This window comes from Rhizobium sp. AAP43 (assembly GCF_001296045.1).
In the GTDB taxonomy this organism is placed as follows: domain Bacteria; phylum Pseudomonadota; class Alphaproteobacteria; order Rhizobiales; family Rhizobiaceae; genus Allorhizobium.
Genome location: NZ_LJHS01000026.1, coordinates 56,286 through 113,170, shown reverse-complemented (window position 1 = coordinate 113,170; position 56,885 = coordinate 56,286). Strand labels below are relative to the sequence as shown.

Genomic DNA, 56,885 nt, shown 5'->3' with positions numbered 1-56,885 from the left:
TCGCCGACGGCTATTCGCGCTTCATGAAGATCCTGGCCCTGACTGGCTCGGTCGTGGCGATGATCATGGCCGTTGGCCATGCTCGTTTCGACCATCTCGACAAGTTCGAATTCCCGGTGCTGCTGGTTCTGGCGACACTCGGCATCATGCTGATGATCTCCGCCAACAACCTGATCACGCTGTACATGTCGCTGGAACTTCAGTCGCTGGCGCTTTACGTTGTCGCAGCGATCAACCGTGATAGCCTGCGCTCGACGGAAGCGGGTCTGAAGTATTTCGTGCTCGGTGCGCTGTCGTCCGGCATGCTGCTCTACGGCATGTCGTTGGTCTACGGCTTCACCGGCAATACCGGCTTCGAGCAGATCTCCGCTGTTCTCTCGCAGGGCGAACCTTCGCTTGGCCTGATCTTCGGTCTGGTCTTCGTCCTCGCCGGTCTTGCATTCAAGATCTCGGCCGTTCCGTTCCACATGTGGACGCCGGACGTCTACGAAGGTGCTCCCACCCCGGTGACTGCCTTCCTGGCTGCGGCTCCCAAGATTGGCGCCATGGCGATCATGGTCCGTGTTGTGATCGACGCCTTCATGCCGATCTTTGCCGAATGGCAGCAGATCATCGTGTTCATCTCGATCGCTTCCATGGTTCTCGGCTCAGTGGCCGCGATCGGTCAGCGCAACATCAAGCGCCTGATGGCCTATTCCTCCATAGGTCACATGGGTTACGCCTTGGTCGGTCTTGCCTCGGGCAGCGAAACCGGCATCTCGGGCGTCCTTCTGTACATGATGATCTATCTGATCATGACGCTCGGCTCCTTCGCTTGCATCATGGCGATGCGTCGCAAGGAAGGCGGCAATGTCGAGAACATCGACGATCTCGCTGGCCTCTCGACGACGCGCCCGTTCATGGCGTTTGTCCTCACGGCACTGATGTTCTCGCTGGCAGGTATCCCGCCACTCGCAGGCTTCTTCGCCAAGTACTTCGTCTTTGTCGCAGCCGTCGAGGCCAAGCTCTACGCGCTCGCCATCATCGGCGTCGTCGCGTCGGTTATCGGTGCCTTCTATTACCTGCGGGTGGTAAAGGTCATGTGGTTCGACGAACCGAAGGGCGAGTTTGCCCGCACGGCGATTGAGCTGCGCCTTGTCTTTGGCCTGTCGGGTCTCTTCGTCCTCGGCTACATCTTCTTCGGCGGCCCGCTTGGCACAGCCGCAGAAGCGGCTGCAAAGACGCTGTTTAATTGACCAGCCTTTCGCACACGCGCCGGATATCGATTGACGATTTCCGGCACGAGGCCCTCGACGAAGTCTCGTCCACCAATACGGAAGCATTCGCCCGCGCTCGCGCGGGCGAAGCTGGTTTTCTCTGGATCACGGCCGAGCGCCAGTCCGGCGGCCGCGGGCGGCGCGGTCGCGAATGGGTTTCCGAGCGCGGAAACCTTTATTCCTCCCTTCTTCTGATTGATCCGTCGACGCAGGAACAACTCGCTTCCTTGCCTCTCGCCGTGGCGCTGGCCGTGCGAGCCGCGATTGCCAAAGTCATGCCGCCAGGCGGCGAACCGGTTGATATCAAGTGGCCGAACGATGTGATGATCGGTCGCCGCAAAACCTCCGGCATTCTTCTCGAGGCCGAGCGTTTGCTGGACGGCAAGCTGGCGCTCGTGATTGGTATTGGCATCAATATTCGCGAGAGGCCGGATCTCGCGCTCTATCCCGTCACCTCGCTCGCAGATCAGGGCGTATCGATCGGACCGCAGGAACTTTTCGCCCATCTCTATGTCGAGATGGCGGAAATTCTAAGCGTATGGGATCAGGGCCGGGGGATCGCCGAGATCGTTCGGCGCTGGCGCAGTGTCGCTTGTGGTATGGGTGAGAAAATTACGGTGAACCTGCCGGATCGCTCGATTTCCGGTATCTTTTCCGGAATCGATGATAAGGGACTTTTATTGCTCGACCGCGGCGCGGATGGAATTCTGTCGGTTGCCGCCGGTGATGTGTTTTTCGGGTAGGACTGGAACGGAAAGAAGAATGACCAAGAACGACGAACTGGTTTTCCTGCCACTGGGCGGCGTGGGCGAAATCGGCATGAACCTCGCACTGTACGGTTACGGTCCGCCGTCAAACCGCCAGTGGATCATGGTCGATTGCGGCGTGACCTTTGCCGGTCCCGACCTGCCGGGCGTCGATCTCGTGCTTCCCGATATCCGTTTTATCAAGGCGCAGAAGAAGAACCTCAAAGGCATCATCATCACCCATGCGCATGAGGATCACTACGGCGCATTGAACGATCTCTGGCCGGGGCTCAACGTGCCAGTCTATGCATCCGGCTTTACTGCCGGCATGCTGGAGGCCAAGCGCGCCTATGAAGGGTCTCGCGCGGAAATCCCGATAACGCCTTTCAAGCAGGGCGACCGGATCAATGTCGGTCCTTTCGAAATTGAAGCGATTGGGGTTAACCACTCGATCCCGGAACCGATGTCGCTGGTCATCCGCACGCCGCTCGGCAATGTCGTCCATACCGGTGACTGGAAGATCGACCATAATCCGTCACTTGGGCCGATGACCGATGAGGCCCGTTTCCGCGCCGTCGGCGACGAGGGCGTTTTGGCCCTTCTCTGCGACTCGACCAATGCCATGCGTGACGGTGTTTCTCCGTCTGAAGAGGAGGTCTCTGAAGGTCTGCGCAAGATCATCGAGGCTGCGGAAGGTCGTGTTGCGATCACCACTTTCTCGTCGAATGTCGGTCGCATCCGCTCGATCGCCCAGGCGGCGGAAGCCGCCGGTCGCGAAGTGTTGCTGCTTGGCAGTTCGCTGAAGCGTGTAACGGCAGTGGCTTATGATATCGGCATCATGGAAGGCATCCAGCCCTTCATCGCCGAGGATGAGTATGGCTATATCCCGCGTGACAAAGTCGTCGTCATTCTCACGGGCAGCCAAGGCGAGCCTCGTGCCGCGCTCGCCAAGCTCTCGCGCGACGAAATGCGCAATGTGGCGCTTGCCGCCGGCGATACCGTCGTCTTTTCCTCGCGCGCTATTCCGGGCAACGAGAAGGCGATCCTCGACATCAAGAATGGCTTGATTGAGCAGGGCGTGCATATCGTGACGGACAGCGATGCCCTCGTGCATGTGTCCGGCCATCCGCGCCGCAACGAGTTGCTGAAGATGTATGAGTGGACGCGTCCGCAGATCCTGGTGCCAGTCCATGGCGAAGCCGCGCACCTGGTTGCGCAGCGCGAACTCGGCCTTCAGGCGGGTATCGGTCAGGTGCCGCGTGTACGCAACGGCGATGTCCTGCGTCTGGCCCCCGGCCCTGCGGAAGTCATCGATGAAGCACCCTTCGGCCGGGTGTACAAGGACGGCCGCTTGGTCGGCTCGATGGATGAGATGGGGATCTCGGACCGCAAGAAGCTGTCCTATGTCGGCCATGTCGCCGTCAGCGTTCTCCTCGACAGCCGCTTCGATTTCATCGGAGACCCGGATGTGGTTGCCTTTGGTCTTCCGGAACTGGACCATGAAGGCGAATTGATGGAAGACACGCTCTATGATGCGGTGCTTGGCGCCGTGGAAAGCATTCCGCGCAGCCGGCGGAAGGAACTGGAAACGGTTCGCGAATCCATCCGCCGCTCGGTCCGCTCCGCCGCCAACGAGGCCTGGGGCAAGAAGCCGATCGTGACGGTGTTCCTGACCAAAGTCTGAGGGACTGATAAGGCGGGCCGAGACTAAGGTGCTGCGCGCACGATGCGGCGCGCAGATGCCAGTCTGGCACCCTTGGTCGCACTCGCTGCTCTCACCTGAGGAGGACATGATGCTTGGTCGCGTCAATCATATCGCCATTGCCGTTCCGGATCTTGCTGCAGCCACAACATCCTATCGCGACACGCTTGGCGCGCGTGTTTCGCAGGCAGAAGCTCTGCCGGAGCATGGCGTGACAGTGGTTTTCGTCGAGCTTGAAAACACCAAGGTCGAGCTTCTCGAGCCGCTCGGTTCCGATTCCCCGATTGCTGCCTTCCTGGCCAAGAACCCAGCCGGGGGAATGCATCATATCTGCTATGAGGTCGCCGATATCGTCGCAGCGCGCGAGGACCTGGTACGGTCTGGTGCCCGTGTGCTCGGCTCCGGCGAGCCGAAGATCGGCGCGCATGGCAAGCCCGTGCTGTTTCTGCATCCCAAGGATTTCTTCGGCACTCTGATCGAGCTTGAGCAGGTCTGATTAGTCACTCATTGCCAGAATTTGTCGCGTGGGCAAGCCGGTTCCTGCCATGCGACGCTTTGGTCTTTGAGCTTCGAGCATCGCGGTATTATAGAAGAGCTGCGCCGGATCGCCCGATGGGATCGGCATGGATCGGCATAAGGAGTTGAAGATGGCGATTATCTCCGCCTTTGCAGTATATTTCGTCATCTGGTGGCTGACGCTTTTTGCGGTCCTGCCGATCGGCCTCAGAACTCAGGCGGAAGACCAGAGCGTGACACCTGGGACAGTCGCAAGCGCTCCCAGTCGTTTTCGCGGTGGCCGCATTTTCTTGCTGACCACGTTCGTATCGGCTCTGATCTACGGTGCATGGATCGCGGGGGAGGCCGTTTTCGGCTTCAGCATGAAAGACCTGCCGGTCATCATTCCCGCTATTAAATAAGTACGGAGGCGGCGGGCAGTGCCCGCCGAATTCTTTTGACGAACTTGCCCGTCAACAGGGCAAAAAAAAACAAGGTCGCGAGACCTTGTTCTAATATTCGCGTGATCCTTCACCACTTAAGGGGCTGCGACGAGGCGCGCCAAAGATCTGATCCTCCCAAGACTTGACCGCGAGTATGACAAGAATTTGTTCTTCCTGCCTGTTTTATGGGCTGAACCTAGCCCAAACATTTACCGTTGTCACTACCCAATCATGCAGATTTGTTACACTTGGACGAAAAAAGTGTTGATGGAAAATTTGTCGCAAGAAAGTCATCAAAACGACGTCTCCAACGCGTTGATACATGTCTAAGCGCCGGCGGCGCACCCTTGCGCTGCGCTTCTGTGGGTGACGATCGCTTGATCCGCTTGCGGGTTTTCTTCTGCGACCCGAACGGCTATGAACGCTTTCTGTTAACCCGTTTCAATCGCTGATTCCGCCTGGTTGCGGCATCCAAAACCGTCTGGAAGTCTTTATGCGTCTGTCGCGCTTCTTCATGCCGATCCTGAAGGAAAACCCGAAGGAAGCTGAAATCGTTTCTCACCGCCTGATGCTGCGCACGGGCATGATCCGCCAGCAGAGCCAGGGCATCTATTCCTGGCTGCCGCTCGGCAAGCGCGTGCTCGACAAGGTGAACGCGATCATCCGGGAAGAGCAGAACCGCGCTGGCGCCATCGAGCTCTCCATGCCGACGTTGCAGTCGGCTGAGCTCTGGCAGGAAAGCGGTCGCTACGAGGATTACGGCAAGGAAATGCTGCGGATTCGCGACCGGCAGGACCGGCCGATGCTCTACGGTCCGACCAATGAGGAGATGATCACTGACATCTTCCGTTCCTCGGTGAAATCCTACAAGAGCCTGCCGCTCAATCTCTATCACATCCAGCTGAAGTTCCGTGACGAGATCCGTCCGCGCTTCGGCACGATGCGCTCGCGCGAGTTCCTGATGAAGGATGCTTATTCGTTCGACCTGACCCAGGCCGACGCGATCCATTCCTACAACAAGATGTTCGTCGCTTACCTGCGCACCTTCGATCGCCTCGGCCTGCGCGCTATCCCGATGCGCGCCGATACCGGCCCGATTGGTGGCAATCACAGCCACGAATTCATCATTCTCGCCGATACCGGCGAATCCGAAGTTTTCTGCCACAAGAGCTTCGTTGATTTTGACATTCCGGCGGTTGATACCGATTTCGACAGTGTCGAGGGCCTGCAGGCGACCTTCGATAAATGGACCTCGGTCTATGCGGCCACATCCGAAATGCACGACGCGGCCGCATTCGATTCGATCGGCGAAGGCGAACGTCTGTCTGCCCGCGGGATCGAAGTCGGTCACATCTTCTATTTCGGCACAAAATATTCCGAGCCGATGGGTGCCAAGGTGCAAGGTCCGGACGGCAAGGAACACCTGGTCCATATGGGCTCCTACGGGATCGGACCGACACGCCTCGTTCCGGCCATCATCGAGGCCTCACATGACGAGAACGGTATCATCTGGCCGGCGTCCGTCGCGCCATTTGATGCGGTCGTGATCAACATGAAGGCGGGTGATCAGGCCTGCGACAGCACCTGCGAGCGCCTCTACGCAGCCTTGCAGAACGCCGGCAAAGACGTTCTCTATGATGACACCGACGATCGCGCCGGCACCAAGTTCGCAACAGCCGACCTGATCGGTGTTCCGGTTCAGGTGATTGCCGGCCCACGTGCTGTCGCTGCCGGCGAAGTCGAGCTCAAGGACCGCAAGACGGGTGCCCGCGAGACGCTGACGATTGAAGCTGCGATCAATAAGCTGACCGCCTGATAGCGAGTAGCAAGGAGTGACCATGGCGAGCCAAGCCGCTGGCAACGAGACGGCAGGGTCGGGGAAAGCCGGTACTGCACGAGCCTTTTCCGGCTTCGAACGCATGGTGGCGTGGCGCTACCTGCGTGCCCGCCGCAAGGAGGCCTTCATCTCGGTGATCGCCGGCTTTTCCTTCATTGGGATCATGCTGGGCGTTGCGACCCTGATCATCGTCATGGCGGTGATGAACGGTTTTCGCACCGAGCTCGTCTCCCGCATTCTCGGCATTAACGGCCACATGATCGTTCAGGCGATCGATCAGCCGCTCAGCGACTATGCGGGCCTTGCGGAGCGTATGAGTGCGGTGCCAGGGGTAACGATGGCACTGCCTCTGGTCGAGGGCCAGACGCTGGCTTCGGGTCGCGAGGGCGCGGGTACCGGTGCGCTCGTGCGCGGCATCCGCCCGGACGACCTGACAAAACTTGCGACCGTCTCGAGCAATATTCGCCAGGGCGACATGGTCGGCTTTGCCACGGGGCAGGGGGTTCTGGTCGGTTCGCGCATGGCGGCCCAACTGGGCCTGTCTGCCGGCGATACGATCACGCTTGTTTCGCCAGAGGGCGACGTGACACCGCTTGGCGTCAATCCGCGGGTCAAGTCCTATCCGGTCTCGGGCATTTTCGAGATCGGCATGTCGGAATATGATGCCTCGATCATCTACATGCCGCTCGAAGAAGCGCAGCTCTATTTCAACGTCGAGGGCATCGTTCAGTCGATCGAACTCTTCATCCAGGACCCGGATGCCGTCGATACGCTTCGCCCGCTGATCGAGCAGGCGGCAGGTCGGCAGATCTTCATCACCGACTGGCGTCAGCGCAACCAGACCTTCTTCTCGGCCCTGCAGGTCGAGCGCAACGTCATGTTCATGATCCTGACGCTGATCGTGCTGGTCGCGGCGCTCAATATCATTTCCGGCCTGATTATGCTGGTGAAGGACAAGTCGAGCGACATTGCCATCCTGCGCACCATGGGCGCGAGTTCCAGCGCTATCATGCGCATCTTCTTCATGACGGGGGCCGCGATCGGAACGGCAGGCACTTTTGCCGGCGTTCTGCTCGGTGTGCTCGTCTGTCTCAACATTGAGTCGATCCGCCAGTTCTTTTCCTGGGTCTCGGGCACTGTTCTCTTTGATCCGGAGCTGTATTTTCTCAGTCAGCTGCCGGCCGACATGAATGCGAGCGAGACCGTATCCGTCGTCATCATGGCGCTCGGCCTGTCCTTCCTGGCGACTATCTTTCCGGCCTGGCGCGCGTCAAAGCTCGATCCGGTCCAGGCCCTGCGTTACGAATGAGGATGCCGATCCCGATGGCCAATGACATCGTACTATCGCTCGCCGGCATCGACCGCCACTATGGCCAGGGCGAGACGGTCCTCTCGATCCTGAAGAGTGCCGATTTTACCCTGCGCACCGGCGAAACCGTGGCACTCGTCGCGCCGTCGGGTACGGGCAAGTCGACGCTGCTGCATGTGGCCGGTTTGCTCGAACATCCGGACGCTGGCGAAGTCGTGATCGGCGGCGTCGCCTGCCAGGATCTCGGCGACGAGGCGCGCACGACCATCCGCCGCAATTCGATCGGTTTCGTCTATCAGTTTCATCATCTTCTGCCGGAATTCTCGGCCCTGGAAAACGTCATGATGCCGCAGCTGATTGCCGGCCTGCCCAAGGCCGATGCGGCGGAGCGGGCGCAGCAATTGCTTGATTACATGCGGGTAGGCCACAGGGCGGACCATCGCCCGGCCGAGCTGTCTGGCGGTGAGCAGCAGCGTGTCGCGATTGCCCGCGCGGTTGCCAATGCGCCGCTTGTCCTCTTTGCCGATGAGCCGACCGGCAACCTCGACCCGGAAACGGCAAGTTATGTCTTCTCGGCGCTGGAAGCGCTTGTTCGGCAATCTGGTCTCTCAGCCATGATAGCAACGCACAACCATGAGATCGCGCAGCGCATGGATCGCTGCGTCACCCTCATCGACGGCAAAGTCGTCGAAATCTCGATCTGAACTTCGACACATCGCTGCCTTCAATATGGCATGCGGGATTTTGTTCCCGCGTGTCCACGCGCTTTTTTAGGTTGACAATAGAACAATAAGGGAACAAAATAAAAACATAAACAGACGGGAGCCAGACATGACCGAATTGCTTCGTGACGTTGCTGCATTTGCCTCCATGACCGTGTTTGTTGCCAGCATGACTGTTTTGATGATGGCACTGTGATTTTGACTTCCATGAAAGACCTGTAGAGAGACGCTTTCGCGTCGACGGCGTGTCTGGACTTCGGTATCTCAAGCACTGACACTGGTGCGATTCAGAAGATGCGAGGGCCGAGAGCATGGGCGAGGCGATTGTCGACAAGGATGCATCCACAGGCAGCGGAGAAGGCCCAGGCTTTGTCCATCTCCGCGTGCATTCTGCCTATTCCCTGCTGGAAGGGGCGCTGCCTCTGAAGAAGATCCTCGGCAAGGCCGTCGCTGACGGCCATCCGGCGATCGCAATTACCGATACCAACAATCTCTTTGTCGCTTTGGAATTCTCCCAGAAGGCTCTCGGTGACGGCATACAGCCGATCATTGGCTGCCAGGTGTCGGTCGACATGGAGGATGGACATGGTGAGAAGCGGGGCGGCAACGGTCATATGCCCGATTTTCCCGCCATCGTGATGCTCGCTGCCGATGCCGCAGGCTATGAGAGAATGGTGGATCTTGTGTCGCGCGCCTATTTGGGCGGGGATGCCGGCCAACCAGTTCACGTCAAGCGGTCCTGGCTTGAGGAGACGGGGACAGAGGGACTGATTGCACTGACGGGTGCCGGTGGCGGGCCTGTCGATCGCCTCTTGCGCGACGGCAATCGGGCGGCGGCGGAAGCACGGCTCGTGGCCCTGAAGACACTCTTCGGTGACCGGCTTTATGTCGAGCTGCAGCGGCATGGCAATTACGATCGCGCCCATGAGCGAAATATCGTGCAGCTTGCCTTTGATCACGATCTGCCGCTGGTCGCCACGAACGAGGCCTTCTTCCCTTCGCGTGGTGACTACGATGCACATGACGCGCTGATGGCCGTTGCACACAACGCCATCGTCTCGAATGACGATCGTTTTCGCCTGACCCCGGATCACTATCTCAAGAGCCGGGCCGAGATGCAGGCCGTTTTTGCCGATCTGCCGGAGGCACTCGACAACACCGTTGAAATTGCGCGGCGTTGTTCCTTCATTCTGGACACGCGCAAACCGATCCTGCCGCGCTTTACTGGCGGCAGTGACGATCCGCAGGAAGCAGAGCGCGAGGAGGCGCTTGAGCTGAGGCGGCAGGCGGTGGAAGGTCTCGACATGCGTCTGTCCACACTCGGCATGGCGAAGGGCTATGTCGAAAAGGACTATCGCGAACGGCTTGATTTCGAACTGTCCGTCATCGAGCGAATGAAGTTCCCAGGCTACTTCCTTATCGTTGCCGACTTTATCAAATGGGCTAAGCAGCATGATATTCCTGTCGGTCCCGGCCGTGGCTCAGGTGCGGGTTCTCTGGTCGCCTATGCGCTGACGATCACCGATGTCGATCCACTTCGGTTCTCCTTGCTGTTCGAACGTTTCCTCAATCCCGATCGCGTTTCCATGCCCGACTTCGATATCGACTTCTGCCAGGATCGGCGCGAAGAGGTCATTCGTTACGTTCAGCAGAAATACGGCCGCGAACAGGTCGCGCAGATCATCACCTTCGGTTCGCTGCAGGCGCGCGCGGCTTTGCGCGATGTCGGTCGTGTCCTCGAAATGCCCTATGGTCAGGTTGACCGGATCTGCAAGCTGGTGCCCAACAATCCGGCCAATCCGACGCCGCTTTCCAAGGCCATCGAAGAAGAGCCGAAATTCCAGGAGGAAATCGACAAGGAGCCGGTCGTCGGCCGATTGCTCGATATCGCCCAGAAGATCGAAGGTCTCTATCGCCACGCCTCGACCCATGCCGCCGGTATCGTCATCGGTGATCGGCCCCTGTCAAAACTCGTGCCGATGTATCGCGATCCGCGTTCCGACATGCCGGTCACCCAGTTCAACATGAAATGGGTCGAACAGGCTGGCCTGGTCAAGTTCGACTTTCTCGGCCTGAAGACATTGACGGTCCTGAAGACCGCAGTCGATTTTGTCGTGGAACAGCGCGGCCACAAGGTCGATCTGGCGGCCATTCCGCTCGACGACCAGCCCACGTATGAAATGCTGTCGCGTGGCGAAACTGTTGGCGTGTTCCAGGTGGAAAGTGCCGGCATGCGCAAGGCGCTGATCGGCATGCGACCAGACTGCATCGAGGACATTATCGCGCTCGTGGCGCTCTACCGCCCGGGGCCGATGGAAAACATCCCGACCTACAATGCCCGAAAGCATGGCGAGGAAGAGATCGAGACAGTCCATCCTTCGATCGATTATCTCTTGAAGGAGACCCAGGGCGTTATCGTCTACCAGGAACAGGTTATGCAGATTGCCCAGGTCCTGTCGGGCTATTCGCTCGGCGAGGCCGACCTTCTACGCCGCGCCATGGGTAAGAAGATCAAGGCGGAGATGGATCAGCAGAGCGCCCGTTTCGTCGACGGCGCGATGAAGAACGGCGTATCCAAGCCACAGGCGAGCAACATCTTTGAACTGCTGGCCAAGTTCGCCAACTATGGCTTCAACAAGTCGCACGCCGCAGCTTACGCCATCGTGTCCTATCAGACCGCCTATATGAAGGCACATTATCCGGTCGAATTCCTGGCGGCGTCTATGACGCTCGATATGTCCAATACCGAAAAGCTGGTTGATTTCCGCCAGGATGCCGGTCGCCTCGGAATTGAGGTCGTGCCGCCGTCGGTGCAGACCTCGTTCCGCCATTTTCAGACCGGTCCGAACAAAATCTTTTACGCGCTCGCCGCCATCAAGGGCGTCGGGGAGGCCGCGGTCGAGCATATCGTGGCGGTGCGCGGCGAGACGCCTTTCGAGAGTCTTGAGGATTTCTGCCTGCGGATCGATCCGAAACAGGTCAACCGCCGTGTCATCGAGAGCCTGATTGCCGCTGGCGGCTTCGATTGCTTCGGCCACGACCGTGCCGAACTCATCGGCAGCCTTGACCGCATCATGGGTTACGCCCAGCGTGCGCAGGAAAATGCCGTGAGCGGCCAATCCGACATGTTTGGCGCTGGCGGTGCAAGCGGGCCGGAAAAGATCGCCTTCGCGCCTTTCACGCCTTGGTTGCCCTCTGAAAAGCTGATGCGGGAATTTCAGGTTCTGGGCTTTTATCTGTCTGCCCATCCGCTTGATTCCTATCGCTCGCTGCTCGACAAGCTGCGCGTCCAGAACTTTGCGGATTTTTCCGGCGCGGTAAAACAGGGCGCGACGGCCGGGCGGCTGGCAGGGACCGTGATTTCGCGTCAGGAGCGCAAAACAAGAACCGGCAACAAGATGGGTATCGTCACGCTGTCGGATGCCTCCGGTCAGTATGAGGCCGTACTCTTTTCTGAGGGCTTGAATCAGTATCGCGATCTTCTCGAAGCGGGCAAATCGCTGGTGATCACGGTGCAGGCCGAAGAGCGGCCCGAAGGTATCGGACTGCGCATCCAGACGGCGCAGTCATTGGAGGAGCAGTCGATCCGCATGCAGAAGGCCTTGCGGGTTTATGTCCGTGATTCCGGCCCCCTGCGTTCGGTCGCCGCTCATCTCAACACCCGCGGTGACGGCCTGGTCTCCTTCATCGTCATCAAGGACGATGGCCGGCGGGAAATCGAGGTGGAACTGACCGAACGTTTCCGTATCTCGCCGGAAATCGCCGCTGCCATGCGCTCCACGCCGGGGGTGCTGGACGTCGAGTTGGTTTAGAGAGATCGGCGAAACCTTCGGCCTGTTGGGTTTTGCGCCCGAATGGCCTTAAGGCTAGCCTCCCATTTCATCCCGCGTCAGCGTAATGAAATCAGTGCCCTTGCCAGTCTCGATGCTCGTACCATTGTCGGAAATCGTCAGCGAAGAACCCGCGCCGAGCAGGGTCTCGACGCGGCTGCGCAGGTCGTCCGGGATCTCGATGCGGGCGAGGGCAGCTTCTGCCGTGGAGAGGGCGCCATTGTCGGCTGGTTGTGTGATGCCGAGGCGCGCCATCGCGCTGTTCGTCAGCTTGTCGGTAAGGGTTGCGCCGCGCCATTCAGCCATGTGACGCTCTCGGTCACTGGAGGTGAGCACGAGGAAGTGGGTTCCCAAGCCGAGATGCGGGTCTCTGATTCCGACATCCGCCTCGAACAGTGGCTCAAACTCGCTACGAACCAGGAGCTTGCCGGCTGCAGGCTGCGGCCGCCCGGCGATGTGATAGAGCGATTCTAGGAACTCTTCGGAGAGGATGCCGCCATTCTTGCCAATCTCGTGCGCAGCCCTGTAGCCTTTGATGGCGGCGATGGTCTTTGATCCGAGCACGCCGTCTGCCGTACCGGTGTCAAAGCCGAGTTCCGTCAGCATTTCCTGCACGTCGCGCACCTGGTCTGTCACGGTGCGGCGGGTGATCAGCATGCGCAATGCCGCTGGTTCCTCTGCCTCGCGAAGAATACCCGGCGCCGACCGTGTATTGGAGGCCTTCATTGCCACTTCGATTGCTTGGCTCCCGCGCAGTCCCGACGCGGGTTCCGGCCCGGCATCAGACAGAAGCGCGGGCGAGGGGGCTGGCAGGCTTGGTGCAAACAGGACTGCGTGAACGATCTTGCGTGGCTCGATCGGAGCCTTGGTGATGATCACATGGACACCGCGCCGTGTCATGCCATAGAGCGAGCGTGCGAAGTCACGAGGCAGCCTTACGCAGCCATGCGACGCCGGATAGTCAGGAATACGCCCTTCATGCAGGGCGATCCCGCTCCATGTCAGCCTTTGCATGAAAGGCATGGGCGCATCCGAATAGATGTTCGACTTGTGATATTTACGCTTTTCCAGGATCGAAAACACACCCGAGGGGGTCCGGTGACCGGACTTGCCGGTGGACACCTTGCTGGTTGCAACAAGGTCGTCACCTTCATAGAGCGTGAGCGTCTGTGTTGCTTTCGAGACGAAGATCTGGAGCGGTCCGTCCGCGAACGCCAAAGCGGGGCAGACCAGGGCCGTGCTTGCCGCAAGGCTGAAGGTCATCAGAAAACGCTTGATCATGAACCACCACTGGAACCGAAATCGGGAAAGCCCGATGCTAGGGTGTGATGCTTAAGAAAACTTTCAGAGGCTGGCTGTGAGCCGGACCACGAGCATTTATACACGGATAAAAGCCGGCGGTAGCTTTGCGGTTCGCGGCCGTTTGGGCCTAGCTTGATCTGTATCGATGCCCTGTCCGCAGTTGTGGTGCTGCCACGAGCAGCAACAGGGCCGCAATCGGCAGAGAAAATACATGGCCAAGCGCGTTGAAGCCGAGGGCTCCCGTGAAGCCGCCGACAAAAAACAAGGTCACGATCGGGAGCAGGACTTTAAGCTTCCCCGGGTCACTTGGGATTGGTGGGCGGTGGCGCAGGCGGGCAACCCAGTCATAGACGAGCTTTCCAACTTCGATGCCGATATCCGTGATCATGCCGGTCAGGTGCGTGGTACGGATTCTGGCACCGGAAATCTTCGTGATCGTCGCATTCTGTAGGCCCATGGTGAAGCTGACCAGAATGGCGGTTGCCGATGCGACCAGATAGGGTGGCAGGACGAATCCGAGCCCCGCAAAGGCAATCAGCAGTCCGGATTCCAGCGCTAGAGGATAGGCATATTGCTGCCGGCGGGCATGTCTGCGCGCCCAGTTGATCAGGATCGCCGAGCAAGCCGCACCAAAGAGGAAAAAGGCGAGGAGCACAAGGCCCGAGCCGGCGACGGCGAACAATCCAAGCGCCAGATTGTCGGCAAGAGCAGAGACTATCCCCGTCATGTGCGAGGTGTATTCGCCGAATGCGAGAAACCCGCCGGCATTCATGGCGCCGGCGACGAAGGCGAGGATCGAGCCAAGCAAAAGATCGTTCTGTCGGTTGCGCCGATAGGCCGTGGCAATGCGGACGAGCCGCCAACGCCGTTTTTGCGGCGCTCCGGCGACGCTGACGGCGGGAGGAGAGGAAGGTGTGCTTCGCAAGGACTGAGGCCTAGGATCGCTTGGGAAAGGTATAGCCGGTCTGCACTGTACCCTTGCCGAATTTCTCGCGCAATCGATCCATGGCAGCTTCAGCCGCCGCCCGCCTTGCCGCCTGCGGATCGACGAGGTCGCCCGGATCGGCAGTCGATGCATCCTTGAGGTCGCTGACGCCAATACCGATGAGCCGGAAGCTGGTGCCGTCCGTTTCTTTCTCAAGCAAGGCGAGGCCTGTGCGAAAGATGCGGTCCGCAAGCCGGGTCGGATCGTCGAGCCGGCGGTTGCGTGTGCGGCTCTTGAAGTCTGCTGTCTTCAGCTTGAGCACGACCGTCTGCCCAGCGATCCCGTGCCGCTTCAGACGCCAGGCAACCTTTTCGGAAAGCTCACGCAAATGCGGAGCAAGGTCATCTATCGATCTGATATCATGAAAAAAAGTCGTCTCCGCCGAGATGCTCTTTGCGGCCTCGTTCGGCCTGACGCTGCGGTCATCATTGCCGCGTGACAGACGGGAGAGGCGCTGACCCATCGCGCCATACCGGCGCATCAATTCTGTTTCATCCATGCCCTGCAATTGCCCGATCGTGCGGATGCCATCTGCCTGAAGCGTCGCGGCAAAAGCCTTGCCGACGCCCCAGATTAGGCCAACAGGCTTATCGGCCAGGAAGGAGACGGCCTCGGCTTCACCGATCACGGAATAGCCACGCGGCTTGTTGAGATCGGAGGCAACCTTGGCGAGGAACTTGCAGTAGCTCAGTCCGACCGAGACGGTGATGCCGATCTCGTTTTCGACGCGTTTGGCGAAGCGCGCGAGGACGCGGGCCGGTGGATCATGGTGCAGCATTTGCGTGCCGCTCAGTTCAAGGAAAGCCTCGTCAATCGATATCGGCTGCACAAGCGGCGTCAGCTCTTCCATCATGGCCCGGATTTCACGTCCCACTCGAACATATTTTTCCATGTCCGGACGGATCACCACAGCTTGAGGGCAGGCTTCGAGTGCCTTGAACATCGGCATGGCGGACCGCACACCGTGGATGCGTGCGACATAACAGGCGGTCGACACCACGCCGCGCTTGCCGCCGCCAATGATGACAGGCTTGTCGACCAAATCGGGATTGTCGCGTTTCTCGACAGATGCGTAGAAGGCGTCGCAGTCGATATGCGCTAGCGTCAGTTGATAGAGCTCAGGATGATAGACGAGCCGAGGGCTGCCACAGGCACGACAGCGCTTCAGGCCCACCGGTTGGCCGGCCAGGCAGTCGCGACAAAAGCCGGGATAGTCTCGAGCGGCGCGTGACATTGTTGGAACAAAAGTTGAACATTCACACCGTATGTCGTGCTCCCGGACTTGGCAAGCCCCTTGTTTTGTCAGGTTTCAAACACATTGAGCCAGGGCATGCGGCATCCTCCGATCAAGTCTCTTCCGGCTCGCAAAAGCCTAGTACTCTCCAGAGCCAAGGCCGGGGCTGACATAGTGGTGATAGGCGGCCACCACGGTCTCCGGTGGTGTTTCTGTAGCCGTGCAAAATGCCATCAGCGTCGGTTCATGCTGCATCAGGAACTCCAGCATGCCCGCCAGGAAGCCAGGATCGCCCACCGCCAGGCGCATTTCGCCCGGCTGTACGCCCGAGAGTGCAAGGAAGCGCGACAGCATCTCCGGTTCGCCTGCGAGCCAACCTAGAACGGCAATCGCAGTCGTTTCTGCATCCTGTGGTATTGGTCTGTTTTTCATCAAGTTTTCCACCAGCACTGGCAAGTTTCCGATTTCGAAACCAAATAGCACTAGCATGCAACGCGACGGAAGAAGCAACTCGTGTGAGCATCAGTCGCCGCATCGGCCACAGCAACGCGAGATCAAGGATCGGGTGAATGCCGAAAAAGGTAATGATTGTCGAAGACAACGAGCTCAACATGAAGCTCTTCCGCGATCTTATCGAGGCATCCGGTTATGAAACCGTGCAGACTCGCAACGGCATGGAGGCCATGGATCTCGCGCGCCGCCATCGTCCCGATTTGATTCTCATGGATATCCAGCTGCCCGAAGTGTCGGGACTGGAAGTGACCAAGTGGCTGAAGGACGATCCGGAACTCCATGTCATTCCCGTGATCGCGGTCACCGCCTTTGCCATGAAGGGTGACGAAGAACGGATCCGGCAGGGCGGCTGCGAAGCCTATGTCTCCAAACCGATTTCCGTTCCGAAGTTCATCGAGACGATCAAAACCTATCTCGGCGATGCGTGAGGACTGAACCATGACAGCGCGTATTCTCGTCGTCGATGACATTCCAGCCAACGTCAAGCTGCTTGAAGCACGCTTGATGGCGGAATATTTCGACGTCCTGACGGCCAGCAACGGTCGAGACGCGCTTGATATCTGCGATCGAACCCAGGTCGATGTTGTCCTTCTCGATATCATGATGCCGGAAATGGACGGCTTCGAAGTCTGCGAACGTTTGAAGTCGAACCCGCGGACTGCGCATATTCCCGTCGTCATGGTCACGGCCCTCGATCAGCCGTCGGATCGTGTACGCGGCCTGAAAGCCGGTGCTGACGACTTTCTGACCAAACCTGTCAATGATTTGCAGCTGATATCGCGCGTGAAGAGCCTCGTGCGTCTCAAGACGTTGAGCGATGAGTTGCGCCTGCGGTCGCAGCCCGACCTACAGCAGGCACTGGACGATCCCCTCCGTCTGCAGGACGGGCGTCTGGAAGAGCAGGCTCAGGTCTTGCTGGTGGACAGTCGGGCAGCATCGCAAGAGCGCATCATCAAGGCCCTGAAGCCGATTGCCGAAGTCACGGCCATGTCTGACCCGCAGGCGGCCGTCTTTGAGGCTGCGGAAAGTCCGTTCGACCTCGTCATCGTCAGCGGTAATCTGGAAGACTACGATCCCCTGCGTCTGTGTTCGCAATTGCGCTCTCTGGAGCGCACCCGGATGTTGCCGGTCCTGTTGATCACAGAGCAGGGCGACGAGCAGATGATCATCCGGTCGCTGGACCTTGGCGTGAACGACTATATCGTCCGTCCCATCGATCCGAATGAATTGGTCGCCAGAACCCTCACGCAGATCCGCCGCAAGCGCTATAATGACCGGCTGCGCACCAATGTCCGTCAGACGATTGAGCTGGCCGTGACGGATGGCCTGACGGGGCTCCATAATCGACGTTACCTCGATACCCATCTGAAGACGCTGTTTGCCCGCGCCATGGCCCGTGGTCGTCCCTTGACGATCTGCATCACAGACATCGACCGCTTCAAGCAGGTCAATGATGTGCATGGACATGATGCGGGCGACGACGTGCTCAAGGAATTTGCCGGGCGCATTCGCAGCACCGTGCGCGGCGCTGATCTCGCCTGTCGCTACGGCGGCGAAGAATTTGTTGTCGTCATGCCCGACACCTCTGCCGAGGTCGCCCAGAGCGTTGCCGAGCGCCTGCGCAGCATGATCGAGGCGCGGCCCTTCCAGCTACGCACCGGCGAAATGCCGTTGATGCTAACGGCATCCATGGGGATTGCAACGCTTGGCCCGGGGATCGTGACGCCTGAGCAACTGCTGAAGCAGGCGGATTTGGCTCTGTACGAAGCCAAGAATCTCGGACGCAATCGTGTTGTTGCTGCTGCCGCCTAATCTGTGATTCGACGCGCCATAAACGGGGAGTTGCATGGAGCTCCCGATTTCGCGAAAATGACGCTATTCACAGATTTGTCCAGCGCCGGTGGCGAAAAGCCGCCCTTGGTGTCGATTGTGACTGTTTGCAGTCCTTTTGACGGATTGTGTTTGCAACTGTCGCACCTGTGACAACATATGCACACATTCGGCCACCGGCCGATGGCATGTCTTGGCGACGTTGATCCTCCGAGCAAGGGACTTACCTTTATATTAGTATAGTCTATCTACTCGTGGCTTTTCTTTTGTTGAGGGGCTGTGAGCAAGCGTTCGGTCGGTTATTTGCAATACTTTCCCGCAATTGATGAATGTTCACGCCGATCTTGGAATTGTTTTGGTGTAAGGTAGAGCTAATTAAGCTCTGCCATGCTGATTTTAACCATGTTGGTACATGCCGCAGTGTTTCAGTTAATAAAGTGTTGATTTTTCTCTCGGGGTGAGAGAACTTCTGTGCATCACAGATGCCTCGCGTGGAGGCAGCGGAATACCCCATGATGCTCAGGTCCGCCGCATCTCCTGGGTCGTGGGGTCGGTCGGTTGGCGTGTGACGATTAACGGTTCCTCGTGCCGTGTCTCATGCCGACCGACCCCCTATTCTTAACCGGCTCCCTTGCGGGAGCCGGTTTTTTTGTGCCCCGACGAGGGGGAGGGGTGTGCCGCTGATATGCTGACGCGCGGGAAAGCGGACATAAAAAAAGCGCGCCCCAAGGACGCGCTCTTTTGTGAAGATGGCAACGAGATCTTACTTGATCTTCGTTTCCTTGAACTCGACGTGCTTCTTAGCAACCGGGTCGTACTTGGTCTTCGTCATCTTTTCCGTCATCGTACGGCTGTTCTTCGTCGTTACGTAGAAGAAACCCGTGTCGGCCGTCGACAGAAGCTTGATCTTGATGGTTGTAGCCTTGGCCATGGTCGTCCTGCCTCTAATAAACGAAGCCGTGGACGACCGAACGATGTCCACGGCAAATCTGGCGCGAAACTACAAATCGCGCCCGAAAAGTCAAGTCCGTTTCGGGCTAAAAAGCAGGCGACCCAGGGAAAGCACGACATAGAGTGCAAAGAATCCCGCGATAGCCCAAGCGAAACCGTCATTGCCCGTCACATCGATGGCTGCACCGATTGCCTGTGGACCAGCCACCGTGCCGACTGCATAGCAGAAGATGAAGGCAGCATTGGCGGCGGCGAGGTCGGCACCCGTGAGTCGCGATCCGAGATGGCTGAGGCCCACGGTATAGAGCCCGGAGACGCTGCCGCCCCAGAAAAGCAGGACGACCGCCATCAGGATCCAGTTCTCAGAAAGCCATGGCAGCATCAAGGAACCCGTAAGGCCGACGACCGACAGGATGGAGAGGAGCAGTCTGCGGTCGCGCATGCGGTCGGAGATGAGGCCCAGCGGGATCTGGAACACCATGTTGCCAATGCCCATCACGGTCAGCAGAAGCGCTGCCTGGCTCTCGCTGAAGCCTGTACGAGTGGCGTAGATGGGGAAGAGTGACAGGCCGCCAGCCTCGACTGCACCGAAGACGAAAACAGCAACGGTCGCTGTCGGCACGAGGAAGATGTAGCGGAGGAAGTGCTGCTCCGGCTTCTCGTCGAGCGCGGGGCTTTCGTTGCGGGCGATGTAGATTGGTATGGCGGCTGCAAGAATCGCAATTGCGCCAACCGCAAATGGCAGTAGGCCCTCGCTGCCAAGCGCCGAGAACAGGAGAGGCCCGCAGGCGAAGCCGACCGCCAGCACTGTCGCGTAAATGCCCATGACAAGCCCGCGCCGCCGCGAGGGCGCAGCTGCATTGATCCAGAACTCAGAGAGCACGAAGAGTGTTGTGGTCGCGCCGTGAAAGACGAGGCGCAGCGGGAACCACATCCAGAACTGCGTGGCGTAGTAGAAGCCGACGCCGCTGATGGCCGAGAGAAGTACGGCCCAGAGCATGGTGTTGGCGACACCGAGTCGATGCGCAATCTTCGTCGTAAGTGGCGCCGCGATCATCGCCGCGATCCCGGCCATTGCCGAATTCAGCCCGATCAGGGTCGAGGAGATACCCCGCTTCTCAAGGATGATGCTCAGCAGAGGCAAGCCAAGACCGATGGCAATGCCGACAGCTGATATCGCCGCTATGGCTGCAATCAGCGAATACCAGTGAATATCTTCACGATCGCCGTTGGGCGCGCACTTCACCTCAGACATCAGCGCCTCTGCAATCAAATCCGACCTGCGGAAAGTCTCCGCCTTGAAGCGGAGAGTGCTTCGGCATCTGGTATGGCATTGCGCGTATTAGCTCCTGATCGTGCATCGAGGCACGGCATGTTCACACTGCAAATCGCGGGCCTGTCAACCCACTGGCGGGCAGGTATTGAAGAATCGCGATTTGCAGCGATCATCCATATCAGCAAACATTAAACAGGGACGTGACGACTGATTCAGCCCTGATGCCCACCCGTATGGTCGGCCTCGTCGTCCTGACCGCCGAAGCCATGCATCCGCAACGCCCATTGCAGACCAACGACGCCGCCTTTGATCGGTTGAAGGCAGAGGAGGGAGGTAACCACACCGATCGGCGCCCAAATGGCGAAATGCACCCAGCCTGGCAATGGAAAAGCCATGTCGGTCATCATATAGCCCGCAACCAGAATGTGGCCGAGCAGCAAAATGACAAGATAGGCAGGCAGATCGTCGGCGCGGTGATGGTGATAGTCCTCACCACAGGCCTCGCAGCGGTCGGTGACCTTGAGATAGGCGCGGAAGAGCTTTCCCTGGCCGCAGGCGGGACACGTATTCAGCATACCGCGCTTGATGGAGCGGCCAAGCGGACGTTCCGCCTGATCCTGACCACCGAACTGTGCCGGCAGATGTGTCTGGTTCGTCGTCATCACAGTCTCCGGGGCGATCTCTGTCAGCGTCTGGAGCGGGGCGGGCGTGTGCCCGGCTGCTTGTGACCGCGACGCGCCCCCTTGTGGAAGGACCGCGTGCCGGCCGGCATTTTCCGTCCTTCACTCAACATTTCGAAACGCAGCGCACCGGCCAGCGGCACAGCCTCGACCAGCCGTACCTCCACCGTGTCGCCGAGTTGATAACCCAATCCAGACTTCTCGCCCGTCAAGGCCTGGTGAGCTTCGTCGTAGATATAGTAGTCGCGACCCAGTGTGGAAACCGGGATAAAGCCATCTGCGCCAAATTGCGGCAGGCTGATGAAAAGACCCGACTTCGTGACGCCACCGATCTTGCCCTCGAATTCCTCGCCGATGCGGCCCGCCAGGTGATGCGCAACCAGACGGTTGACCGTGTCACGCTCGGCCGCCATGGCGCGGCGCTCGAAGGTCGAGATCTCGGCGGCGATGTCGTCGAGGATGGCCTCTTCCTCCCGCGTGATGCCGCCTTCGCCCAAGCCGAGTGAGCCAACCAGCGCGCGATGCACGATCAGGTCGGCATAGCGGCGAATCGGCGAGGTGAAATGTGCATATTTCATCAGGTTCAGGCCGAAATGGCCGATATTCTCCGGGCTGTAGATCGCCTGGCTCTGGCTGCGCAGCACCATCTCGTTGACGATGATCTGGTGCGGCGTGTCCTGCGCCTTGGCGAGGATGCCGTTGAACGAGTTGGACCGCAGATTGCCGCCCTTGACCAGCGAGAAGCCGATCGTGGCAAGGAATTCGCGCAGCACCTCTTGCTTGGAGAGCGACGGCGCGTCGTGGATGCGGTAGACGAGCGGCTGGCGTTTCGTCTCCAATGTTTCTGCTGCCGAGACATTGGCCTGGATCATCATCTCTTCGATCAGCTTGTGGACGTCCAGACGCTCCGGAACATGGACGCGGTCGACCGTGCCATCCTCCCTGAGGATGATCTTGCGCTCCGGCATGTCGAGTTCCAGCGGCTGGCGGCGATCGCGCCCACGCTTCATGACGCCATAAGCGTGCCAGAGTGGCTTCAGGATCGGTTCCAGCAGCGGGCCCGTCTTGTCGTCGGGCTTGCCGTCGATTGCGGCCTGTGCCTGCTGATAAGACAGCTTGGCGGCACTCTTCATCATGATGCGATGGAAGGTGTGGCTCACCTTGCGGCCTTCGGCGGAAAATACCATGCGTACCGCAAGTGCTGGGCGGTCAACGCCCTCGCGCAGCGAGCAGAGATCGTTGGAGATCCGCTCTGGCAGCATGGGCACGACCCGATCCGGGAAATAGACCGAATTGCCACGCCTCAGCGCCTCGCGGTCAAGCGCCGATTTCGTCCGGACATAGTAAGAGACATCGGCGATGGCGACGGTGACGATGACGCCATCCGGATTGGCCGGTGAAGGGTCGCGTTCCGCATAGACTGCGTCGTCATGGTCCTTTGCATCGGCCGGATCGATCGTGATCAACGGGATATGGCGCCAGTCTTCCCGATGCGACATCGAGGCAGGCTTGGCGTCATCGGCTTCGGCAAGCACCGATTGCGGGAAGATGTAGGGGATGCTGTGCGCATGGATGGCGATCATTGAGATCGCCTTTTCCGAGGCGACCGATCCGACAACCGAAAGCACCTTTGCCCGGGTCAGGCCCATGCGTGCGGCACGCCCGACTTCGACTTCGACCAGATCGCCATCCTTGGCTTCGCCAATGTCGGCCGCATCGATCTGCATTTCCTCGCCGCGCCGTTCGATCGGCATCAGCCGGGCTCCGCCGTCGGCCGCCAGGCGCACGACGCCAAGCACTGCGCCGACATGACGGTCGAGGATCTTGATCACGCGGGCAGTATAGGCGGGACGGGCGCGATCCTTGTTGGTGAAGATCTTGGCTAGGACACGGTCGCCGAGGCCGCCGACAGCGGACTTTCCCTTGGCGCGGTCGGCGCTCGATTGGCGGATCAGAACGGCAGGAGCAGCACCCGCTTCTTCCGGCCATTCGGCCGGCCTGCCGATCAGTTCGCCATCCTTGTCACGGGTGGTAATGTCAAGCACGGTGACAGGCGGCAAAGCGCCGGGCCGGGCCAATGACTTTCGGCTCTTCTGAAGGAGGCCGTCGTCTTCCAGGTCCCGAAGGATCTGCTTGAGCTCGACGCGCGTCTCTCCCTTCAGCCCGAAGGCCTTGGCAATCTCGCGCTTCGACGCCCGCTCCGGATTGTCGGTGATGAACTGCAGCAGCGCCTCGCGGGGTGGCACTTCACCATGGATAATCGACGTCGGATTGGCAGCCTTGGCCTTGGCCGCACCTTCCGCCCGACGGCTCTTGCGGTTGCCGGAGCCGGTGTCATGCGGGAGGTTGCGGGTCGGTTTGATCAAGTCGCACTCTTCTTCGTTGTTTTCGATTTGGCCGCAGGCTTTGCCGCGGCTTTCGCCTTCGGTTTTGCAGCTGCCTTCTTCGGTTTTGCCTCGCCAGAGGCATCCGTCTTCGCCTTTGCGGCTTTCGCCGGGGCCTTCTTGGCCTTGGTCTTGCCGCCGTCCTTGGCTGCGCGTTCGGCGATCAGCACGAGGGCTTCCTCGACCGACACATCCTGCGGATCCTTGCCCTTTGGCAGGGTTGCATTGACCTTGCCCCAGTTGACATAGGGACCGAAACGACCGTCGCGGACCGTCATGGCACCGCCGTCCGGATGCTCACCGAGCTCCTTGAGCGCCACGGCCGCGGTCCGTCCACGCCCACCCGGATTGGCCTTCTTTTCGGCAAGCACGGTAACGGCCCGGTTGAGGCCGATCGACAATACGTCCTCGATGCCTTCCAGATTGGCATAGGTGCCGTCATGCAGCACGAAGGGTCCGTAACGTCCAAGACCGGCCGATATCATCTTGCCGGTTTCGGGGTGGGCCCCGACATCGCGCGGCAGCGATAGCAGCGAGAGCGCTTTCTCGAAGTCGATATCACTGGGCGCCCAGCCCTTGGGCAGGGAGGATCGCTTGGCCTCCTTGCCATCGCCGCGCTGCACGTAAGGCCCGAACCGGCCGGAGCGCAGCGTGATTTCCTCTTCGGTCACCGGATCCTTGCCAAGTGCCTTTGGTTCGTTTCCGCCGGCCTCCGCTTCCGCGCCGCCTTCGGAAGACAGCTGGCGGGTGAAATTGCATTCCGGATAGTTCGAGCAGCCAACAAAGGCGCCGTATTTGCCGAGCTTCAGCGACAGATTCCCGGTACCGCAGACCTGGCAGATGCGCGGGTCCGATCCATCTTCGCGCTTCGGGAAGACGAGCGGTGCCAAGGCCTCGTTGAGCGCGTCGAGCACGTTGGTAACGCGCAACTCCTTGGTGTCTTCGATCTGGGCGAAGAAATCCTTCCAGAAGTCGCGCAACACGTCCTTCCAGTTCAGTTCGCCGGCCGAGATCTTGTCGAGCTTTTCTTCAAGATCGGCGGTGAAGTCGTATTCCACATACTTCGTGAAGAAGTTTTCGAGGAAGGCCGTGACCAGCCGCCCCTTGGAATGCGGGATGAGCTTGCGCTTTTCGGTGACGATGTATTCGCGGTCGGACAGCGTCTTCAGCGTTGCGGCATAGGTAGAAGGACGGCCAATGCCGAGCTCTTCCATCTTCTTGATCAGCGAGGCTTCCGAATAGCGCGGCGGCGGCTCGGTGAAATGCTGGCTGGCATTGATCTTCTGCTTCGCGAGGCTTTCGCGCGCATTGATCTCCGGCAGGCGGCCGTCCTCGTCATCACCATCCTCGGCCGGTTCGCCGTCTTCGCGCTGGTCGGTATAGGCGGCGATAAAGCCGTCGAAGCGGATAACGGAGCCCACGGCGCGAAGCCCGGCCTTCTCGCCGCCGTTCTCGGCCAGGATCTCGACAGTCGTGCGTTCGATTTCAGCAGAAGCCATCTGGCTCGCGATACCGCGCTTCCAGATCAGGTCGTACAGCCTCAGCTGATCGGCATCGAGGAATTTCCGCACCTTGTCCGGCGAACGGTTGAAGTCGGTCGGGCGGATCGCTTCATGCGCTTCCTGGGCGTTTTTCGCCTTGGTCGAATAGAGGCGCGGCTTTTCCGGTACGTAGCGCGGGCCGAACTGGTCGGCGACGGCAGAACGGGCAGCGTCGATCGCTTCCGGCGCCATCTGAACGCCGTCGGTACGCATATAGGTAATGAGACCGACGGTCTCCCCACCAATATCGATACCTTCATAAAGCTTCTGCGCCACCTGCATGGTGCGCGATGCCGAAAAACCGAGCTTCGAAGACGCGGCCTGCTGCAGCGTGGAGGTTGTAAACGGAGGGCCCGGATTGCGCTTGACCGGCTTGGCCTCGACGCTTTCAACGGCAAAGGCTGCCCCCTCGAGCAGCGTCTTGATGCTGGCCGCCTGGTCGCCATTGGTCACGGAATTGCGCTGCATGCGCTTGCCCTGGTGCGAAACGAGTTTCGCCTCGAACTCTTCGCCACGCGGCGTTTTCAAGAGCGCTGAGATGTTCCAGTATTCTTCGGCAACAAAGCGTTCGATCTCGTTTTCGCGATCGCAGACGAGGCGCAGCGCCACAGACTGGACGCGTCCGGCAGATCGGGCGCCCGGCAATTTCCGCCAGAGCACCGGCGACAGATTGAAGCCGACGAGATAATCGAGTGCGCGGCGCGCCAGATAGGCATCGACCAGCGGCGTGTCGATATCGCGCGGATTGGCCATGGCATCGAGCACGGCCTTCTTGGTGATCGCATTGAAGACGACGCGCTTCACGGGCTTGTCGCCGATCACTTTCTTTTTCTTCAGAAGATCGAGCACATGCCAGGAGATCGCTTCACCTTCGCGATCCGGGTCGGTCGCGAGAAACAGTCCGTTTGAGGATTTCACCGCATCGGCGATGTCCTTCATCCGTTTCTGTGAGGCGGTGTCGACCTCCCAGAACATCTCGAAATCCTGATCGGGCAGCACCGATCCGTCTTTCGCCGGCAGATCGCGCACGTGGCCAAACGAGGCGAGCACCTTGTACCCGGGTCCCAGATACTTGTTGATCGTCTTGGCCTTGGCCGGGGATTCTACGACTACGACGTCCATCGATACACTGCACCTTCATGTTTCCGATCGGCAACACCACGCCGCCGTTCTCGGAACACGGCTTCCCGACATGGAGGGCGAAAGGCCTGCGGTCAAGAGGGTTGAACTATTTTCCGAGCTGCAACGAAATACAACCTAAAGAAGAGATGCAATTGATTGCAATCCTGGATGTTTAAGTTATTGTGGTTGAACGACACGGCAGCTTCCGTCTGCTCGTCCCCATCGACAGTGAGCGAGGCGATGGCCAAAGATAGAAATGAAGTAGACGGTCGATTTGGCCGCACCTTGGAAAACATTGCCTATATCCGCCAGATGCTCGGCGAACTGCGACTGGTCGCAGAGAGCGGAGGGGGCGGAGATGCTCTGCTATCTGATCGAAATGGCCTATGTCGAAGCCGGCGATCTGCAATCGGGACGGCGCACGCTTTCACTCAATCATGCTCAACGCGACAAGCCCCCCAGGATGCCTCTCTAGACGGCCGGCAATGTCCAGTTCGAGCAGGACGAGATAGACCGACGATGCCGGGAGGCCAGTGTGGCGAATGATGTCATCGACATCCACAGGCGTCGGTCCCAAGGCCTCAACGATCCGGCTGCGCTCGTCGTCGTTGGGGGGAGGTGCCATATGACGGCCGTCGTCCTCGGGTTCCTCGATTGCCGACTGGCTGAACAGATCGATCCGCGACACAGGGGCGAGCGCCTGTAGCACGTCGTCAGACGACGTCGTCACGCTGGCCCCATCCTTCAGAAGCCCGTTGGTGCCGGCACAACGTGGATCAAGTGGTGATCCGGGCACTGCAAAGACCTGCCGGCCGAATTCACCGGCAAGCCGCGCCGTGATCAACGATCCGGAGCGTATTGCAGCTTCGATGACGACGACGCCAAGTGCAACGCCTGCGATCAGCCGGTTGCGTCGCGGAAAGTCGCGCGCCCGCGGTTCCCAACCGAAAGGCATCTCCGAAATGGCAAGCCCGCGTCCTTCGCAGATTTGTTGCAGCAATGGGATGTTTTCCGGCGGGTAGGGCTGGTCGAGTCCACCTGCCATGGCGGCAATGGTGCCTGTATCGAGACTTGCCCGATGGGCTGCCGCATCGATGCCCCGCGCCAGACCAGAAACGATCGCATAGCCTGCCTGACCGATCTCGCGCGCCATCATGGCGGAGAATTTTGCACCACTGATCGATGCATTGCGCGCGCCGACCACGCCGACGGCCGGGCGGGTCGCAATCGACAGGTCCCCCTTGACTGTGAGGAGCGGTGGCGCGCCATCGATCTGGCGAAGGGCAGGGGGGTAATCGGGCTCGCCAATGCCGACAAAAACGGCGCCGAAGCGGCGTACAGCCTCAAGTTCGCGCTCAGCTTCTTCGACGGTCGCTATGCGGATGGCACGGCTTGATCCGCCACGGCGGGAAAGATCGGGAAGCGCTTCAAGGGCGGACTCGGCGGAGCCGAAGTGGTTGATGAGGTCGCGAAAGGTCGAGGGGCCGACATTGTCGCTGCGGATGAGACGCAGCCACGCAATCCTTTGCCGGTCGGTCAGCGCAATCCCTTTCCGTCTTGCGCCGCCTTCGCCCATGCGTCTCCTCTAGCCTTTTTGGCCGATCTTGCTTTCCGTGCCGGCGATCAGACGCTCGATATTGGTCTTGTGTCGCCAGAAGGTGATCGTGGTCATGGCGGCCGTCACAAGCGCCGCTTCATCAGCCCCGAGTATCCACAATACAACCGGAATGACAAGTGTGGCGACGAGTGCGGACAACGAGGAGTAGCGGGAGATGAAGGCAACCGAGAGCCATGCCGCAGCGAAGACGAGCACCATCAGGGGTGCCACGCCGAGCAGCGTCCCGATATAGGTCGCGACCCCCTTGCCGCCCTTGAACCCTAGCCAGACCGGAAACAGGTGGCCGATAAAGGCGGCGAAGCCTGCCAGCAACCCGGCATTCTGGCCGAAGATGGCCTGTGCAATCACGGCCGCAGCGGTTGCTTTGAGGGCATCGAGAAGCAACGTGGCGGCAGCGAGTTTCTTGTTGCCGGTGCGCAGCACGTTGGTCGCGCCGATATTGCCAGAGCCGATCGACCTGAGGTCGCCAAGTCCGGCCATCTTCGTCAGCACGAGGCCGAAGGGAATTGAACCGAGCAGGTAGCCGAGCGAGAGTACGGCGATGAGCGCCGGCAAACCGATTGCGAGAAAGTTGACGCTGGGCATGGTTTCCCCTCTTTGCCTTGATCTCAGAGCGCGTGGACTGAGCGTCCTGCGACATAGGTCGCGACGGCTCTGCCCGAAAAGCGCGCATCTTCAAACGGTGTGTTCTTGGAGCGACCGAGCAACTGGTCCTTAGACACCAGCCAGGGTTCGTCGAGATCGACGAGGGCTATGTCCCCGCTTGCCCCTGGCTTCAGCGTTCCGCCGGGCAGGCCGAAGATCGCCGCGGGCCGGGTCGACATGGCATCGATCAGCCGCATCAGCGGCACATGGCCCGCATGATGCAGCCTGAGTGCGGCCGAAAGCATGGTTTCAAGCCCAGTGGCACCATCCGCAGCCTCACCGAAAGGCAGGCGTTTGGTGTCGACATCCTGCGGATCGTGCGATGAAACAATGATGTCGATCTTGCCCTCGGCCAGCGCCTGGACCATCGCCATACGGTCATCTTCCGATCGCAGCGGCGGGTAGAGCTTGAAGAAGCTGCGATACTCGCCGATGTCATTCTCGTTCAGGCTGAGATGGTTGATGGAGATGGCGCAGGTGACCTTGGCGCCGCGCTTGCGCGCCACCTCGATCGCCTCGACCGATTCCGGCACGGAAATCTGTGCGGCGTGATACTTCGCCTTCGTCAGAGATGCGATGCGCAGGTCTCGTTCCAGCGGAATGATCTCGGTCTCCCGCGGAATGCCGCCGAGCCCCAGCCAGCTGGCCAGCAGCCCTTCGTTCATCACGCCATTGGCGGCCAGATATTTTTCGCGGGTCTCGAGCGCGATGACGGCATTGAATTCGCGCGCATAGGTCATTGCCCGGCGCAGAACCTGCGTGTCGTTCAAGCCATGACGCCCATTGGTGAAGGCGACGGCGCCCGCAAGCTGCAAGAGACCCATCTCGGTCATCTCGGCGCTCGTCATGCCCTTGGTCAGGGCCGCTGCCGGATAGACATTGACGCTTGCCGTATCGCGTGCCGTCTTCTTGACGAATTCGACCAGCGCGATGTCATCGATGACGGGATCGGTTTCCGGCATCATGATGAAGGATGTGACACCGCCGGCTGCGGCCGCCCGGCTGGCGGAGGCAATCGTTTCGCGGTGTTCGCTGCCGGGTTCGCCGACAAAGACACGCGCATCGACAAGACCCGGCATGGCGACAAGTCCACGGCAGTCGCGGATCTCTGCACCTTCGGGTGCGCCCTGATTCTGCGCATCGTGGCCGGCTGCGAGGATCAGTCCATCATGGCCGACGATGATCGTACCGGCTTCATCCAGATTGCGCGACGGATCGAGGATGCGGGCATTCTTGAGGACGAGTGGTTTCATCATGCGCCCAATCCCTCGCTGCGCGGTCCCTGGTTCTGTGAAACCAGCAATGTCTCCATCACCGCCATGCGAACGGCGACGCCCATTTCCACCTGGCTCTCGATCACGCTCTGTGGGCCATCGGCAACTTCAGAGGCGATCTCGACGCCTCGGTTCATCGGGCCCGGATGCATGACCAGCGCATCGTCCTTGGCGGCTTTGAGTTTTTCGGCATCGAGGCCGTAGAAGTGGAAGTATTCGCGCACCGACGGCACGAAGGAGCCGGACATGCGCTCGCGCTGCAGGCGCAGCATCATCACGACGTCAGCGTCCTTCAGGCCTTCCTTCATATCGTGATAGACTTCGCATCCCATGTCGGCGATGCCGGCCGGGAGAAGCGTCGCAGGCGCCACGACCCGCACGCGTGCGCCCATGGCGTTCAAGAGCAGGATGTTGGAGCGTGCCACGCGCGAATGCAGCACGTCGCCGCAGATCGCGACGATGATGCGCGAGAGCTTGCCCTTGGCGCGCCGGATCGTCAGCGCATCGAGCAACGCCTGGGTCGGATGTTCATGCTGGCCGTCGCCGGCATTGACGACCGAGCATGCGACTTTCTGGGCGAGGAGGGCGGCTGCACCTGCTGAGGAATGCCGCACGACAAGCACGTCCGGCCGCATGGCGTTCAGCGTCATAGCCGTGTCGATCAGCGTCTCGCCCTTCTTCACCGAGGAATTGCCAACCGACATGTTCATCACATCGGCGCCGAGACGTTTTCCGGCAAGCTCGAACGAGGACTGGGTCCGGGTCGAGGCTTCGAAGAACAGGTTGATCTGGGTGAGGCCGCGAAGCGTGGACGTCTTCTTCTCGCGCTGGCGGCTGATTTTGACGGCTTCGTCCGCCTTGTCCAACAGGAACGTAATGTCCTGCTCGGGAAGGCCCTTGATGCCGATGAGGTGGCGATGAGGAAAGAAGACCATGGACGTCCCCCTTAAGATGTCACGGGGGTCTATAATGACTGACGACCTGCGGAGCAAGGCGAAGCTTGAGGCTTCGTGTGACGGTCCCCATATTCTACCGTGCGATCAACGGAAGGCCCAGTTTAGGTCAGTCCAACAAGCCGCAAATGGTGTCGTCCCTCACGCGGCACACGGCGCAAAACGAGAAAAACGGGGCCGGACCGTTGGCAGACCGGCTACAGTCTGCTTATGACATCAGCATGAGCACTTTGAATCGGTCTGAAGAGAAACTCTCCGCGTTGAACCAGCCCAAGCCTTGGTCTGGCGTGAACGCCTATCGGGCCGATCCGCTGCTGGTCGATCTGACGGCGCAGCTACCTCGTCCCCTGAAGGACGAGTTTGACGCGATTGGCAAATACGTGACTTCGCCGGAGGCGCAGGAACTGGCCCGTATGGCGAATGTCAGTGCGCCGCATCTGCGCACGCACGGGCCGCGCGGCGAGCGCCTTGACGTGGTGGAGTTCCATCCCGCCTGGCACGCGTTGATGCGCCGGTCGATGGCGTCGGGCCTGCATTCTTCGGTTTGGGAAAACCTGCCTGATGCGCGCGGACGCGAGCACAAGGCCCGCGCCGTCCGCTTCTTCCTGACCGCTCAGCTCGAATCCGGTCATCTGTGCCCGCTGACCATGACCAGCGCTTCGGTGGCTGCCCTCGTTGCCTCGCCGGCCGTTCAGAAGGAATGGACGCCGAAGATCCTGGCGCGCAAATACGACTCCTCCAATCGCCCGCCAATGCAGAAGAGTGCCGTCACCATCGGCATGGGCATGACGGAAAAGCAGGGTGGCACGGATGTGCGTGCCAACGTCACCCAGGGTGAGCGGGTGGGCGAGGGCATCTATCGCCTGTCCGGGCACAAATGGTTTCTGTCCGCACCGATGTCGGATGCCTTTGTCATGCTGGCCCAGACCAAGGACGGCATGGGCTGCTTCCTTGTGCCCCGGCTCCTGGAAGATGGATCGGCCAATGGTCTCGAATTCCAGCGCCTCAAGGACAAGCTGGGCAATCGCTCGAATGCGTCGGCGGAAGTCGAGTTCGACGAGGCCTTCGGCTTCCTGCTCGGCGCGCCCGGCGATGGTGTTCGCACCATCCTCGACATGGTGACGCTGACCCGACTCGATTGCGCGCTCTCCTCGGCTGGCATGATGCGCGCATCGATGGCAGAGGCCGTCCATCATGTTCGCGGCCGCTCGGTCTTCGGCAAGAAGTTGATCGATCAGCCGCTGATGACGCGGGTACTGGCGGATATGGCGCTCGACGTTGCCGCTGCCACCGCACTCGCCTTCCGCGTTGCCGAAAGCTTCGACAGAGCCCGCGAGAACTCGGTGGATGCCGCTTACGCCCGCGTCATGACGCCGGTCGCGAAATACTGGGTCTGCAAGATTGCACCCGCCCTCATCTATGAGGCAATGGAGTGCATCGGCGGCAATGGTTATGTCGAAGAACGCGCCATCGCCCGGCACTACCGCGAGGCTCCGGTCAATGCGATCTGGGAAGGCTCCGGCAATGTCATGGCGCTTGACGTTCTGCGCGTGCTGAGCCGTGGCAAAGACCTATTTGAGACCTTGTTCGCAGGCCTTGAGCGCGACCTTGGTCCATCCGGGCGCAAGACGGTCGAAGTGCTCCGTGCCGCCACCGCCCTTGCCGATCAGGATGAGGCCGCCGGCCGTCTTTTGATCGAGCAATTGGCACTCGCAGCCGGGGCCGCCGAACTCTATCGTCTGGGTGCCACCAAGATCGCCGACGCCTTCCTCGAGAGCCGCCTGGCTGGCGGTTGGCGCCATAGCTACGGCGTCATCGATGCCCGCTTCGACGCCCGATTCGTGCTCGACCTTCTTTATCCGCCAGGCGCGTAGGTCACGAGCGTCAACACCGCAGGAATAGTGAAAAAGGCAGCGACCGTCTGCACGGTGGCCGCTGCCGCATAGAGATCCGCATCCCCGCCCATCTGTTTGGCCAGCAGGTAGCCGTTCATCGCGGTTGGCACGGCCGCCCCCAGCGCAATCATCAAAATCGTCTCCTGCGAAAAACCGAAGACAACCGCGATCGCGACGGAGACGATGGGGAAAAGCACGAGCTTGAGGAAGACGCTCAAAAGCACACTCGGTTGCGGGCGAAGCGCATCTGCGATCCGCAATCCTGCACCGACCGTGATCAGTCCCAATCCAAGCGATGCGCGGGCCACGAGATCGACGGTGGTCATCAGCGGCTCATAGAGTGGCACGTGGAGCAGGTTGACCGCGACACCGGCGAGCGACCCGATGATGATCGGGTTGGTGATGATCCGCAGCGCGAATGTCCTGAGGTCGCGGCTCTGGCCGGAAAACCAAACCATGACGCCGACATTGATCAGGTTCACCGGGATAATGATCGTCGCCATGATCACGGCGATGATGGCGAGCCCTTGTGGCCCGGTCAGCTTTTCCGCAATGGCAAGCGCCATGAAACCGTTCCAGCGGTTGGCCGTCTGGAAGATCGAGGTGAAGGCAGGTCCGCCCATGCCGGCGGCCTTCAGCACAGGCCAGAGGGCAAGCGAGACTGCAGACATGATCAGGACGGCGATGAGCGACACCAGCCCAACGCCAACGCTTTCGAAGCCTGTAAGGTCGGTCGTCGCCAGCGTGTGGAAGAGCAGGGCAGGAAACATCACGAAATAGCCGAACTGCTCCATGCCACCCCAGAAACTCGGCGCAATCAGCGGCGAGCGTTTTAGCCCGACCCCCAGCAGCACGAGCAGGAAGATCGGCAGGATACTTTCAAAGATGATCAGCATGGCGGTTCCGCATATCGGTTGCGGCACGGTTAAAGGTCAAACCGGCACAAGGCAATCCACCCGGCAAGGTTGAGTGTCGGGGCGGAGCCGACGTCTTGGAGGGATTTATCCCCAGGCGCCGTTAACCTTAACAAAAGGTTTACGTTGCGTCGCGGACGCGAGGAGGACACCTTCGGGCCAGACAGGCGTTAAAGGGTGCAATGGTGACGATCGAAGTCGCAGAACGGATGGTACTGACGGTCATGACGGCCGCATTCTTCGCAGGGCTGGCGCTCGATATCGCTATTCCTGCGGTGGTGCTGACTGCCATGGCGGCATTCCGTTGGACGCTTGAAAACTGGCTCTTGGCGAATGATTCGCCGGCAATCGGAGAGGCGAGAGCGCTATGAAGGCATTGTTGATCTTTTGGGCAGGCCCCATCCTGCTGCTCGGCGCCTGGTATGGGTTGTCCTACAACGACATGAGCTTCGGTTTTTTCATGCTGACCCGGCAGACGCATGACCTGGTCTTCCAGATCTACGGAAATGCGCTCGGTATTCCCCCGGAAACCATTCCGCCGCTCGTCATGCGGGCGATCGTGGTGGACAGTCTTGTCCTGTTCGCAATCATCGGCTTCCGCCGCCGCAAGAAAATTATGGCCTGGTGGAAGGCCCGTCAGGAAAAGTCGGCAGAACTGTCGGATGCGCGCGCCAGCGTCGAAAGCCTGTCGAGCGCGCCCTGAAGAATGAAGCTCGCAGCGGCCGAATCGATCCGTTCGCTGCGTTTCGCCCTTGAGACATCCATTTCGAGGAGCGCCCGTTCGGCGGCCACCGTCGACAGGCGCTCGTCCCAATAGATGAAAGGGATGTCGGTCTTTTCCGACATGGAGCGGACAAAGGCGCGCGTTGCTTGAACGCGCGGCCCCGCCGAGCCGTCCATGTTGGTTGGCAAGCCGATCACGAAGGCGACGATTTTTTCCTTCGCTGCAAAACTGAGCAAGACCTCGGCATCCTTGGTGAACTTGACGCGTTTGATCACCGGGCGAGGGGTGGCGAAACGACGTCCAAGGTCAGACGCGGAGAGGCCGATCGTCTTTGTTCCAAGGTCAAGCCCTGCCACGGCCTGGTTAGGCTGGAGACGCTCGGCCAGCTCCTCAATCGTCAGTGTCGCCATCGTCGGCTCTCCGCTTGACGTTCAACGCTTGCGCACGAACTCGGTCCGCAGCACCAGCCCTTTGATCGCATCATGCCGGCAATCGATATGCTCCGGATCGTCGGTTAGACGGATCGAACGGATGACGGTGCCCTGCTTCAGTGTCTGGCCCGCACCCTTGACCTTGAGGTCCTTGATCAACACGACCGAATCGCCATCGGCAAGCTCAGTGCCGGATGCGTCACGCGCCACGGGCTTGGCGGCGGCTGCCGCTGCAATCTCCGATGCCGGGCGCCACTCACCGGTCGCCTCGTCATATACGTAGTCGTCGTCGGCCATGGTCATTCCTTTCGTGCGCGAGGGCGCAACTTTTGTCATGCAGGTCGCATAGACCAGTGGTGACGAGCGCGCAACTCGTGCCGCGGGGAGTTGCCGGGCAGGGAGCTTGCCATATATTGCCTCGGTACATTGCAAACCGGAGACGCCCCATGAAAATCACCTGGCTCGGTCACGCCGCCTTCCGCCTCGATACGGCGAAGACCTCGATCCTCATCGATCCCTTCCTGACCCACAATCCGGGCTTTGCCGGTCTCGATCGCAAGGATATGACGAAGGGCGTCACGCATATCCTGCTCACCCACGGTCATGGCGACCATGTCGGCGATACGGTGGAGCTTGCCCGGGAGACGGGTGCGACGGTGCTTGCCAATGCAGACCTTGCTGGCTGGCTTGGCACGAAGGGCGTGGAAAAGCTGGACATGGGCAACACCGGCGGCACCGTCCATTTCGAAGGCTTCAGCGTGACGTTCACCAATGCCTTGCACTCCTCGGCCCAGGTCACCGAAGACGGCGTCTCCCACGCGCTCGGCAGCGCCAATGGTCTGATGCTGCATTTTGAAGACGATGCATCGCTCCTGCATATGGGCGACACCGACATCTTTTCCGACATGAAGCTGATCCATGAACTGCACCAGCCCGATATCGGCCTCGTGCCGATCGGCGACCGCTTCACCATGGGCGGAGCCGTGGCGGCACTTGCCTGCCAGCGCTTCTTCGACTTCAAGACGGCGATCCCGTGCCACTACGGATCCTTCCCGATCATCGATCAGACGCCGGAGAAATTTGTCGCCGGCATGGATGGCACGCGCACGCGCGTTTTGACCCCGCAGCCGGGATCTGCCGTCACGGTCTGACAAAACCCCGTTGCCTCAGCGCTTGACGGCCATTATAGCGAAGACAACAGCCCATCTGGAGAATGCCATGTCCGTTGATCTCGCCACCGTCAAGCGCGTTGCCCATCTTGCCCGTATCGCCGTGAGCGAAGAAGAAGCCGCGCGCATGACGGGTGAACTGAACGGCATCCTCGGCTTCGTCGAGCAGCTCGACGAGGTCGATGTAACCGGTGTCGAGCCGATGACCTCGGTAACCCCGATGGCGATGAAGAAGCGCGTCGACGCGGTTACCGATGGCGCCAAGGCCGATGATATCGTGGCGAATGCACCAGCCACCGACCGAAACTTCTTCCAGGTGCCGAAAGTCGTCGAGTAAGATCCGACCGCTGCCGCTGTTATTGCCGAGCCTCCCCAATCTCCCGCCCATCGGGCGCCGACAGTCTGAAGTGAACCTGCCATGAGCGAATTGACCAGCCTCACCATCGCCGAAGCCCGCGCGAAACTCGCCGCCAAGGAGATCAAGGCCGTCGAACTGACGGATGCCTATCTCGCCGCGATCGATGGCGCGAATGGTGCCCTCAACGCTTATGTCGCAGTGACCGCAGACGTCGCGCGTGACATGGCCAAGGCGTCTGATGCGCGCATTGTCGATGGTAAGGCCGGCGCTCTCGAAGGCATTCCGCTCGGCGTCAAGGACCTGTTCGCCACCAAGGACGTGCACACCCAGGCCTGCAGCCACATTCTCGATGGCTTCAAGCCAAAGTATGAATCGACCGTGACGCAGAACCTTTGGAACGAAGGCGCTGTCATGCTCGGCAAGCTCAACATGGACGAATTTGCCATGGGCTCGTCGAACGAGAGCTCTTACTACGGCCCGGTCGTCAATCCGTGGAAGGCCAAGGGCTCGGATGAGAAGCTGGTTCCGGGCGGCTCCTCCGGCGGTTCGGCCGCAGCCGTCGCCGCCCATCTCTGCGCCGGCGCCACCGCAACGGACACCGGCGGCTCGATCCGCCAGCCCGCCGCCTTTACCGGCACCGTCGGCATCAAGCCGACTTATGGCCGCTGCTCGCGTTGGGGTATCGTCTCCTATGCTTCGTCGCTCGACCAGGCCGGTCCCATCGCCCGTGATGTGCGCGATGCAGCCATCCTCCTGAAGTCCATGGCAAGCGTTGATCCGAAGGACACGACCTCGGTTGATCTGCCGGTCCCGGATTACGAAAAGGCGATTGGCGGCTCGGTGAAGGGCATGAAGATCGGCATCCCGAAGGAGTACCGCGTTGAAGGCATGTCGGAAGAAATCGACGCGCTCTGGCAACAGGGTATCGCCTGGTTGAAGGAAGCCGGCGCCGAGATTGTCGACATCTCCCTGCCGCATACCAAATATGCGCTGCCGGCCTATTACATCGTCGCGCCTGCCGAAGCCTCGTCGAACCTTGCCCGTTATGACGGCGTCCGCTACGGCCTGCGCGTTGACGGCAAGGACATTGCCGACATGTACGAGAAGACCCGTGCCGAAGGTTTCGGTAAGGAAGTCCAGCGCCGTATCATGATCGGCACCTATGTGCTCTCGGCCGGCTACTACGATGCCTATTACCTGAAGGCCCAGAAGGTCCGCACCCTGATCAAGCGCGACTTTGAACTCGCGTTTGAGGCCGGCGTCGACGCGATCCTCGCTCCGATCACCCCAACCTCGGCTTTTGCCATCGGCGACAAGGAACTCGCCGCCGATCCGGTCAAGATGTACCTCCAGGATGTCTTCACCATCACGCTCAACATGGCTGGGCTGCCTGGGATTTCCGTTCCTGCCGGCCTTGACAGCAAGGGGCTGCCTCTTGGGCTGCAGATCATCGGCAAGCCTTTCGAGGAAGAGACCCTCTTCAAGACCGCCCATGTCATCGAACAGGCTGCCGGGAAGTTTGCCCCGGCCAAGTGGTGGTAAAGGACTTCGTCATACGTGACATGACGGCGGCCGACGCGGACAGCGTCGGCCGCATCGGTTTCGAGGCGTGGGCTGCAAACCCGGTGCTCAATGCCTTTGGCGTCGACATGATGGTCAAAATTCGTTTGAGTTTTCGCCGCTTTGCCCAGGATCATTTCAGCCTGATCACCATTGGTGAACTCGGCGGTGAAATCGCCGGCTGGACGGCCCGAGAAGGCGCTCGTGACTATATATCCGACCTTTGGGTCAGTCCGGCCCATCAGGGCCTCGGCATAGGCTCGGCCCTCATTTTGGCGACACTGCGCGAGATGCGCTCCGAAGGTCTCAAGCGCGCACGAATTGACACCCACGCTGCCAACGAAGGTGCGATCCGGCTCTACCAGGATTTGGGATTCTCCCTCGTCTGGCGCGGCATGCAGCATTCCCCGTCGATGGGCATGATGGTCGAAAAGGTGAAGCTGCAGCAGATGCTTTAGGACGATCGTCCGTGATCTGGGCTGCAGAAGTCATCGCGTCAGCCAGCACCGCGCAGTGCGGTGCTGGCATCCGGCCTATCGATTGTCCTGTTCCGCTCGCACCAGCCTCAGGCCCCGTTCGGTGATCCGATAGGGCTTTCCTTGTCGCGAGCTGATCGCTTTCAGCCTTTTCAATCGACGGAAAAGCTCGAGGTCGAAGCCGGGATAGAGCCAGCCGTCGCGGGAAAAGCATGCGACTGTTTCTATCTTGGCTGTGCCGTTCCGCTGAATTTCAATCCAGCCGCCTTGTGCGAGGAGATGAAGGATCCGTTGATCCGAGCGTGAGATGTCCATGGATGTCTTGTCCGGGAAAAGCGCGCTCTTCCGCGCGCACGAAAACATGACCGGCGCTTGCGCGTCGGGGCTCAGTTTTCGGGCCCTGGCCGCCGGATCGTCGTTCGATCGCGGGCAGGGCCTTTACCGGGTCTCAGACAATCCTGACATCCACACTCCTGTTGGTGGACGAAAAATACCAATCCGCATGGCGGATGTCGAGTTCAGGTTGGCTTCGCAGCGAATCAGCGACCCGGTCCGCTGCCGTACATCGTGGCTGCGGCCCCCGGCGACATAGCGTAAGTCTATGATTTTCCTTGGGTCATGGGCCTGATCAAGTGCTGCGCTGGTCAAGCCGCAGCACCAGTGGTTTACTCATCTCAACACAGAGGTGCGAATGGTCACGATCCGCAAGGCTCGACAGGACGATGCAGGGCTGCTGGCGGAGATTGGCCTTCGCGCTTGGCGCAAGGCGATGGTGACGGTCGGCGAGACGGCCGAGATGATCGGCAATGCGCGCGATGCTTTTACGCGGTTCACTGCGGAAGGGTGGATCACCATTACCGTTGTTGAAAAGTCCGGCGTGCCGGTCGGCTGGGCCGCGCGCGAGGATCTGGACGAGACGATTACCGACTTCTGGATCGATCCCGCGTATCAGGGAAGTGGTTTGGGATCCGCGCTTCTGATGGCCGTTGAAGAGGACATGCTGCGCCAGGGCTTCTCAACGGCCAAGCTTCAGACCCATGCGATGAATGCCGAGGCCGTGAAGTTCTTCGAGAAAAAGGGATATTCGGTCAACTGGTTGACGATGACCTACAACCCCAAGCTCGATCTTGACGTGCAGACGATTGGGCTGTCCAAGCAACTGGCTGCCATTGAACCGGCCGGCTATGGTCAGGAGTTTTGAGTAAAGGCGACGAGGGCCACGCCAGTTGCCACAACGAACGTATGCAGAATGAGCATTGTCGGGATCAGCCAGGTGAAAGGTGGCTTGCGGGTCTTGTGTCGGAACAGCCGCTGCCCGATCAGCGCACCTCCTGAGCCGAAGAGCACGATACAACTGATAAGCTTGCGCTCGGGCACGCGCCAAGTTCGGCGTCTCGCCGCGATCTTGTCGACCGCGAACAGGCCGAGCACGAAGACGTTCCAGCCGGCGAGCAGCAAGATCGGCAGAAGGCCCGCAGGAAACGGCAGGGCAAACGGGGCAGTGAGAGCATCGGTCATGCCGCATCTCTAGCGCGCCGCCGCTTAACGTTTGCCTTCCATCCCCGGGGGCACGCCATGTCGCCTGGCATGCCGCTCCAGCCTTGCGCCGAAGGCCTATTTGCTCTACCTCACGAGGCAACACGTCCATGCATGACACGAGCATCCGATGACCCTGATTGACACGCGCACACCCGATCCCAAACGCTTCATCCCTGGCGCCACTGGCGACTGGGAAATCGTCATCGGCATGGAAGTCCATGCGCAGGTGTTGAGCCAGTCCAAGCTGTTTTCGGGCGCCTCGACGGTCTTCGGCAATGCGCCGAATTCCAACGTCTCGCTCGTCGATGCGGCCATGCCCGGCATGCTGCCCGTGATCAACGAGGAATGCGTGGCCCAGGCGGTGCGCACTGGTCTTGGTCTCAAAGCCCAGATCAACAAGCGCTCGATCTTCGACCGCAAGAACTACTTCTACCCGGACCTGCCCCAGGGCTATCAGATTTCGCAGTTCAAGGATCCGATCGTCGGCGAAGGCAAGATCATCATCTCGCTCGGCCCCGACCGTCAGGGCAATTTTGAGGATATCGAGATCGGTATCGAGCGCCTGCACCTAGAACAGGATGCCGGCAAGTCGATGCATGATCAGCATCCGACAATGTCCTATGTCGACCTGAACCGTTCGGGCGTCGCCCTGATGGAAATCGTGTCGAAGCCGGACATGCGTTCGTCCGACGAGGCCAAGGCTTACATGACCAAGCTGCGCTCGATCGTGCGCTATCTCGGCACCTGCGACGGCAACATGGACGAGGGCTCAATGCGCGCCGACGTCAACGTCTCCGTGCGCAGGCCGGGCGGCGAATTTGGCACGCGCTGCGAAATCAAGAACGTCAATTCGATCCGTTTCATCGGCCAGGCCATCGAATACGAAGCTCGCCGCCAGATTGCCATCATCGAAGACGGCGGGGTCATTGACCAGGAAACCCGTCTCTTCGATCCGGGCAAGGGCGAGACCCGCTCCATGCGCTCCAAGGAAGATGCGCATGACTATCGCTACTTCCCCGATCCGGATCTGCTGCCGCTCGAATTCGACGATGCCTTTATCGAGAACCTGAAAAAGGATCTGCCGGAGCTGCCAGACGACAAGAAGGCGCGCTTCGTGTCGGAACTCGGTCTGTCGGTCTACGACGCCTCCGTGTTGGTCTCGGAAAAGGCGATTGCCGATTACTTCGAAGCTGTGGCGGCCGGCCGCGACGGCAAGACGGCTGCCAACTGGGTCATCAACGACTTGCTTGGTGCCTTGAACAAAGCGGGCAAAGCCATTGAAGAGACTCCGGTTTCGCCGGCCCAGCTTGGTGGCATCATCGATCTCATCAAGTCGGAAGTCATCTCCGGCAAGATCGCCAAGGACCTGTTCGAAATTGTCTTCAACGAAGGTGGCGATCCAGCTGAAATCGTCGAAAGCCGCGGCATGAAGCAGGTCACGGATACCGGCGCCATTGAGAAGGCCGTCGATGAGATTATCGCCGCCAACCCGGATCAGGTCGCCAAGGTGCTCGCCAAGCCGACGCTGGCCGGCTGGTTCGTCGGCCAGGTGATGAAGGCGACCGGCGGTAAGGCCAACCCGCAGGCCGTCCAGGCGCTGGTCAAGGCCAAGCTCGGTCTGCCGGAGGAATAAGCCGGTGTTCTTCGTCCGCACGGCCAACGACCGGGATGTCGAACCGCTTCGCGCCCTGCTGACGCTGAGTTTCCACGCAACCTATGACCGGTTCTACGGGCCGGCCAAAGTTGCCGAACTGATCGCGGCCTGGCATTCGCCGGCCGAGATCAAGCGACGCATCCAGGTCAAGGGCGGCGAATATCTCGTTGCCGACGACGGAAAGCGGATCGGCGGCATGGCCTTTGCGGCCATGTCCGAGAAGCTGACCAAGACGGCCATCTTGCACCAGCTCTATGTCCACCCGGATCATCAGCGGCAGGGGATCGGCCGCGATCTCTTCGCCGAGGTCGAGACCTGCTTTCCCGATGCCGAGATCCTGAGGCTGGAAGTCGAGCCGCAAAACGAAGGCGCGATCGCCTTTTATACGGCGCATGACCTTGTCGAGGTGGACCGGACAAAGAATTGCGGTGGCCCGGATAGCGGGATCGAAGCCCTGATCATGGAAAAGCCGCTCCGTTGAGCGGCTTTTTTGTGTGCGACGTCCCCGGTCAGTTGAAGGGCGGCTCGGTCACCTTTCCATCCTCATCGATGATCTGGACGGCTGAACATTCCACCAGATTGTCTTCCTTTGCCGTGCTGCAGGCAAGATCCGCCGCCTTGATTGCCAGTTCCTTGCTCTGCCAGCCGCAGGAGAACTGGTGCCAATGCGGGCCGCCATCGGCCATCATGAAGATATCGACACTCCAGCCGCCCGGATAGCAGGTGGCATTCACCTGGCAATCCTCCGTCGTGCCGCCACCGGAGATGCACTGCTTCATTGCGCAGTCGATGGCACTTGCCGTATCCTTTTCCGCACAAAGCCCCGAGCTCATTTCGGGCGCCTGCACAAAGGCGATCGCCTTGCGCCCGCCTTCCGCAGCCGAGGCTCCGAGGGCAAGGCCGAATGAGAACAGGAATGTGGAAAGGCGTAACATGCGTGTCATGAAGATGTCCCTCGAAGGCGCTAGTGGAGGACAAAGCTAACGCAGGGAAGAGCCGTGCATGCAAGTAGCAGAACTGAATATACGCGAAGCGACCGAAAATGACCTGACCGCGATCATCGCGCTGTTTGCCGCCGATGACCTCGGCGGCCATGGCGATACGACCGATCCGGAGGCCCTGCCGCACTATCAGGCGGCGTTTGGGCGCATCAGCCGGTCATCCAACGAGACGCTTTATGTCGCAACGCTTGCCGGTGCCGTGGTCGGCACATTCCAGACCATGATCACCACGACACTGACGGCCAAGGGCGCGTCTTCGATGATCATAGAGGCCGTTCAGACGCGGGCCGACATGCGGGGCAGGGGCATCGGCGCTGCCATGATCGCATTCGCTGTTGAGACCGCACGCAGCCTGGACATGCGCCTTGTCCAGCTCACCTCGAACGCGACGCGAAAAGATGCCCACCGCTTCTATGAGCGGCTCGGCTTCCAGCCGTCGCATATCGGCTTCAAGATCAAGCTGAAATGACGGGGGTTCGACGGGGAATCACTGGACAAGCCGGGGTCAAGGCGGCATAAGCGAGAAACGATCGAATGGGCCTTTTCGGCCCGCGGCAAGAGCCCAAGGACAAGACATGAAGCAGTTTCTGTTGCAGATCTTCACCTGGTGGAACGGTCAGACTATGGGAACCCGTTTCTTCACCTGGCGGCACGGCAAGCGCGTCGGCGAAGACGAGTTCGGCAATGTTTATTACGAAGGGCCGATGACGAGCTGGGGTCAGCCCAAGCGCTGGGTCATCTATAACGGCTATGCCGACGCCTCCAAGATTGCGTCGGGCTGGCACGGCTGGATGCACTACCGCACCGACACACCGCCGTCGAAGGAAGACTACAAGGCCCGCGAATGGGAAAAGGCGCATCGCGCCAACCAGACGGGCACGGCAGCTGCCTATCGTCCGCAGGGTTCGATTGCGGTGGCGGGCGAGCGCCCGCGCGTGACCGGCGATTACGACGCCTGGACGCCCGGCAACTGATTGCCCGATTTGGCCATAATCCGGCGTTAGGGCCTCATGCGTGAGGCCCTTGTCGTATGTGGTCTACCGTTGATCGAGGAAAGTGAGCCCAAGATGAAATCGAGCGTGTGGAAACTGGCGATTCCGGTTCTGGGCTCTGTCGCGCTTGCACCGCTCCTTCTGCCGTCACCGACGTCAGCGGCCCGTCTCGCGAATCCTGTCGCGGAATTTGCCGGGATCGACAAGATCACCGGCCGCATCACCACGTTCGACGTCTATGTCGATGAGACGGTGCAGTTCGGCGCGCTTCAGGTGACGCCCAAGGTCTGCTATTCGCGCGACGAGAGCGAAGCTCAGAAGGTTGACGCCTTCATCGAGGTCGACGAGATCACGCTCGACCGCAAGATCCGCCGCATCTTTTCCGGCTGGATGTTTGCCGACAGCCCGGCGTTGAACGCCGTTGAACACCCGATCTATGACGTCTGGCTGACTGGCTGCAAGGCGACATCAGACGTACCGGCGCCGCAAGGCGTAAAGGGCGTGCAAGCGGCCCCCGAGCCGGCGAAACCCGCCGAAACGCCGGCGGCCAGTGCGCCCGCCGCACCGCCATCAGCCGCCTCGGCCACGCCCCCGAGCGACCCCTCGGCCACGCCGCAGACGAACGACGCAGGTTTCGCGACACAGGGGGAACCGTCACAAGCCGCCGTACCGCCGCTCGAGGCGCCGCAGGAGGTGCCTGCCGAAGTTCTTGGTGGCGCACTGCCGCCGGCCGATGCCCCGCTGGACGGTCAGCCTCTGCCGGAAGAGCAGCCGCTCGCGCCGCCACCACCGGTCACGCCACCCGGAAGCGTCGGCCTCTTCTAAAGGCGGGTGATCACTTTCCACTTTTGAAGGTGTCGAGCCACCCTGGGTCTTTCGAGGTGGGGACAAGCTGCCTTTTGCTCGGCCACTTGCCGGTTGACATCTGCTTCAATAGAGAACAAGAAGAGAACAAATAGGAGTTCTCGTCATGTCTCTGTCCGAAAAATTCATCGTGCTTCCGTTCAAGAAGAACCGCGGTAACGTCGTGCCCGGCGAAATGCGTCAGGCCTCGAGCGCTGCCGCCGCCGAAAAGATCGCCACCGCCATGTCCGCCCGCCACATCGGCGTTGCCGCCTATTCCGTCCAGGTGGACGAGGAGAGCGGCGACATGTCGAGCCCCAAACTCATCATCGGCTTCGGCGAAACGGCAGACCTGAACGCCGCGTAAGCGGGCAGAAACGTGCCCTTCCAATCCCTTTCTACATGGGGAGCGTTTAGGCCGCCCGGAGCCTCGGAGGATTGCCAAAGACCCTTACTCTTCCGGTTGGGAGTGACGCTGGCCGGATCTCCTCTTCCTGCTCGTAAGCTGGGTGCCCTCTGCCAAGCGCGGGAGGGCTGAGGGATCTTGGGGCTCCGCCACACTACTCCATCCACCCATCGCCCATTCCCCCTTGACGCAATCGCCGCTCAGGCGTGCAATGCAGGGATGTCCAGCGGTTGGGAGGAGACATTATGGTCATTGCGAAAAACACCATTTGCATCTGGTATGACAGGGAAGCCGAAGAAGCCGCGCGCTTCTATTCAACCGTCTTTCCCGACTCGAACGTCAAGTCCGTCGAGCGTGCGCCGAGCGACTATCCCTCCGGCAAGGCGGGTGACGTCCTGATCGTGCACTTCACCGTGGCCGGCATCCCCTGCTTGGGCCTCAACGGCGGCCCCGCCTTCAAACATTCCGAAGCCTTCTCCTTCCAGATCGCGACTGAAAACCAGGACGAAACCGACCGCTACTGGAACGCTATTGTCGACAATGGCGGAAGCGAGAGCGCTTGCGGCTGGTGCAAGGACAAATGGGGCGTCAATTGGCAAATCACGCCGCGCGCCCTGACGGAGGCGCTGGGAGCCGGCGGTGAGGAGGCAAAGCGGGCCTTCGAGGCAATGATGGAGATGGGGAAGATTGATGTGGCGAAGATTGAGGCGGCGCGGCGGTGGTGAGGGCGCTCGGGGTGCCGAAGCATGCTCTCCCTAAGACCGTTATGGCATCGAGATCCTTAGTCAGGGATCAAGTATGGAAAATCAAAACGCGGCCCCGGAATAGTTGAGAACATCGCCTGCACCTGTATTGCCTGACAGATATCTGCCGTCGATCTTCGTGTGCTTCACATATTTGGCAATTGCCGAAAACTGGTTTGCGTTCTCATGCAGCCAAACAGCTCCCTCCGTCCCGTCCAAGGCGCCGTGAAATCCGCTCTCACCTAGAAGATCCAACATTGCCTCAATGGTGAGAGGGCCGCCGTCTTGTAGTACGTGTACACGCGGCAATCCAATTTCATCTACGCGCTTAGAGAAGTTGTCGTAGGGGATGCGATCGTGAACCCTCATGATTGAAAACGAAATGAACAGCTTGTCTGGATCAACGATGTCGTAACGCGTTCCAGCCGCGGTATGCAGCCATTCACCAACGATGCGCTCGCCGTCCAACAGCATGTCCAGGAATAGTTTCTCCCGTAGCTTCACCCACCTATGAAATGCATGATGGAGTGCATACGGGGAACTTAAGGCGAGATAGCCGGCTCTGTTGAGCGCATGGATTTCGTCACCCACTCTGGCAACGGCTACGCACGACCCGTCCACTTTTTCTGTCACAATGAACCTGTCTCCTCTCCTGGCAGGCCCAAGGGTGAAAAGGCGCGATTGCTCGGGTGTCAGCGAATAATCAGCCGGGCCGACCCGTGAACCAGTCAGATGGGGTGTGCTTCCATAGCCCTTAATGCCAAGCGGTTTAGTCGATCTCGTCATTTTTTACCCTTAAGTGGGGGGGTGATGTTGGTGCAACCTTCGTCAGGACTTAGGGTCTGCGTCCAAAACTAAACGCCTCATTTCCGAGCAACAAGGGCGGCTGGTGGTTGATCAATCGCGTTCGGCGCTGCTTGGTGTTGGGACAAGGCTTCAATGATGAGCCATCGGAAGGTCTCCTCAAAACCGCAGCGTATCCCCCTCCATCGCCTTCTCCAGCAACATCCCATACTCCGCTTTCGGAATATCCACCGCCCCGAACGTCTTGAGATGCTCGGTGGTGAACTGCGTGTCGAGCAGCGTAAACCCGCGCTCCCTCAACCGCTCCACCAGATGGACTAGGCAGATCTTCGACGCATTGGTTCGCCTTGAAAACATGCTTTCGCCGAAAAAGGCCGAGCCAAGCGAAACGCCGTAAAGGCCGCCCACGAGCTCGTCGCCCTCCCAGGCCTCTACGCTATGGGCATGGCCGAGCCGGTGCAGTGCGCCGTAGAGGTCCTTGATCTGTTGATTGATCCATGTGCTCGGCCGGTCTTCGGCCGCTTCCGCGCATTTGGCCACAACGCCGTCGAAGGCGGTGTCGAAGCGGATATCGAAGGGTTGTTTGCGGATGGCCTTTGAGAGGCTTTTCGAGACGTGAAAGTCATCGAGCGGGATGATCCCGCGCAGTTCCGGCTCGACCCAGAAGAGTTCCGGGTCATCAGCGGAATCAGACATCGGGAAAAGCCCGATGGAGTAGGCGCGCAGCAGGAGCTCCGGTGTAATCCCTTGATCCCTGCTGCGCCGCCCTGCCATGTCAGATCAGGCCGAGGTTTCGGCCAGATATTTTTCCAGCCAGTGGATGTCGTAATCGCCATTGGCGATGTCCTGGTTGGACACGAGATCCTGGAACAGCGGAAGCGTCGTCTTGATGCCGTCCACGACGAACTCGTCCAGCACGCGGCGGAGACGCATCATGCATTCGACGCGGGTGCGTCCATGCACGATCAGCTTGCCGATCAGGCTGTCGTAGTAGGGCGGGATCTTGTAGCCGGCATAGGCGCCCGAATCGACGCGAACGCCCAGACCGCCGGGTGCATGGAAATGCGTGATCGTGCCGGGCGAGGGCACGAAGGTGCGCGGATCCTCGGCATTGATGCGGCATTCGATGGCGTGACCGGAAAAGACGATCTCGTCCTGCGTGACCGAGAGGCCTGCACCCGAGGCAACGCGGATCTGTTCATGCACGAGGTCGATGCCGGTGATGGCTTCGGTGATCGGATGCTCAACCTGCAGACGGGTGTTCATTTCGATGAAATAGAACTCGCCGTTTTCGTAGAGGAATTCGATCGTGCCGGCGCCCCGGTACTTCATCTTCTTCATGGCGTCAGCGCAGATCTGGCCGATCTTCATGCGCTGCTCGACGTTAAGGGCAGGGGAGTTTGCTTCTTCCCAGACCTTCTGGTGGCGGCGCTGCAGAGAGCAGTCGCGTTCACCGAGATGGATCGCATTGCCGAAACCGTCGCCGACGACCTGCACTTCGATATGACGCGGCTTGCCGAGGTATTTTTCCATGTAGACGGCGTCGTTGCCGAAGGCGGCGAGCGCTTCGGAGCGGGCGGTCGAAACGGCCTCTTCCAGCTCGGCCTCGGTCTTCGCCACCTTCATGCCGCGGCCACCGCCGCCGGCGGTTGCCTTGATCAGAACCGGGAAACCGATCTGCCGAGCGATTTCCAGCGCATTCTCTGGCAAGACTTCGCCGTCCGAACCCGGAACAACGGGAATGCCGAGTTCGACCGCGGTCTTCTTGGCCGTGATCTTGTCGCCCATCAGGCGGATGTGCTCCGCCGTCGGTCCGATAAAGGTGATGCCATGGGCGTCAAGGATATCGGCAAACTTGGCGTTTTCCGACAGGAAGCCGTAGCCCGGATGCACTGCATCGGCGCCGGTGATTTCACAGGCGGCAACGATCTGGTGAATGTTCAGATAGCTGTCGCGTGACGGCGGAGGGCCGATGCACACGCTTTCGTCGGCAAGGCGCACATGCATGGCATTGGCGTCTGCGGTGGAATGCACGGCAACGGTTGCGATGCCGAGTTCCTTGCAGGCGCGCAGCACGCGCAGCGCGATTTCGCCGCGGTTTGCGATGAGGATCTTCGAGATACCACTCATCGGCTTACTCGATGATAACCAGAGGCTCGCCGTATTCGACCGGGCTCGCGTCGTCGATGATGATCTCGACGATCTTGCCGGACTTGGGCGAGGGGATCTGGTTCATGGTCTTCATGGCTTCGATGATCAGAAGCGTCTGGCCTTCCTTGACCGTCGAGCCGACTTCAACGAAGGGACGCGAGCCTGGCGCCGGAGACAGGTACACGGTGCCGACCATGGGAGCGGTCACGGCCTTGGAGAGGTCGCGGCCAGCCGGTGCGGCAGCAGCAGCGGCCGGAGCGGCAGCAACGGGGGCAGGAGCAGCGGCCGGGGCCTGGAAGTTGAACGAGGGCATCTGCGGCATCATCATCGGGGTGTTGCCGTTGCGCGATACGCGGATGCGCATGTCGTCCTGTTCGACTTCGATCTCGGTGAGGTCGGTATCCTTGAGGATGTTCGCGAGGTCTCGGATCAGGGCCTGGTCGATACCCGTTTTCTTGTCAGCCATGGATTGGGTGTCCTGTATTCTTGTTATTGCGTGATGGTCTTCAGCGCCTGAAGCGCCAGGATGTAGCTCAAGGGGCCGAAACCGCAGATCACGCCCTTGCATGCCGGCGCTATCAGCGATTTGTGGCGAAATTCTTCGCGTGCATGCACGTTCGAGATATGAACCTCGATGACCGGCACGGGTGATATGGCGCGAATGGCGTCATGCAGGGCGACAGATGTATGCGTATAGGCGCCGGCATTGATCGCGACACCCGCCGCCTTCTCGCCCGCCTCGTGCAGCCAGCCGACGAGGTCGCCTTCGTGATTGGATTGGCGAAAGTCGACCTGGAATCCGAATTCCTGGCCGAATGCAAGGCAATCGGCCTCGATATCGGCAAGCGTCTTACCGCCATAGATACCCGGTTCGCGCTTGCCGAGCATGTTCAGATTGGGACCGTTGAGAACGAATAAGGTCTTGCTCATCTATCCTACCGTCGACTTTTCACGGCTTCCTATAGACCGGCAGCCCTTGCAGGGAAAGCCCTTCGCCGATTTCCTAGGCAGACCTTCCCCGGAAATCCCCAAAGCGCTGGCTGAATCTGGCCAAACCCTTCAGGATTAGCAGGTCGCCTGACCACAGGAGCGGACATTGCCGAGCTTCTCGGACAGCGCAGCCGTGCCAACGGCGCCCGGCAACATCTCGTCTCCGATGACGTAAGACGGGGTGCCGGTAATGCCGAGGTCGGCGGCAAGGCGATATGTCTCCTCGACGGAGGCTGTATTCGGGCTCTCGGCCATCTTGGCCCGGATCTTTTCCTCGCTGACACCCAGATCCGATGCGATCGCAATGGCGCTTTCTTCCGATGCGCGTCCTTCGGACGTCATCATGGCGCGGAAAAAGTCACCATATTTCTCAGGCGAGAGTTTGCGGAAGGCGTCGGACACCTTGTGGGCGGCTTCCGAGTCAGGGCCGAGGATCGGGAATTCCTTCAGGACATACCGAATATTCTTGTCCTGCTCGAGCACGGCTTCCATGTCTGCATGGGCGCGCCGGCAATAACCGCAATTATAGTCGAAAAACTCGACCACGGTCACGTCGCCCTTGGGGTTGCCGATCGCCACATCATAGGTCGACTTGAAGATCTTGTCGGTATTGGACGAGACTGCGACCTTTGCCTGTTTCATCCGCGCGGTTTCCTGCTTTTCCTGCAGGGCCTGCTGGGCTTCGACCAGCACTTCCGGGTTCTCCAGCAAGTATTCACGGATGAATGCGCCGAACTCCTTCTTCTGGGCATCGTCCAGCGCATGGGCCGCCACGGGCAGCATGAACGGCAGGAGCGCCACAGTGGTGGCAGCGATCATCTTGAAGTTCAGGGCCATGTTCAACCTCATCTGTTGTTGCGGCGAGGAAAGCCGCCTCTGCTCGAGCCTTAAGCCCCTTGCGTAAACGATCGGTTTGGCGAGACAAGTAAATTTGCTTTGTTGTCGCGATCCCGGGTCTTTTCTTGTGATGAAAGCCACTTTGCGGCAAATGTCAGGCGCAATCACATCCGCGGAGCCCGTTCCCTTGATTTCCATCTCCAAACGCAGTGCCGTCGAGCCCTTTCATGCCATGGACATTCTGGCCGAAGCCACCCGTCGACGCCAGGAAGGGCGGCCAGTGATCTCAATGGCCGTCGGTCAGCCCGGACATCCAGCCCCGCAGGCGGCGCTTGCCGCTGCGCGTTCGGCACTCGACGCCGGACGTATCGGCTATACCGACGCGCTTGGGTTGACCGAACTGCGAAAGGCATTGGCGGTCGAATACGGCCGCCGTCACGGCGTCGCGCTGGACTGGAACCGGGTGGTCGTCACGACCGGTTCGTCGGCCGGCTTCAACCTTGCCTTCCTGGCGCTATTTGATGCGGGCGACGCCGTCGCAATCGCCAGGCCGGGTTATCCCGCCTATCGCAGCATCCTGGCCGCCCTTGGTCTTCGCGTTATCGAAGTGCCCGTTGGCCCCGAGACCGGTTACACGCTGACGCCCGAAAGCCTGGAGCGGACCCAGGCCGAAGCTGGAATACGTCTCAAGGGCGTGCTTCTGGCAAGCCCCGCCAATCCGACCGGTACAGTCACCACCGGTAAGCAGCTGAAATCTGTCTATGACTACTGTAAGGGCGAGGGGATCACGCTGATCTCGGACGAGATCTATCATGGCCTGACCTATGGAGCCGAGGAAGTCACGGCACTGGAGATCGGTGATGACGCTGTCATCATCAACTCCTTCTCCAAGTATTACTGCATGACCGGCTGGCGGATCGGCTGGATGGTGGTCCCGGCGGAACTCGTTCGCCCGATCGAATGCCTCGCCCAGAGCCTCTATATCTCTGCGCCCGAATTGTCGCAGATCGCGGCGCTCGCAGCGCTCAGCGCAACGGACGAATTGGAGCACTACAAGGCTGCCTGCAGCGCCAACCGCGATTTTCTGATGCAGCGACTGCCAGAGCTCGGTCTGCCACTGCTCTCTCCAATGGACGGCGCCTTCTACGCCTATGTCGACGCCTCGCGCTTCACCAATGACAGTATGCAGCTGGCAAAGCGTATTCTCGTCGAGACGGATGTCGCCGTCACGCCCGGTCGCGATTTTGATCCTGTGGATGGTCACCTGGCGATGCGCCTATCCTATGCCGGCAGTATGCAGGATATGGTCGAGGCAACGGCACGCCTCGAAGCCTGGCTGCCGCGAGCCGTTTAGGGGTTTTGGGATTTAGAGAGATATCTATATATTTCAGATTTTTGTTTCGCTTTCCTGATGCAATGCAAAAGGAGGATTCCGGGTTGTGATCCTGTTTTAAGGAGATGTCATGCCGAGCAGAGTTTCTCCCATCGCCCCCGAGATCCTGACCGAACGCTTGCTGCTAAGGGCGCACAGGATCGAGGATTTTGAGGCCATGGCTGATCTGTGGAGCGACAAGGAAATCTGCCGCTTCATCCTCGGTCGTCCGTCGACGCGCTCGGAAACCTGGTCACGTCTCCTGCGCTATGCGGGTCACTGGAAGTTGCTGGGTTTCGGTTACTGGGCCGTCGAAGAGCGTCAGTCCGGGGCCTATATAGGGGATGTCGGCTTTGCCGATTTTCAGCGCGACATCGTCCCGCCGCTCGGTCCCTTCCCGGAGGCGGGTTGGGTCCTGGCCAGGCAGGCCCATGGACGAGGTCTGGCAACGGAGGCCATGCTGGCAGCCCAAGCCTGGATCGACGAGAGGGCAATCGCAGATCGCTCCGTCTGCATCTTCGATCCGGAACACAAAGCCTCAATCCGCATTGCCGAAAAACTCGGCTACCAGTTTCTGCACACGGCGGTCTTCATGGATGAGCCGACACTGGTGATGCAGCGATGGCGGCCGAACGGCAAGGATGCATTCTCCGACGGTGATCTACCGAAATCTTGATTAAACGAAAAAAAGGCCCCGCGCGATGAGCAGGGCCTTTCAAAGTCAGGGTTTAGTCTCTGCGTCTCAGAAGAAGCCGCGCTTCTGCCACCAGCCACCCTTCTTGGGCTTCGGCGCATCAGGGTTTTCCTCGGTCGTGCGTGTCGAAGTGACGAGCGGCTCCTGCGGTGCAGCACTTGCCGCGCGGTTCGCCCGAACGGGCTCCTCAGCCGTTTCCTCGACATTTGTTGTCTCGACGATGGCTGCTGCAGCTTCAGCCACGACGACGGCTTGCGCTTCCACGGCTTCGGCTGCTTTTTCGAGCGTGACCTGTTCAGCGACGGTCTCGGCTTCGGTTGCAGCAACTTCGACGGCTACCGGTGTCTTGGCCTTACGTGTCCGGCGCGGCTTGGGTGCCGGGGCCGCTTCTGCGGTCTCGGCGACGTCGGCCGTTTCGGTCGTCATTTCCGTTTCAACAGGGGCTTCGCCGTCTTCCGATGCATCTTCGGTCTCGGCAGCATCGTCCGTATCGCCTTCGCCTTCGGCGATCTGGCCAGAGGCTTCCTCGTCAGTGCGGTTGCGACGGCCGCCACGCTTGCCACGACGACGGCGCTTGCGCTTCTGGCTTTCTTCGTCACCGTTCTGGGCAGCGTCTGCGCTAACTTCGGCTTCGGTCTCGGTGGCGTCGCCGTCCTCAGCGTCGTCATCCTCATCGTCACCACCGGCGTCTGCGCCATTCTCTTCCGACAGCTGCTGCCCGTTCGGACCCTGGCCGTTCTTGCCGCGACGGCGGCGACGGCGCTTGCGCTTGCGTCCCTGCTGATCGTCGCCACCACCATTGCCGTTTGCAGCAGCGGCGGCTGCCGGTGCGGCAACCTCGGTTGCTGCAACGATGACGTCTTCTTCGTCTTCGTCCTCCGGCTCTGGAACGTAGTCGTCCTCTTCCGGTTCCGGCATCAGCGACATCAGGCTCTCGATCTTCACCGGATTGGCAACGGCCTCGCCGCGCTCGATGGTGAAGTGCTGAGCGCCGCCATGCTGAGCCGGCATGCCGGCATCAATCACGATGGAAACGCCGAAGCGGCCTTCATAGTCGACGATGGTGTCGCGCTTCTGATTGAGCAGGTAGAGCGCCGTTTCCGGTGTCGAATGCACGATGATGTCATGCGTCGTGCTCTTGAGCAGGAACTCTTCGACACCGCGCAGAACATGCAGGGCCACGGAGGACTGCGAGCGGATCAGGCCGGTGCCCTGGCAGTGCGGGCAGACCTGGGTCGTTGATTCCAGCACCGAGGCGCGAATGCGCTGACGCGACATTTCCAGAAGGCCGAAATGCGAGATGCGACCAACCTGAATGCGGGCGCGGTCGTTCTTCAGGCAATCTTTCAGTTTCTTCTCGACGGCGCGGTTGTTGCGCTTTTCTTCCATGTCGATGAAGTCGATGACGATCAGGCCAGCCAGGTCGCGCAGGCGCAGCTGACGTGCCACTTCTTCCGCCGCTTCGAGGTTGGTCTGGAGAGCCGTGTCCTCGATCGAGTATTCGCGGGTCGAACGACCCGAATTGACGTCGATCGACACCAGCGCTTCGGTCTGGTTGATGATGATGTAGCCACCGGACTTCAGCGTCACCTGCGGCTGCAGCATCTTGTCGAGCTGGCCTTCGATGCCCGAGCGCGAAAAGATCGGATGCAGGTCGCGATAGGGCTGAACCACCTTGGCATGGCTCGGCATCAGCATCTTCATGAAGTCTTTCGCTTCGCGATAGCCTTCTTCGCCCGAGACGACGATCTCGGAAATGTCCTTGTTGTAAAGGTCGCGGATCGACCGCTTGATCAGCGATCCTTCTTCATAGACGAGGCAGGGCGCCGTCGAGGCAAGCGTCAACGTGCGGACATTTTCCCACAGGCGCATCAGATATTCGAAGTCGCGCTTGATCTCGACCTTGGTGCGGTTGGCACCGGCCGTGCGCAGGATCACGCCCATGCCCTGCGGCACTTCGAGACCACGGGCAATCTCCTTGAGACGCTTGCGGTCGGTCGGGTTGGTGATCTTGCGGGAAATGCCGCCGCCCCGTGCCGTGTTCGGCATCAGAACCGAGTAGCGGCCGGCAAGCGACAGATAGGTGGTGAGAGCGGCACCCTTGTTGCCGCGTTCTTCCTTGGCGACCTGAACCAGCAGGATCTGCCGGCGCTTGATCACTTCCTGGATGCGATACTGCTTGCGCGGCTTGCGCACGACGCGATCCGGAACCTCTTCCATGGCGTCTTCGGCGCCGACGGATTCGATTTCTTCCTTTTCTTCGATGTGGCCGTCTTCGTCATCGTCGCCATCATCGTCATCGTCGCGGCCCCGACCGCGACGGCCGCCAGCTTCCTCGGAAACTTCGTCCATGTCGACCATGGCTGCAATGGTGCCGCCCTTGGCGTCGTCGTCGCCTTCGGTTTCGTCGCCGGCCTCCGTTGCGGCTTCGTCTGTGGCGGCTGCCTTCTTGGCGCGGGGCTTGCGAACCCGCTTGGCCTTGGCCTTCGGTGCAGTCTCGTCTGAAGCCGCCTCTTCGGCGACAGCCTCGACCACAGTTGCTTCGTCCGAAACGGCTTCGTCCGCAACTTCAACCTCGGCGACGACTGGCGCCGGAGCTGGCATTGCGGGCTGAATGTCTGGCTGGTCCTGAAGGGCAGGATCGCTGCTCAGGATCTCGTCGCCTTCGACGTCGTTTTCCCGGCGGTGTTCTTCGGCCTCGGCTCGAAGAAGTGCCTGACGGTCGGCGAGCGGGATCTGGTAATAGTCCGGGTGAATTTCGGCAAAGGCGAGGAAGCCGTGGCGATTGCCGCCGTAATCAACGAAAGCGGCCTGTAGCGAGGGTTCGACCCGCGTTACCTTTGCCAGATAGATATTGCCCCGGATCTGCTTCTTGTGTTGGGATTCGAAATCGAATTCTTCGATGCGGTTACCGCGGACGACGACAACGCGGGTCTCTTCTTCGTGAGACGCGTCGATAAGCATTTTGTCTGCCATTTAAGCTTTGCTCCTCGGCGCATTCGTTCGGTGACCCAGCCGCGCTCTGAACAAAGCGGCGGGCCCCTGGCAAACGATGCGACGGATAAGAAAGGAAACGCACGGGGAACAGGGTTTGCGGCGACCGCACGGGCATCGGGAAATCAATTGATCCCGGTCCGTTCGTGACTATGTCAACCTGCCGCAACAACATCGAAAACCGTACGTCTACGACTATGATATGGATCCGCCTGGGATCCGATGAATGCTCTTGAAGAGCCGTTGGTGGAAACCCACCGTTGGGTGCCGGCATTGCCGGCGTGTTGAACCAGTTTCAGGACAGAGTGCGACGACGGCGGATGAACTTCCCGTTGGACAGGCGCCAAATCCATTGTCTGAGGTTGGCAGCCGTGACGGAAATCCTATCCCGTTTGCACTCTTATCCCTCGCTTGCGTTGTATGTATTATCCTTCACAATAGCAAGAGCAAACGGATTTACGCCGTAAAGGCAGTCGATTAGACGGGGTGGCTCAGGCGCCACGATTCGCTTTCTGGCTGTGCTGAATGACGTGATTTTGCAGTCATGTTTCGGTCACAATCGGTCGATGGGGCCTGCAGGCTGAGCGACATCTTTGAATTTCGCTTTTGTGATGGCGGTCACTGAGACCTTGAGGAAAAGACTGGAAGCGGCCTTGGTCACGAGCACGAGTGGGGCGATGGTGAACCTTGTGGGGCGAAAATTTCGAATCGTATTAACCGTCATTGCCATGTCGCTGGGGCAGGGGAGCTTCGCGCCCGCAATGGCGGTTGACGAGGCAAAGGCTGAGGCGAGTGCATCTGCTCCGTTGGTGGCCTATGCCGCCCGCATCGCTGGAGACGATGCCCGCACACGAATCGTCATAGATTTTGACGGTCGGCCTGATGTCGCGCTGCGCTACATCGCCCATCCGGACAGGATTGTGGTTGATCTGCCCGCCACCGCCTTTGCCTTCGATGAGGGAAGCCTTGGGGCGACCGGGTTGTTCAGCGACATTCGCTACGGCTCTGTCGATCATCAATCTGCCCGCATCGTGCTGACGGCCGCACGCCCCGCCCGTTTCGTTGTTTCGGACGTCAGGGCCAATGACGAGGGTAACGGTTACCGTCTCGTCCTGGATGCGGAATTGGTGCCAGCTGAGGAGTTTGCTGAACTGGTCAAGACGCAGGCCTGGAGTGCCGATGATGCTCCAAGCGTCACCGACGAGGTCGCTGTCGAGCCGTCGCACGAATTTGTGATCGCCATCGATGCGGGGCATGGTGGCATCGATGCGGGCGCCACGGGAGCTGGAACCCGCACCGCTGAAAAAGAGATCACGCTTGCCTTTGCCAAATCCTTGCATGAGCGATTGTCGGGCGAAGCGGGCATTCGCGCAGTCCTGACCCGCAGCGACGATCGGTTCCTGTCTCTGTCCGAGCGCGTGCTGATTGCGCGTCGCCAGGGGGCTGATCTCCTGATCTCCCTCCACGCCGATACGCTTCGCCAGGCCGATACCCGTGGCGCGACCGTCTACACGATCTCCGACAAGGCGTCCGACCATACGGCCGCGCAGCTTGCCGAGCGCGAAAACCTTTCCGATGCGATCGGCGGCGTCGCCCTTCCAACCGAAACGGCAGAGGTCAACGACATCCTGCTCGACCTGACACGGCGGGAAACGCAGGCGTTTTCGATCTCGATGGCGCAGGCGGTGGT

At 60.1% G+C, this 56,885-nt stretch carries 54 protein-coding genes and 2 pseudogenes (2 of these 56 cut by a window edge); 30 read left to right on the top strand and 26 right to left on the bottom strand.

Annotation, left to right across the window (positions count from 1 at the left end):
* From nuoN to dnaE, 9 genes are all read left to right on the top strand, one after another.
* Positions 1-1,235 carry the 3' portion of an NADH-quinone oxidoreductase subunit NuoN gene (gene nuoN / locus IP76_RS14970; protein WP_054159031.1) on the top strand. The gene continues 211 nt to the left of window position 1, outside the view, so the window shows 1,235 of its 1,446 coding nt (coding positions 212-1,446); its start codon lies beyond the left edge, outside the window; its stop codon occupies positions 1,233-1,235.
* Positions 1,232-1,999, top strand: coding sequence for a biotin--[acetyl-CoA-carboxylase] ligase (locus tag IP76_RS14965; protein WP_054159030.1), 768 nt, complete (start codon positions 1,232-1,234; stop codon positions 1,997-1,999). Before nuoN ends, IP76_RS14965 begins: the two co-directional genes overlap by 4 nt.
* Positions 2,000-2,018: 19 nt before the next feature.
* Positions 2,019-3,686, top strand: coding sequence for a ribonuclease J (locus tag IP76_RS14960; RefSeq protein ID WP_054159029.1), 1,668 nt, complete (start codon positions 2,019-2,021; stop codon positions 3,684-3,686).
* A gap of 109 nt (positions 3,687-3,795) precedes the next feature.
* Entirely contained in the window at positions 3,796-4,200 is a 405-nt protein-coding gene (gene mce / locus IP76_RS14955; protein WP_054159111.1) for a methylmalonyl-CoA epimerase, read from the top strand.
* A gap of 151 nt (positions 4,201-4,351) precedes the next feature.
* Positions 4,352-4,621 carry a DUF1467 family protein gene (locus IP76_RS14950; protein WP_054159110.1) on the top strand — a complete coding sequence of 90 codons (270 nt, stop codon included), beginning with the start codon at positions 4,352-4,354 and terminating at the stop codon, positions 4,619-4,621.
* Positions 4,622-5,135: 514 nt separating this feature from the next.
* Positions 5,136-6,458 carry a proline--tRNA ligase gene (gene proS / locus IP76_RS14945; protein ID WP_054159028.1) on the top strand — a complete coding sequence of 441 codons (1,323 nt, stop codon included), beginning with the start codon at positions 5,136-5,138 and terminating at the stop codon, positions 6,456-6,458.
* Positions 6,459-6,480: 22 nt separating this feature from the next.
* Positions 6,481-7,788: a lipoprotein-releasing ABC transporter permease subunit gene (locus tag IP76_RS14940; RefSeq protein WP_054159027.1), complete on the top strand. Its 1,308-nt coding sequence runs from the start codon at positions 6,481-6,483 to the stop codon at positions 7,786-7,788.
* A 14-nt stretch (positions 7,789-7,802) separates the two neighbouring features.
* Entirely contained in the window at positions 7,803-8,492 is a 690-nt protein-coding gene (locus tag IP76_RS14935; protein ID WP_054159026.1) for an ABC transporter ATP-binding protein, read from the top strand.
* Between the two features lie 329 nt (positions 8,493-8,821).
* Positions 8,822-12,322 (top strand): DNA polymerase III subunit alpha, encoded by a 3,501-nt coding sequence (gene dnaE, locus IP76_RS14930; RefSeq protein WP_054159025.1) that lies wholly within the window; start codon positions 8,822-8,824, stop codon positions 12,320-12,322.
* A 54-nt stretch (positions 12,323-12,376) separates the two neighbouring features.
* On the opposite strand, the gene IP76_RS14925 is transcribed toward dnaE, so the two are convergent.
* The 4 genes from IP76_RS14925 to IP76_RS14910 all read right to left on the bottom strand — a co-directional run bounded on the left by IP76_RS14925 (position 12,377) and on the right by IP76_RS14910 (position 16,293).
* Positions 12,377-13,621, bottom strand: a complete 1,245-nt coding sequence (locus IP76_RS14925) for a L,D-transpeptidase family protein (RefSeq protein WP_054159024.1) — start codon at positions 13,619-13,621, stop codon at positions 12,377-12,379.
* A 148-nt stretch (positions 13,622-13,769) separates the two neighbouring features.
* A complete protein-coding gene (locus IP76_RS14920; RefSeq protein ID WP_082352553.1) occupies positions 13,770-14,567 on the bottom strand; it encodes a YoaK family protein in 798 nt (265 codons plus the stop codon).
* Between the two features lie 10 nt (positions 14,568-14,577).
* Positions 14,578-15,861, bottom strand: a complete 1,284-nt coding sequence (locus IP76_RS14915) for a DNA polymerase IV (protein WP_054159023.1) — start codon at positions 15,859-15,861, stop codon at positions 14,578-14,580.
* A 138-nt stretch (positions 15,862-15,999) separates the two neighbouring features.
* Positions 16,000-16,293: a DUF3572 domain-containing protein gene (locus IP76_RS14910; protein ID WP_054159022.1), complete on the bottom strand. Its 294-nt coding sequence runs from the start codon at positions 16,291-16,293 to the stop codon at positions 16,000-16,002.
* A 137-nt stretch (positions 16,294-16,430) separates the two neighbouring features.
* On the opposite strand from IP76_RS14910, the gene IP76_RS14905 reads away from it, so the two are divergent.
* Both IP76_RS14905 and IP76_RS14900 read left to right on the top strand, forming a co-directional pair.
* Entirely contained in the window at positions 16,431-16,802 is a 372-nt protein-coding gene (locus IP76_RS14905; RefSeq protein WP_054150644.1) for a response regulator, read from the top strand.
* 10 nt (positions 16,803-16,812) lie between these two features.
* A complete protein-coding gene (locus IP76_RS14900) occupies positions 16,813-18,186 on the top strand; it encodes a PleD family two-component system response regulator (protein WP_054159021.1) in 1,374 nt (457 codons plus the stop codon).
* A 781-nt stretch (positions 18,187-18,967) separates the two neighbouring features.
* Here the strand turns inward: IP76_RS14900 and rpmG are convergent.
* The 5 genes from rpmG to topA form a co-directional block, all read right to left on the bottom strand.
* Positions 18,968-19,135 (bottom strand): 50S ribosomal protein L33, encoded by a 168-nt coding sequence (gene rpmG, locus IP76_RS14895; RefSeq protein ID WP_006727600.1) that lies wholly within the window; start codon positions 19,133-19,135, stop codon positions 18,968-18,970.
* A 90-nt stretch (positions 19,136-19,225) separates the two neighbouring features.
* Entirely contained in the window at positions 19,226-20,410 is a 1,185-nt protein-coding gene (locus IP76_RS14890; RefSeq protein WP_054159108.1) for an MFS transporter, read from the bottom strand.
* Positions 20,411-20,643: 233 nt separating this feature from the next.
* The gene (locus tag IP76_RS14885) at positions 20,644-21,093 is read right to left on the bottom strand and encodes a DUF983 domain-containing protein (RefSeq protein WP_054159020.1); all 450 of its coding nucleotides are present in this window, start codon (positions 21,091-21,093) and stop codon (positions 20,644-20,646) included.
* Positions 21,094-21,116: 23 nt separating this feature from the next.
* Positions 21,117-23,372, bottom strand: a complete 2,256-nt coding sequence (gene rnr / locus IP76_RS14880; RefSeq protein ID WP_245281477.1) for a ribonuclease R — start codon at positions 23,370-23,372, stop codon at positions 21,117-21,119.
* 101 nt (positions 23,373-23,473) lie between these two features.
* Entirely contained in the window at positions 23,474-26,158 is a 2,685-nt protein-coding gene (gene topA, locus IP76_RS14875; RefSeq protein WP_054159019.1) for a type I DNA topoisomerase, read from the bottom strand.
* A gap of 240 nt (positions 26,159-26,398) precedes the next feature.
* Between topA and IP76_RS23520 the strand changes: the two are divergent.
* Positions 26,399-26,633, top strand: a pseudogene (locus IP76_RS23520) (hypothetical protein).
* Here IP76_RS23520 and dprA read toward each other — a convergent pair.
* Genes dprA through IP76_RS14855 form a run of 4 tightly spaced genes read right to left on the bottom strand, consistent with a single transcriptional unit; the run spans position 26,586 to position 30,630 of the window.
* Positions 26,586-27,734 (bottom strand): DNA-processing protein DprA, encoded by a 1,149-nt coding sequence (dprA, locus tag IP76_RS14870; RefSeq protein WP_054159018.1) that lies wholly within the window; start codon positions 27,732-27,734, stop codon positions 26,586-26,588. The pseudogene IP76_RS23520 and the gene dprA overlap by 48 nt on opposite strands.
* 9 nt (positions 27,735-27,743) lie before the next feature.
* The gene (plsY, locus tag IP76_RS14865; RefSeq protein ID WP_054159017.1) at positions 27,744-28,361 is read right to left on the bottom strand and encodes a glycerol-3-phosphate 1-O-acyltransferase PlsY; all 618 of its coding nucleotides are present in this window, start codon (positions 28,359-28,361) and stop codon (positions 27,744-27,746) included.
* Positions 28,362-28,384: 23 nt separating this feature from the next.
* Complete coding sequence (locus IP76_RS14860; protein WP_054159016.1) at positions 28,385-29,677, bottom strand: dihydroorotase; 1,293 nt, start codon at positions 29,675-29,677, stop codon at positions 28,385-28,387.
* Positions 29,674-30,630, bottom strand: a complete 957-nt coding sequence (locus IP76_RS14855; RefSeq protein ID WP_054159015.1) for an aspartate carbamoyltransferase catalytic subunit — start codon at positions 30,628-30,630, stop codon at positions 29,674-29,676. The genes IP76_RS14860 and IP76_RS14855 overlap by 4 nt, the downstream gene beginning before the upstream one ends.
* 239 nt (positions 30,631-30,869) lie before the next feature.
* Between IP76_RS14855 and IP76_RS14850 the strand changes: the two genes are divergently transcribed.
* Positions 30,870-32,522, top strand: coding sequence for an acyl-CoA dehydrogenase family protein (locus IP76_RS14850; protein WP_054159106.1), 1,653 nt, complete (start codon positions 30,870-30,872; stop codon positions 32,520-32,522).
* Here the strand turns inward: IP76_RS14850 and IP76_RS14845 are convergent.
* The gene (locus IP76_RS14845) at positions 32,504-33,439 is read right to left on the bottom strand and encodes an AEC family transporter (protein WP_054159014.1); all 936 of its coding nucleotides are present in this window, start codon (positions 33,437-33,439) and stop codon (positions 32,504-32,506) included. The two genes, IP76_RS14850 and IP76_RS14845, sit on opposite strands and share 19 nt — an antisense overlap.
* Positions 33,440-33,639: 200 nt before the next feature.
* Here IP76_RS14845 and IP76_RS14840 point away from each other — a divergent pair, with 200 nt between their 5' ends.
* Together IP76_RS14840 and IP76_RS14835 are read left to right on the top strand one after the other, a co-directional pair.
* Positions 33,640-33,828 (top strand): hypothetical protein, encoded by a 189-nt coding sequence (locus tag IP76_RS14840; protein WP_054159013.1) that lies wholly within the window; start codon positions 33,640-33,642, stop codon positions 33,826-33,828.
* Positions 33,825-34,160, top strand: coding sequence for a DUF6105 family protein (locus IP76_RS14835; protein WP_054159012.1), 336 nt, complete (start codon positions 33,825-33,827; stop codon positions 34,158-34,160). The genes IP76_RS14840 and IP76_RS14835 overlap by 4 nt, the downstream gene beginning before the upstream one ends.
* On the opposite strand, the gene ruvX is transcribed toward IP76_RS14835, so the two are convergent.
* Both ruvX and IP76_RS14825 read right to left on the bottom strand, forming a co-directional pair.
* Positions 34,094-34,591 carry a Holliday junction resolvase RuvX gene (gene ruvX, locus IP76_RS14830; protein WP_054159011.1) on the bottom strand — a complete coding sequence of 166 codons (498 nt, stop codon included), beginning with the start codon at positions 34,589-34,591 and terminating at the stop codon, positions 34,094-34,096. The two genes, IP76_RS14835 and ruvX, sit on opposite strands and share 67 nt — an antisense overlap.
* 21 nt (positions 34,592-34,612) lie before the next feature.
* Complete coding sequence (locus IP76_RS14825; protein ID WP_054159010.1) at positions 34,613-34,915, bottom strand: alkylphosphonate utilization protein; 303 nt, start codon at positions 34,913-34,915, stop codon at positions 34,613-34,615.
* A gap of 143 nt (positions 34,916-35,058) precedes the next feature.
* On the opposite strand from IP76_RS14825, the gene IP76_RS14820 reads away from it, so the two are divergent.
* The 4 genes from IP76_RS14820 (at position 35,059) to IP76_RS14805 (ending at position 38,157) form a co-directional block, all read left to right on the top strand.
* Entirely contained in the window at positions 35,059-35,763 is a 705-nt protein-coding gene (locus tag IP76_RS14820) for a metal-dependent hydrolase (RefSeq protein WP_054159009.1), read from the top strand.
* A 67-nt stretch (positions 35,764-35,830) separates the two neighbouring features.
* On the top strand, positions 35,831-36,118 hold the full coding sequence (gene gatC / locus IP76_RS14815) for an Asp-tRNA(Asn)/Glu-tRNA(Gln) amidotransferase subunit GatC (RefSeq protein WP_054159008.1): 288 nt from the start codon (positions 35,831-35,833) through the stop codon (positions 36,116-36,118).
* Positions 36,119-36,199: 81 nt separating this feature from the next.
* On the top strand, positions 36,200-37,681 hold the full coding sequence (gene gatA, locus IP76_RS14810) for an Asp-tRNA(Asn)/Glu-tRNA(Gln) amidotransferase subunit GatA (protein ID WP_054159007.1): 1,482 nt from the start codon (positions 36,200-36,202) through the stop codon (positions 37,679-37,681).
* A 20-nt stretch (positions 37,682-37,701) separates the two neighbouring features.
* Positions 37,702-38,157 carry an N-acetyltransferase gene (locus tag IP76_RS14805; RefSeq protein WP_054159105.1) on the top strand — a complete coding sequence of 152 codons (456 nt, stop codon included), beginning with the start codon at positions 37,702-37,704 and terminating at the stop codon, positions 38,155-38,157.
* 75 nt (positions 38,158-38,232) lie between these two features.
* On the opposite strand, the gene IP76_RS14800 is transcribed toward IP76_RS14805, so the two are convergent.
* The gene (locus IP76_RS14800) at positions 38,233-38,490 is read right to left on the bottom strand and encodes a YjhX family toxin (protein WP_054159006.1); all 258 of its coding nucleotides are present in this window, start codon (positions 38,488-38,490) and stop codon (positions 38,233-38,235) included.
* A 376-nt stretch (positions 38,491-38,866) separates the two neighbouring features.
* On the opposite strand from IP76_RS14800, the gene IP76_RS14790 reads away from it, so the two are divergent.
* Entirely contained in the window at positions 38,867-39,376 is a 510-nt protein-coding gene (locus IP76_RS14790; protein WP_054159004.1) for a GNAT family N-acetyltransferase, read from the top strand.
* Here the strand turns inward: IP76_RS14790 and IP76_RS14785 are convergent.
* A complete protein-coding gene (locus tag IP76_RS14785; RefSeq protein WP_054159003.1) occupies positions 39,364-39,693 on the bottom strand; it encodes a DUF1294 domain-containing protein in 330 nt (109 codons plus the stop codon). The two genes, IP76_RS14790 and IP76_RS14785, sit on opposite strands and share 13 nt — an antisense overlap.
* A 148-nt stretch (positions 39,694-39,841) precedes the next feature.
* On the opposite strand from IP76_RS14785, the gene gatB reads away from it, so the two are divergent.
* Entirely contained in the window at positions 39,842-41,347 is a 1,506-nt protein-coding gene (gene gatB, locus IP76_RS14780; RefSeq protein ID WP_054159002.1) for an Asp-tRNA(Asn)/Glu-tRNA(Gln) amidotransferase subunit GatB, read from the top strand.
* A 4-nt stretch (positions 41,348-41,351) separates the two neighbouring features.
* Positions 41,352-41,849 (top strand): GNAT family N-acetyltransferase, encoded by a 498-nt coding sequence (locus tag IP76_RS14775; protein WP_054159001.1) that lies wholly within the window; start codon positions 41,352-41,354, stop codon positions 41,847-41,849.
* A 28-nt stretch (positions 41,850-41,877) separates the two neighbouring features.
* Here the strand turns inward: IP76_RS14775 and IP76_RS14770 are convergent, their stop codons facing one another.
* Positions 41,878-42,312: a hypothetical protein gene (locus IP76_RS14770; RefSeq protein ID WP_054159000.1), complete on the bottom strand. Its 435-nt coding sequence runs from the start codon at positions 42,310-42,312 to the stop codon at positions 41,878-41,880.
* 58 nt (positions 42,313-42,370) lie between these two features.
* Here IP76_RS14770 and IP76_RS14765 point away from each other — a divergent pair, with 58 nt between their 5' ends.
* From IP76_RS14765 to IP76_RS14745, 5 genes and pseudogenes are all read left to right on the top strand, one after another.
* A complete protein-coding gene (locus tag IP76_RS14765) occupies positions 42,371-42,838 on the top strand; it encodes a GNAT family N-acetyltransferase (RefSeq protein WP_054158999.1) in 468 nt (155 codons plus the stop codon).
* A gap of 106 nt (positions 42,839-42,944) precedes the next feature.
* Positions 42,945-43,343, top strand: coding sequence for an NADH:ubiquinone oxidoreductase subunit NDUFA12 (locus tag IP76_RS14760; protein ID WP_054158998.1), 399 nt, complete (start codon positions 42,945-42,947; stop codon positions 43,341-43,343).
* Between the two features lie 93 nt (positions 43,344-43,436).
* Positions 43,437-43,847, top strand: a pseudogene (locus tag IP76_RS23515) (DUF2155 domain-containing protein); the annotation flags it as partial.
* A 484-nt stretch (positions 43,848-44,331) separates the two neighbouring features.
* Positions 44,332-44,571: a hypothetical protein gene (locus IP76_RS14750; RefSeq protein WP_054158996.1), complete on the top strand. Its 240-nt coding sequence runs from the start codon at positions 44,332-44,334 to the stop codon at positions 44,569-44,571.
* 290 nt (positions 44,572-44,861) lie between these two features.
* A complete protein-coding gene (locus IP76_RS14745; protein WP_156318596.1) occupies positions 44,862-45,335 on the top strand; it encodes a VOC family protein in 474 nt (157 codons plus the stop codon).
* Between the two features lie 81 nt (positions 45,336-45,416).
* Here the strand turns inward: IP76_RS14745 and IP76_RS14740 are convergent, their stop codons facing one another.
* From IP76_RS14740 to IP76_RS14715, 6 genes are all read right to left on the bottom strand, one after another.
* Positions 45,417-46,139: an RNA ligase family protein gene (locus IP76_RS14740; protein WP_082352551.1), complete on the bottom strand. Its 723-nt coding sequence runs from the start codon at positions 46,137-46,139 to the stop codon at positions 45,417-45,419.
* A 177-nt stretch (positions 46,140-46,316) separates the two neighbouring features.
* Positions 46,317-46,931 carry a leucyl/phenylalanyl-tRNA--protein transferase gene (gene aat, locus IP76_RS14735; RefSeq protein WP_054158993.1) on the bottom strand — a complete coding sequence of 205 codons (615 nt, stop codon included), beginning with the start codon at positions 46,929-46,931 and terminating at the stop codon, positions 46,317-46,319.
* 6 nt (positions 46,932-46,937) lie between these two features.
* Positions 46,938-48,287 (bottom strand): acetyl-CoA carboxylase biotin carboxylase subunit, encoded by a 1,350-nt coding sequence (accC, locus tag IP76_RS14730; RefSeq protein WP_054158992.1) that lies wholly within the window; start codon positions 48,285-48,287, stop codon positions 46,938-46,940.
* A gap of 4 nt (positions 48,288-48,291) precedes the next feature.
* A complete protein-coding gene (gene accB, locus IP76_RS14725; RefSeq protein ID WP_054158991.1) occupies positions 48,292-48,774 on the bottom strand; it encodes an acetyl-CoA carboxylase biotin carboxyl carrier protein in 483 nt (160 codons plus the stop codon).
* 23 nt (positions 48,775-48,797) lie between these two features.
* Positions 48,798-49,238: a type II 3-dehydroquinate dehydratase gene (gene aroQ / locus IP76_RS14720; RefSeq protein ID WP_054158990.1), complete on the bottom strand. Its 441-nt coding sequence runs from the start codon at positions 49,236-49,238 to the stop codon at positions 48,798-48,800.
* 135 nt (positions 49,239-49,373) lie between these two features.
* On the bottom strand, positions 49,374-50,135 hold the full coding sequence (locus IP76_RS14715; RefSeq protein WP_054158989.1) for a DsbA family protein: 762 nt from the start codon (positions 50,133-50,135) through the stop codon (positions 49,374-49,376).
* A gap of 187 nt (positions 50,136-50,322) precedes the next feature.
* Here IP76_RS14715 and IP76_RS14710 point away from each other — a divergent pair, with 187 nt between their 5' ends.
* Positions 50,323-51,489: a pyridoxal phosphate-dependent aminotransferase gene (locus IP76_RS14710; protein ID WP_054159104.1), complete on the top strand. Its 1,167-nt coding sequence runs from the start codon at positions 50,323-50,325 to the stop codon at positions 51,487-51,489.
* 109 nt (positions 51,490-51,598) lie between these two features.
* Complete coding sequence (locus IP76_RS14705) at positions 51,599-52,183, top strand: GNAT family N-acetyltransferase (protein WP_054158988.1); 585 nt, start codon at positions 51,599-51,601, stop codon at positions 52,181-52,183.
* Between the two features lie 66 nt (positions 52,184-52,249).
* Here the strand turns inward: IP76_RS14705 and IP76_RS14700 are convergent, their stop codons facing one another.
* Positions 52,250-55,177, bottom strand: coding sequence for a ribonuclease E/G (locus IP76_RS14700; RefSeq protein ID WP_054158987.1), 2,928 nt, complete (start codon positions 55,175-55,177; stop codon positions 52,250-52,252).
* Positions 55,178-55,956: 779 nt separating this feature from the next.
* On the opposite strand from IP76_RS14700, the gene IP76_RS14695 reads away from it, so the two are divergent.
* A protein-coding gene (locus IP76_RS14695) for an N-acetylmuramoyl-L-alanine amidase (protein WP_245281475.1) crosses the window boundary here: on the top strand, positions 55,957-56,885 show its 5' portion. The gene runs 229 nt beyond the window's last position; 929 of the gene's 1,158 nt are visible here — the first part of the coding sequence; the start codon lies at positions 55,957-55,959; its stop codon lies beyond the right edge, outside the window.

Bases quoted from the DNA above. Each gene is read 5' to 3' on its own strand.
- IP76_RS14960 (WP_054159029.1), top strand. From the start codon at position 2,019: ATGACCAAGAACGACGAACTGGTTTTCCTGCCACTGGGCGGCGTGGGC.
- mce (WP_054159111.1), top strand. From the start codon at position 3,796: ATGCTTGGTCGCGTCAATCATATCGCCATTGCCGTTCCGGATCTTGCT.
- IP76_RS14950 (WP_054159110.1), top strand. From the start codon at position 4,352: ATGGCGATTATCTCCGCCTTTGCAGTATATTTCGTCATCTGGTGGCTG.
- proS (WP_054159028.1), top strand. From the start codon at position 5,136: ATGCGTCTGTCGCGCTTCTTCATGCCGATCCTGAAGGAAAACCCGAAG.
- IP76_RS14940 (WP_054159027.1), top strand. From the start codon at position 6,481: ATGGCGAGCCAAGCCGCTGGCAACGAGACGGCAGGGTCGGGGAAAGCC.
- IP76_RS14935 (WP_054159026.1), top strand. From the start codon at position 7,803: ATGGCCAATGACATCGTACTATCGCTCGCCGGCATCGACCGCCACTAT.
- dnaE (WP_054159025.1), top strand. From the start codon at position 8,822: ATGGGCGAGGCGATTGTCGACAAGGATGCATCCACAGGCAGCGGAGAA.
- IP76_RS14925 (WP_054159024.1), bottom strand. From the start codon at position 13,621: ATGATCAAGCGTTTTCTGATGACCTTCAGCCTTGCGGCAAGCACGGCC.
- IP76_RS14915 (WP_054159023.1), bottom strand. From the start codon at position 15,861: ATGTCACGCGCCGCTCGAGACTATCCCGGCTTTTGTCGCGACTGCCTG.
- IP76_RS14910 (WP_054159022.1), bottom strand. From the start codon at position 16,293: ATGAAAAACAGACCAATACCACAGGATGCAGAAACGACTGCGATTGCC.
- IP76_RS14905 (WP_054150644.1), top strand. From the start codon at position 16,431: ATGCCGAAAAAGGTAATGATTGTCGAAGACAACGAGCTCAACATGAAG.
- IP76_RS14900 (WP_054159021.1), top strand. From the start codon at position 16,813: ATGACAGCGCGTATTCTCGTCGTCGATGACATTCCAGCCAACGTCAAG.
- rpmG (WP_006727600.1), bottom strand. From the start codon at position 19,135: ATGGCCAAGGCTACAACCATCAAGATCAAGCTTCTGTCGACGGCCGAC.
- IP76_RS14890 (WP_054159108.1), bottom strand. From the start codon at position 20,410: ATGTCTGAGGTGAAGTGCGCGCCCAACGGCGATCGTGAAGATATTCAC.
- IP76_RS14885 (WP_054159020.1), bottom strand. From the start codon at position 21,093: ATGACGACGAACCAGACACATCTGCCGGCACAGTTCGGTGGTCAGGAT.
- topA (WP_054159019.1), bottom strand. From the start codon at position 26,158: ATGGACGTCGTAGTCGTAGAATCCCCGGCCAAGGCCAAGACGATCAAC.
- dprA (WP_054159018.1), bottom strand. From the start codon at position 27,734: ATGGGCGAAGGCGGCGCAAGACGGAAAGGGATTGCGCTGACCGACCGG.
- plsY (WP_054159017.1), bottom strand. From the start codon at position 28,361: ATGCCCAGCGTCAACTTTCTCGCAATCGGTTTGCCGGCGCTCATCGCC.
- IP76_RS14860 (WP_054159016.1), bottom strand. From the start codon at position 29,677: ATGATGAAACCACTCGTCCTCAAGAATGCCCGCATCCTCGATCCGTCG.
- IP76_RS14855 (WP_054159015.1), bottom strand. From the start codon at position 30,630: ATGGTCTTCTTTCCTCATCGCCACCTCATCGGCATCAAGGGCCTTCCC.
- IP76_RS14850 (WP_054159106.1), top strand. From the start codon at position 30,870: ATGAGCACTTTGAATCGGTCTGAAGAGAAACTCTCCGCGTTGAACCAG.
- IP76_RS14845 (WP_054159014.1), bottom strand. From the start codon at position 33,439: ATGCTGATCATCTTTGAAAGTATCCTGCCGATCTTCCTGCTCGTGCTG.
- IP76_RS14840 (WP_054159013.1), top strand. From the start codon at position 33,640: ATGGTGACGATCGAAGTCGCAGAACGGATGGTACTGACGGTCATGACG.
- IP76_RS14835 (WP_054159012.1), top strand. From the start codon at position 33,825: ATGAAGGCATTGTTGATCTTTTGGGCAGGCCCCATCCTGCTGCTCGGC.
- ruvX (WP_054159011.1), bottom strand. From the start codon at position 34,591: ATGGCGACACTGACGATTGAGGAGCTGGCCGAGCGTCTCCAGCCTAAC.
- IP76_RS14825 (WP_054159010.1), bottom strand. From the start codon at position 34,915: ATGACCATGGCCGACGACGACTACGTATATGACGAGGCGACCGGTGAG.
- IP76_RS14820 (WP_054159009.1), top strand. From the start codon at position 35,059: ATGAAAATCACCTGGCTCGGTCACGCCGCCTTCCGCCTCGATACGGCG.
- gatC (WP_054159008.1), top strand. From the start codon at position 35,831: ATGTCCGTTGATCTCGCCACCGTCAAGCGCGTTGCCCATCTTGCCCGT.
- gatA (WP_054159007.1), top strand. From the start codon at position 36,200: ATGAGCGAATTGACCAGCCTCACCATCGCCGAAGCCCGCGCGAAACTC.
- IP76_RS14805 (WP_054159105.1), top strand. From the start codon at position 37,702: ATGACGGCGGCCGACGCGGACAGCGTCGGCCGCATCGGTTTCGAGGCG.
- IP76_RS14800 (WP_054159006.1), bottom strand. From the start codon at position 38,490: ATGGACATCTCACGCTCGGATCAACGGATCCTTCATCTCCTCGCACAA.
- IP76_RS14790 (WP_054159004.1), top strand. From the start codon at position 38,867: ATGGTCACGATCCGCAAGGCTCGACAGGACGATGCAGGGCTGCTGGCG.
- IP76_RS14785 (WP_054159003.1), bottom strand. From the start codon at position 39,693: ATGACCGATGCTCTCACTGCCCCGTTTGCCCTGCCGTTTCCTGCGGGC.
- gatB (WP_054159002.1), top strand. From the start codon at position 39,842: ATGACCCTGATTGACACGCGCACACCCGATCCCAAACGCTTCATCCCT.
- IP76_RS14770 (WP_054159000.1), bottom strand. From the start codon at position 42,312: ATGACACGCATGTTACGCCTTTCCACATTCCTGTTCTCATTCGGCCTT.
- IP76_RS14765 (WP_054158999.1), top strand. From the start codon at position 42,371: ATGCAAGTAGCAGAACTGAATATACGCGAAGCGACCGAAAATGACCTG.
- IP76_RS14760 (WP_054158998.1), top strand. From the start codon at position 42,945: ATGAAGCAGTTTCTGTTGCAGATCTTCACCTGGTGGAACGGTCAGACT.
- IP76_RS14750 (WP_054158996.1), top strand. From the start codon at position 44,332: ATGTCTCTGTCCGAAAAATTCATCGTGCTTCCGTTCAAGAAGAACCGC.
- IP76_RS14740 (WP_082352551.1), bottom strand. From the start codon at position 46,139: ATGACGAGATCGACTAAACCGCTTGGCATTAAGGGCTATGGAAGCACA.
- aat (WP_054158993.1), bottom strand. From the start codon at position 46,931: ATGGCAGGGCGGCGCAGCAGGGATCAAGGGATTACACCGGAGCTCCTG.
- accC (WP_054158992.1), bottom strand. From the start codon at position 48,287: ATGAGTGGTATCTCGAAGATCCTCATCGCAAACCGCGGCGAAATCGCG.
- accB (WP_054158991.1), bottom strand. From the start codon at position 48,774: ATGGCTGACAAGAAAACGGGTATCGACCAGGCCCTGATCCGAGACCTC.
- aroQ (WP_054158990.1), bottom strand. From the start codon at position 49,238: ATGAGCAAGACCTTATTCGTTCTCAACGGTCCCAATCTGAACATGCTC.
- IP76_RS14715 (WP_054158989.1), bottom strand. From the start codon at position 50,135: ATGGCCCTGAACTTCAAGATGATCGCTGCCACCACTGTGGCGCTCCTG.
- IP76_RS14705 (WP_054158988.1), top strand. From the start codon at position 51,599: ATGCCGAGCAGAGTTTCTCCCATCGCCCCCGAGATCCTGACCGAACGC.
- IP76_RS14700 (WP_054158987.1), bottom strand. From the start codon at position 55,177: ATGGCAGACAAAATGCTTATCGACGCGTCTCACGAAGAAGAGACCCGC.